This window comes from Rathayibacter sp. YIM 133350 (assembly GCF_037404875.1).
Classification (GTDB): Bacteria; Actinomycetota; Actinomycetes; order Actinomycetales; family Microbacteriaceae; genus Orlajensenia.
This window is the reverse complement of record NZ_JBBELO010000013.1, coordinates 1-57,280: the sequence shown is the minus strand read 5'-3', so window position 1 is coordinate 57,280 and position 57,280 is coordinate 1. Positions and strand designations below refer to the sequence as shown.

Sequence of the window (57,280 nt, the reverse complement as noted above, 5' to 3'; positions counted from 1 at the left end):
TGGCGTTCCCTTCGACAGGCTCAGGGAACAGCCCCCTGCGAAACCGCACCACCCCGGTCCGCTGAGCCTGTCGAAGCGCGGTGACGTGCCTGCCCAAGTCCCGCTCGCTGAGCCTGTCGAAGCGTCGTGACGTGCGGGCCGAAGTGGGTGGCGTTCCCTTCGACAGGCTTAGGGAACAGCCCCCTGCGAAACCCCACCACCGCGGTTCGCTGCGCCTGTCGAAGCGTCGCGACGTGCCTGCCCGAAGCGGGTGGCGTTCCCTTCGACAGGCTCAGGGAACAGCTCCCTGCGAAACCCCACCAGCACGTGCCTCCGCAGGGACTCGAACCCTGACTGAAGCGATTTTAAGTCGCCTGCCTCTGCCGATTGGGCTACGGAGGCCGGCAGCCCTTCCACGTTAATGCACGAGACGCCCCCAGCCGTGCGGCTGGGGGTGTCTGCGGGTGCTGCCTACTTGGCGACGACCTTCTCGGCCGGAACCTCGATCAGGGTCGGTTCCTCGGCGGCCGCCGGAGCATCCGTCGCGGCTGCGGCAGGCTTGCGGCGCACCGGAGCCTTCTTCGCGGCCGGCTTCTCGACGGCGGGCTTGGCGCCGGCCGGCTTCTCGACGGCGGGCTTGTCGGCGGACGGAGCCGCCGCAGGAGCCGCTGCCGGGGGCTTCGGCCGCGCCGCGAACTCCTCGAAGACGGCGCGGGGGGTCTGCAGCGCCTCGATGGCCACGATGTCGCGGCCGAGGAAGAAGCCGCTCACCCAGTCTCCGACGACGCGCAGCTTGCGCTCCCAGCTCGGCATGGCGAGGCCGTGGTAGCCACGGTGCGCGATCCAGGCGAGGAAGCCGGTGATGGCGATCTTTCCGGACTGGAAGACGCCGATGCCGAGGCCGAGACCCGCCACGGCACCGAGGTTCTTGTGGAAGTACTCCTTGGGGCCCTCTCCGCGCAGCGACGCGACGAGGTTCTTCGCGAGCAGCTTGCCCTGGCGCACGGCGTGCTGGGCGTTCGGCACGCAGAAGCCGCCGACGCCGCCGCCGGTGAGGTCGGGAACCGCGGCGACATCCCCGGCACCCCAGGCGTCGGCGATGAACTCGTCATCGGTGCCGACGCGCAGGTCGGCGCGCACCTTCAGGCGGCCGCGCTCCTCGATGGGCAGGTCGGTGTTGCGCACGATGGTCGGATTGGCCATGACGCCGGCCGTCCAGACGATGAGGTCGGACTCGAAGCTCTCACCGGTCGAGAGCTCGATCTTGCCGCCGACCGCGCTGGAGAGCTGCGTGTCGAGGTGGATCTGCGCGCCGCGCTCTGCGAGGTTCTTGATGACCCAGTGGCTCGTCTTGAGCGAGACCTCGGGCATGATGCGGCCCATCGCCTCGATGAGGTGGAAGTGGGTGTCCTCGAACGTGATCGTGGGGTACTTGGAGATCAGCGCGGAGACGAGCGAGCGCAGTTCGGCGAAGATCTCGATGCCGGCGAAGCCGCCGCCGACGACGACGAAGGTGAGCAGGCGGTCGCGCTCGGGACCTGCGGGAAGCAGCGCCGCCTTGTCGAAGTTGGTGAGCACGCGCTGGTGGATCGCGGCCGCCTCTTCGATCGTCTTCAGGCCGATCGCCTCATCGGCGACGCCCGGGATCGGGAAGGTGCGCGAGACGGCGCCCGCCGTGACCACGACGATGTCGTACTCGAACGCGTAGGGCTCGCCGACCGGCGGGGTGATCGTGGCGGTCTTCGCCGCGTGGTCGATGTAGGTGACCTTCGCGTTGATCACCTCGGTCTTCTTCAGGTGACGTCGGTGGGCGACGACCGCATGACGGGGCTCGATGGAGCCGGCGGCCACCTCGGGAAGGAAGGGCTGGTAGGTCATGTAGGGAAGCGGGTCGACGACGGTGACCTCTGCCTCACCAGGGCGCAGCCACTTCTCGAGTTTCCATGCCGTGTAGAAACCGGCGTAGCCACCGCCGACGATCAGAATTCTGGGCACAGTGAAGGATCTCCTCGAGTGATCATGAAGCGCGGAAACACCTTACTTGCGGAGCGTCCGCCTGATATGCCGTGTGGCCCCGATGCCCAGCAGCACTCCCATCGTACCAAACCCCACGAGCACGGCGAACGGCACGGTCAGGTAGGTGAGCGTCCAGGTGGTGGGCAGGAGGCTCTCGGCAAGGTCGCGTTCGGGGCGGGGCGGATCGGGCGTGGGCGTGACCGGGGGCTGCGTTGGTGAGGCCGTCTCCGTGCTCGGAGTCTGGGCTCGCCGGTGCAGGCGGATCCACTCCTTGAGCTCGTCGGCGGGCGTGGTCGTCGCCGGCTCGACATCCGCCGTGAGGGCCGCTGCGGCGTCGATGAGGCCGTTGCCGTAGATGGGGCTCGGCACCTGGTGTCCATCCGCGTCGGCCGTCGCGACCACGCGCTGGATGGCGTCGGCGGCATCCAGCTTCGGGTACGCCGAGCGCACGAGGGCGATCAGGCCCGAGACGATGGGCGCCGCCCCGCTGGTCCCGTCCCATTTGACGTAGCCGCCTCCGGGCACGACGCCGACGAGGTCTTCGCTCGGCGCAGCCACCGAGATCGTGATGCCCTGCGAGGAGGCGTCGAAGCTGGCCTCTCCGTTGCGGTCGACGCCCGCCACCGCGACGACGCCGGGGATGGTCGCGGGCGCGCCGACCTGCGTCGTTCCGGCACCGCGGTTGCCCGCGGCCGCCACGACCACGACGTCGTGCTCGAACGCGTAGAGGAATGCGTCATCCCAGCTCTCGGGCCAGTCCAGGGTGTTGCGCGTGAGCGACATGTTGATCACCTTGGCTCCCGCATCCACCGCCCAGCGCACCGCCGTCGCGATCTGGTCGTCGGTCGAGATCGATGAGGCGCCCTCCTGGCCGAAGGCGACGGATGCGCTCAGGATGTTCGCCTCGGGCGCGACGCCCAGCACCCCGTTGCCGGTGCCCGTGCCCCGGCCGGCGAGCAGGGAGCCGACCATCGTGCCATGGTCGCTCTCCTCGCCGACGGGCTTCTCGCCGTTCGCCGCGCCGAGCCCCGAGACGTCCGTTCCTCCCACGACCACACCGCGCAGCTCCGCAACGGTACCGTCGACACCCGTGTCGATGACGGCGACGGTGACGCCCTGTCCCTTGGAGGTGTTCCAGGCCGTCGTGAAGCCGTAATCGGCGAGCCAGTACTGCAGGTCGCGCACGGAGTCGGCATGCGCCGGACTCGCCTCGACGACGACGGGGCTGACGCCCAGTGCGACGACGGCGGCGACGGCGAGGCCGCCGGCCGTCCGTCGCCAGAGCCGCCTCACTCCGCCTCGTCGATGCCGTAGTCGAGGCAGTCGCAGACCTGGGGGCTCCAGGTCGAGCGTTCGAGCGCGAGGTCGCCGATGGGATTCACGCCGGGCCCCGCGGAAAGCGCGTGGGCCGCGACCGCGTGCAGGCACTTGACCCGATCGGGCATGCCCCCGGCCGAGAAGCCCGCGATCTCGTCGACCACGAGAATGGACTCGCGATCGGCGAGGTAGGACTCGTGCGCGCGCCGGTAGCCCTGCCGCAAGGTCTCGTCGTCGGCGAGCATGGCGTTGAACTCGTTCATCACCTGGGTCGCCTCGAGGAACGACATGGCGGCGGTCGCCGCCGGGTGGCTGAGGTAGTAGAGGGTGGGGAACGGGGTGCCGTCATCCAGGCGCGGCGCGGTCGCGACCACGGTGGGGGCGCCGCAGACGCACCGGGCCGGAATGCCGATGACGCTGCGGACGGATCGCCCGAGTTGGGCGGAGACGATCGCGATGTCGCGCGCTGATGCCGGTTCGAAGGGCGGGGTGCTCACGGGGTGGGCTCCGGTGTCGGAGCTGCGGGGGCGGGCGCAGCGGGCGCGGCAGGCGCGAGTCCGGCCGCCATGGTGGACGCGAACAGCGACCGCATCCAGTTGGTGGACGTGCTCTGCACCGTGTCGCTGACGGGAGCGGGCTCCTCCGCCGCGGCCAGGCCGGGCAGGTCGTTGATCACGAGGAAGCTGACCTCGCCGGGCAGGACGTAGCCCAGCCGCTCGCGGGCCTGGGTGGTGATGAAGGTCGCGTCGTTCCAGCGCTCACGTTCATCGGTGAGCTTCTGCACGGTGACCTTCTGCTCGTTCACCGTGCTCTGCAGCGCCGAGATCTGCTGGCGCTGCGCCAGCCAGGACTGCACGCTCGGCGCGATGACGATGACCGCGAAGATCGCGAGGGCGAGCATGATGAGCGTGAAGCCCGAGAAGCGCATGCCGCGCACCCAGCCGCCTGCCGTCTGGGCAAGGGGCGGCCGGGTGCGCCGCGCGTCGTCGGAGGTTGCCACGAGCATCCTCCAATACTGATCAGCCCTGGAAACGGGGGAATGCCGAGCGGCCGGCGTAGACCGCGGCCTCGGCGAGCTCCTCTTCGATCCTCAGAAGCTGATTGTACTTAGCCACCCGCTCGCTGCGAGCAGGCGCTCCGGTCTTGATCTGGCCCGCATCCGTCGCGACGGCGAGGTCGGCGATCGTGGTGTCCTCGGTCTCGCCCGAGCGGTGCGAGAGGATCGTCGTGTAGCCGCTGCGCTGGGCGAGGGCGACCGCGTCGAGCGTCTCGGTGAGCGTGCCGATCTGGTTCACCTTGACCAGCAGCGAGTTGGCCGCACCGCGACGGATGCCGTCGGCCAGGCGCTTCGGGTTCGTCACGAACAGGTCGTCACCGACGATCTGCACCTTTCCGCCGAGTGCCGGGGTGAGGGCGGCGTAACCGTCCCAGTCGTCTTCGGCGAGGGGGTCCTCGATGGTGACGAGCGGGTAGTCGGCGACGAGCTTGGTGTAGTACTCGATGAAGGCGTCGGCCGAGAGCTGCTTGCCCTCGAAGTGGTAGGCGCCGTCACGGTAGAACTCGGTGGAGGCCACGTCGAGTCCGAGCGCGATGTCGCGGCCGGGGGTGAAGCCCGCCTTCTGGATCGCCTCGAGGATGAAGTCCAGCGCATCCGTCGATGTCGCGATGTCGGGTGCGAAGCCGCCCTCGTCGCCGAGGCCGGTCGCCAGGCCCTTGGACTTCAGCAGTCCCTTGAGTGCGTGGTAGGTCTCCACGCCCCAGCGCAGGCCCTCGGAGAATGTGTCGGCGCCGAGCGGCACGATCATGAACTCCTGCGTGTCGATGCCGTTGTCGGCGTGCGCACCGCCGTTGATGATGTTCATCAGCGGAACGGGCAGGGTGTGCGCGTTCGCTCCGCCGACGTAGCGGAACAGCGGCAGGTCGAGCGAGTCGGCCGAGGCACGCGCGACGGCGAGGCTGACGCCGAGCAAGGCGTTCGCGCCGAGGCGGCTCTTGTTCTCGGTGCCGTCGAGCTCGATCAGGGCGGCGTCGACGAGACGCTGCTCGGTGGACTCGAGGCCCTCGATGGCGTCGGAGACCTCGTCGAGCACGGCGTCGACGGCCTTCAGAACGCCCTTGCCGCCGTAGCGGCCGGCGTCGCCGTCGCGCAGCTCATAGGCCTCGAAGGCGCCGGTGGATGCGCCCGAGGGAACGGCGGCGCGGGAGACGGTGCCGTCTTCGAGCAGCACCTCGACCTCTACCGTGGGATTCCCGCGGGAATCCAGAATTTCACGAGCGCCAACTGCCTCGATGAGAGCCACAACTATCTCCTTTTGGAACCGGAAAGGATGAACCGGAACACCGTCGTTCCGCGTTCAGTCTAGTGACCGGGCACCGAGCGGCTTGAAGTCGAGGTTCTGCGCGGCAGCACCCGAGGCGACGAAGGCGTACCGCCCGAAACCGTCCTCCTGAGCACGTTCGAGCAGGGCGCGGATGTTCTTCGAACGCGCTGCAAGGCGCACCCGGGTGCCGGAGGCGACGAGCTGCGCCTTCAGGGCGACGAGTTCAGCCGGCTCGGCGTTCTTCTCGTGGATGAGCAGCACCGCATCCGCCGCGGCGTGCTCGTCGCCGTCGAGCAGGTCGATGATGCGCTCGAAGCCGATGGAGAAACCGCAGGCGGGCGCGTCGGCACCGAGGAAGCGACCGATCATGCCGTCATAGCGGCCGCCACCGCCGAGGGAATAGCTCAGCTCGGGGTGGGAGATCTCGAAGATGGTGCCGGTGTAGTAGCCCATTCCACGCACGAGCGTGGGGTCGAAGTCGAGCTCGATGCCGCTGACCGCATCCTTGATCGATCGCAGCTCGGCGTAGACGTCGAGATCGAGCCATGCCGGCGGCGGCACCGTGCCGTCGTGCAGGTGCCAGCCCGCGTTCGGGATGCTCTCGAGCGTCTGCGCAACCTCCGCCGTGTCGACACCGAGCTCGGCCAGCTCGGCGCTCACTCCACTGACTCCGATCTTGTCGAGCTTGTCGATGATGATGAGCGCGCGCTCGTGGAGTTCGGCGGGCACGTTCCAGAACGAGAGCAGCCGGGTGAGGATGCGGCGGTCGTTGATGCGGATGCGGCAGCCGGCCAGGCCGAGGGCGTCGATGGCACTCGCCGTGGCCGTGATGAGCTCCACTTCGGCGAGCGCACCGGCCTCGCCGATGATGTCGATGTCGCACTGCAGGAACTGGCGGAAGCGCCCCTTCTGCGGACGCTCCGCGCGCCACACCGGCGCGATCTGGATCGACCGGAACACCGCGGGGAGCTCGGCGCGGTGACTCGCATAGAACCGCGCGAGCGGCACCGTGAGGTCGTAACGCAGCCCGAGGTCGGCGAGGCTGAGGGCATTGCCGGATTGCGCGGCCGCCTGGAGCATCTCGTCGGTGATGGCGCGGCGCATGACGGCGAACGCGAGCTTCTCGTTGTCCCCACCCAGACCGGAGTGCAGGTAGGCGGCGTCCTCCATGACCGGCGTCTCGATCTCGTCGAACCCGTGCAGCGCGTAGGCCCGCCGGATGACGCCGAGGGCGTGCTCGCGACGGGCTTTGTCGGCGGGCAGGAAGTCGCGCATGCCGCGGGGCGGGGTCACAGTCTGGGCCATTGCCCCATTGTTTCAGGTGGAGGCGCTCGGATACTCCCGCAGGAGGATTGCCGACCGGATGCCCCTGCGTAGCATGAGGGCATGTCGTTCCAGGGCGTTGAGCACGGCTGGGGCGCCCAGCCGCGCCAGCACGGCTGGGGCGGTCCTCCTCCTGCCATCGCCCTCGTGGCTCCCGTCGCGCTCTCGGTGGCGACCCAGGCCATCGCGATCGTCGTGGCCGTGCGGTTCGGAAACGGAGTGGGGGCGTGGCTCTCCGTTCTCGCGCTCCTGGCCAGCGGCCTGCTGCTCGGCAGCCGGCGCTTCCCGGGCGCGGTCGCCCTCACCGTGGCGATCGCCTGCGCGCCGGCGGTCGCGCTCTGCCCCGGTCCTCCGTTCGCAGCCATCCCCGTCGCGTTCGGCGTCCTCGCGGCCGGGGCGCGCGGCCGACGGCAGTTGGCGTGGAGCAGCGTGGGAGCCTTCGCGGCGATCGGCATCGGCCTCGGCCTTCTCGACGACGGCGCGATCGGCCTCATCCGCCCGCTCATCGCGGCGTTCGTCGTCTCGATGTTCGTCGCCTTCGGTGAGGCCCTGCGGGAGCGCCGGCAGCGTTACCGTGCCCTGTCGCTCAGCGTCGCGGCGCAGCGGGCCGCGGATGCCGAGGCCGAGCGCCTGCGCATCGCCCGCGAACTGCACGACGTGCTCGCGCACTCGCTCTCGCAGATCAGCGTGCAGGCGGGCGTGGGGCTGCACCTGTTCGACAGCACCCCGGAACAGGCTCGAGCCAGCCTCGCCGCCATCCGCTCCACGAGCGTCGCCGCCCTCGACGAGGTCCGTGCGGTGCTCGGCGTGCTGCGCTCCGACGGGGAGCCCGGCGAGCGCACCCCGGCACCCGGGCTCTCGCGCCTGCCCGCGTTGATCGAGCAGTTCCGGTCGGGCGGCCTCGCGGTGAGGTTCGACGACGGCCTCACCGACGACCCGCCTCCCGCGGTGCAGTCGGCTCTCTTCCGGGTGATTCAGGAGAGCCTGACGAACGTCGTGCGGCACGCCGGCGCGACGACGGCGACGGTCAGCCTCGAGCGGCGGGGCGACGAGTACGTCGTCCAGGTCGAGGATGACGGCGTGGGCGGGGTGCCGGCTGCGGAGGGCGGAGGCCTCACCGGCATGCGCGAGCGGATCGGCCTGCTGAACGGCAGCGTCGAGGTGACCCCGGGCTCGAACGGCGGCCTTCGCGTGAGCGCCCGGATACCGGTGACGGCATGAATCCCGCCGACCCGGCTGGAATCGGCACGGCGACAGAGCCCGTGATCCGCATCCTCATCGCCGACGACCAGCAACTCATCCGGGCGGGCTTCTCGGCGCTGCTCTCCTCCGAGCCCGACATGAACGTCGTGGGCGAGGCCGCGACGGGACGGGATGCCGTGGCCGCCGCACGACGGTTGCGGCCCGACGTCGTGCTCATGGACATCCGGATGCCGGACGGCGACGGCCTGTGGGCGACGGAACAGCTCGTCGGCGACGAGCGGCTGGGCGGCACGCGCATCGTCGTCGTCACGACCTTCGAACTGGACGAGTACGTCGCCACGGCCATCCGCGCCGGCGCGTCGGGATTCCTCGTGAAGGACACCGAGCCCGCAGAACTCATCCGGGCGGTGCGCGTCGTCGCCCATGGCGACGCACTGCTCTCCCCCGGCGCGACCCGCCGCCTTCTCGAACAGGTCTCCCGTCGCCTTCCGGAGACCTCGGCATCCCCCGACCTCGCGGCACTCACCGACCGCGAGCGCGAGGTGCTCGGCCTCGTCGGCGCCGGGCTGACGAACAGCGAGATCGGGGAGCGGCTGTTCATGAGCCCGCTGACGGCGAAGACCCACGTCTCCCGGGTGATGGGCAAGCTGCACGCTCGCGATCGCGTGCAACTCGTGATCGCGGCCTACGACGCGAAACTGGTGCAGCCGGGCGGACGCTGACTGCTCCCCCGGGTGTACCCAGATCGCTCCCTCGGGCGGATTCGCCCGGGCCGTGGCTCGCGAACACTGGGGACAGGCCCGAACGAGGCCTGTCACAGAAAGGCACCATCATGATCAGCACACTCACCGCAGCGAGCCTCGCCACGCACTGGGCGGGACCATGGGCGGGTGGATTCGGCTGGCTGTTCCTGCTTATCCCGCTGTTCTGGATCACCGTCTTCGTGCTCATCTTCACGTTCGCGGGCCGCCGCTGGCGCCGCTTCGACGGGGGCGGATACGGGCCGTGGTCGGCGCCGTCCCGCGCGGCCGAGCAGGTGCTCGCCGAGCGCTACGCCCGCGGCGACGTCGATGAGCAGGAGTACCGCGCGCGCCTCGAGGTGCTGCGGGCCAGCCGCCCCGACGGCCGCTGAGCCGGCTCCCGGGTCACGAGGCTCGAACCGCCTCCGCTTCGCGCACGTCGTCGCGCAACCCGCGTACGGCGGCGCGGAGCGCCCGTTCCGGATCCTGGCCGCGCTCCCGAGCCGTCGCAACGAGCGCCATGAGGTGGGCACCGAGCGCGGCCTCGTCGTCGAAGGCGGGCGCATCCGCATCCTGACGCCCCACACCCACCCTGGCGGCCTTCGCGAGGGTCTTGTCGGCGAGCGCGAGGGCCGGCATCCCCTGGGGAACCCCGTCGAGCACGCTCGTTCGGTGCGGCTTCTCGTCGGCCTTGAGCTCGTCCCAGAAACCGACGACGTCTTCGGCGGTGGCCGCCTCCCGATCGCCGAAGACGTGCGGATGCCGTCCGATCATCTTGGCCGTCATATGCGCGGCGACATCCTCGATGCTGAAGTCCTCGCCGGGCGTCGTCGCGGCGATGTCGGCGTGGAAGAGCACCTGGTAGAGCACGTCGCCGAGCTCCTCGATCATCTCCGCGCGATCCCCCGCCTCGATCGCCTCGATCAGCTCGTGCGTCTCCTCGACGAGATAGCGGACGAGGGATTCGTGCGTCTGCTCCGCATCCCACGGGCATCCGCCGGGTGCCCGCAGCAGTGCAACGACCCGGACGAGTTCGTCGAGCTCAGTCATGTGCTCATCGTACGAGCGGCCGGCGCCGAAGTGGATGCGAACAGGCCCCGATGACCCGGGGTCGCCGTCGCTAGTCTGTAATCGGTGTGCCGGGAAGTCTGGTCGGCGTAGCGTCGCCGTGCCGATCGAGAGGTGATCATGGGGCTTCTGCGTTCCGAGCGCTTCTCCGCCGCCGTGTTGCTCGTGTCGGCCGTCGCCGGGCTCGTGCTCGCCAACACCGCCATCGGTCCCGCGCTGGTGCAGGCGCGCGACACCTCTCTCGGAATCCCCGGGATCGGCCTCGACCTCAGCGCCGGTCACTGGGTGAGCGACGGCCTTCTCGCCGTCTTCTTCTTCATCGTCGCCGTCGAGCTGCGACGCGAACTCGTCATCGGCGACCTGAACAGCGTGGGAAAGGCCGTGCTTCCCGCGATCGCCGCCACCGGCGGCGTCATCGTTCCCGCCGCGATCTACCTCGCCATGACCGCGGGTTCCGGGCTGGGGCACGGCTGGCCCGTCCCGACAGCGACCGACATCGCCTTCGCCCTCGGGGTGCTCGCCGTGTTCGGCTCCGCCATCCCCACCCGGGTGCGGGTGTTCCTGCTCGCCCTGGCCGTGCTCGATGACCTCGTCGCCATCCTCATCATCGCGTTCTTCTTCACGACGCAGGTGGCCTTCGCCGACATCGGCCTGGCCGCTCTCACGCTGACCGTCTTCGGCGCGCTCAGCCGGATGCTGCGGTCGCGTTCGCCCTGGATCCTCGCCCGCCGCTCACAGTGGCCGATCGTGCTCGTGCTGTGCCTGCTCGGCGCCCTCACCTGGTACTTCGTCTACCGGTCCGGGGTGCACGCCACCATCGCCGGCGTCGCTCTCGGCCTGGTCATCTCGCGTCGACCCGGCGGTCGTGCCGTGCACGCGATGGAGCCGTTCTCGAACGGCGTCATCCTGCCGCTGTTCGCGTTCACGGCGGCACTCGTCGTCATCCCCGCGGTGACGCCCGCCGAGTTGAGTCCGGCGTTCTGGGCGATCCTCGTCGCGCTTCCCGTCGGCAAGCTCGTCGGCATCACGCTCGCCGGCGGCATCGGCACCCTGCTCGTGCGTCGCACCGCCGGCATCCCGTTGCAGCTGCTCGACGTGGCCACCGTCGCCGTGCTCGGCGGTATCGGGTTCACCGTGTCACTGCTGATGAACGATCTCGCCTTCCGCGAGCATCGCGAGGTCGCCGACGAGGGCACCCTCGCCGTGCTGCTCGGCTCCGGCATCGCCATCGTGGCGTCGGCGACGGCCGTCAGCCTGCTTTCTCGGCGGTATCGACGACTTCGGCAGCGGGCGCCGGAAAGATCACCGTCAGGAGCTGGGTGACCCAGGCGATCAACTCGGCGTCCTCGGGCGCCTGCCCGTTGCTGAGGGGAAGCGGCACCGAGATCGAGCCGTTCTGGGTGAAGTAGCGCGCCCCCGGATACATCCGCTGCAACCGGATCTGGAGCGAGTCCGGCAGCGTGGCCGGTGCGATGCGCAGGTTCGATCCCATCGCGACGACCTCGCTGAGGGATGCCCGCTGCGCCTGCCGCCGCAGCCGCGAGACCGCAATGAGGGTGAGCACGGCCTGCGGCGGCTCGCCATAGCGGTCGGCGAGTTCCTCGAGCACGCGGTCGATGGCGTCGTCGGAGGCCGCGGGCGACGATGCGGTCGAGAGCTTCTGGTAGGCCTCGAGGCGCAGCCGCTCGCTGTCGACGTAGTCCTCGGGAATGTGCGCATCCACCGGCAGTTCGAGCCGCAGCTCGGTCTGGCCCTCCGCGACGTCGCCGCGGAAGGTCGAGACCGCCTCGCCGATCATGCGCAGGTAGAGGTCGAAGCCGACCCCCGCGATGTGTCCGGCCTGCTCGCCGCCGAGCAGGTTGCCGGCTCCGCGGATCTCGAGGTCCTTGAGCGCGACCTGCATGCCGGCGCCGAGCTCGTTGTTCGCCGCGATCGTGGAGAGCCGGTCGTGGGCCGTCTCCGAAAGCGGCGTGTTCTCGTCGTAGAGGAAGTAGGCGTACGCGCGCTCGCGCCCGCGACCCACCCGTCCGCGCAGCTGGTGCAGCTGCGAGAGTCCGTACTTGTCTGCGCGGTCGATGATGATCGTGTTCGCGTTGGCGATGTCGAGGCCGGTCTCGATGATCGTCGTCGAGACGAGCACGTCGAACTTGCGCTCCCAGAAGTCCACGACGATCTGCTCGAGCGTGTTCTCGTTGAGCTTGCCGTGCGCCACCGCGATGCGCGCCTCGGGAACGAGCTCCGCGAGCTGGGCGGCGACCCGGTTGATCGATGAGACCCGGTTGTGCACGAAGAACACCTGGCCTTCGCGCAGCAGCTCGCGACGGATGGCCGCGGCCACCTGCTTCTCCGAGTACGGTCCCACGAAGGTGAGGATCGGATGCCGGTCCTCGGGCGGGGTGGCGAGCGTCGACATCTCGCGGATGCCCGTCACGGCCATCTCGAGCGTGCGCGGGATGGGCGTGGCGCTCATGGCGAGCACGTCGACGTTGGTGCGCAGCTTCTTCAGCTTGTCCTTGTGCTCGACGCCGAAGCGCTGCTCCTCGTCGACGATCACGAGGCCGAGGTCTTTGAACACCACGTTGTCGCTCAGGATGCGATGCGTGCCGATGACCACATCCACCGTTCCGTCGGCCAGGCCCGCGATGGTCTCGCGCGCCTCCCGGTCGCTCTGGAACCGGCTGAGGGCGCGCAGGTGCACGGGGAAGCCGGCGAAGCGCTCCTGGAAGGTCTCGAGGTGCTGCTTGACGAGCAGGGTCGTCGGGACGAGCATGACGACCTGCTTGCCGTCCTGCACCGCCTTGAAGGCCGCGCGCACGGCGACCTCGGTCTTGCCGAAGCCGACATCGCCCGAGAGCAGCCGGTCCATGGGGATGGGGCGCTCCATGTCGGCCTTGACCTCGTCGATCGTCTGCACCTGGTCGGGCGTCTCGACGTAGGGGAAGGCCTCCTCGAGCTCGCGCTGCCAGGGCGTGTCTGGCCCGAACGCGTGCCCGCGGGAGGCCATACGGGCCGAGTACAGCTTGACGAGCTCCACCGCGATGTCGCGCACGGCCTTGCGCGCCTTGCTCTTCGCGGCCGACCAGTCGCTTCCGCCCATCTTCGACAGGCTGGGCGCCTCTCCCCCGACGTAGCGCGTGAGCAGGTCGAGCTGGTCGGTGGGCACGTACAGGCGGTCCCCGGCCTGGCCCCGCTTCGACGAGGCGTACTCGAGCACCAGGTACTCGCGCACGATCGTGGGCTGCTGGGCGATGCCCGCGGTGCGGCTGGGGCCGGTCGGACGCGCGCCGGAGGCGACCGTGCGCTGGGTCATCTCGACGAAGCGGCCGATGCCGTGGGTCTGGTGCACGACGTAGTCGCCGGGCTTGAGGGCGAGCGGGTCGACGACGTTCTTGCGGCGGCTCGCGAGCTTCTTCGGGCCACCGGCCGAGTATCCGGCCGTGCGGCCGTAGAACTCGCCCTCGCTGAGCACGCCGAGACGGGTCTCGGGCAGCTCGAATCCGCGGGAGATCGGCGCCTGCACGAGGTAGGCGACCCCGGGTTCCGGATGCTCGGGGAAGTTCTCCACGACCCTGCCGGCAAGTTCCCGCTCGGCGAGCACGTCGCGGGCACGGTCGACCAGACCGTGGCCCGCGGCCGCGATCGCGAGCGACCAGCCGTCGCCGAGCCGCGCGGCGACGTGCTCCACGGCGCCCTCGACGTTCCCGGCGAAGCTCGGCACGCTGTCGGCGGCGACGCGAACATAGTCATCGAGGTCGGCGTCGCCGGCATCGAAGCTCGAGAACGTCCACCAGGGGTGATCGGGCGCGGGGCTGCCCGGAGCGGCGAAGCGGGTCGAGTCGCGCAGTTCGACGAGGGTGAGGAAGTCACCGGACTCGAGGTCGATCGGCGCCTCGGCTCCCGCCGTCGCGGCCGTCCAGGCCGCCGCGAGGAACTCGCGGTTCGTCTCGCCGAGGCTCGCGGCCCGGCTCGCCACGCGCTCGGGCGAGAGCACGGCGATGGGGGCGCCATCGGGGAAGTAGGAGGTGAGCGGTACGAGACGCTCCACGAGGGCGGGCGCGAGCGACTCCATGCCCTCGACGGGGATGCCGGCCGAGATCTTCGCGAGCATCTGCGACAGGCTCGGGAACTCGTGCTCCATCTCGGCCGCGCGCTGGCGCACCGCATCCGTGATGAGCAGCTCCCGGCTCGCGGTCAGGCTCACCGAGGGGATGGGCTCTGGCAGCGAACGCTGGTCGGCGACCGAGAAGGCGCGCACCTGCTCGACCTCGTCGCCGAAGAACTCGACGCGGTAGGCGTGGTCGGCCACGGGCGGGAAGACGTCGAGGATGCCCCCGCGCACCGCGAACTCCCCACGACGGGTGACCATGTCGACCCGGTTGTAGGCGAGGTCAACGAGCTCGGTCGCGATCTGCGCGAGGTCGTAGCCGCGCCCGCCCGCGGCGAGCTCGACGGGATCGCGGTCGGCGAGGTTGTCGGCGAGCGGCTGCAGGGCGGCACGAACGGACGCGACGACGACAAGGGCGGGACGGGCTGCGGCATCCGCCTGCTCCCAGCGGCGCAGCGCCATCAGGGTCTCGATGCGCCGCCCCACGATCTCGGCGCTCGGGCTGAGCCTCTCATGGGGCAGGGTCTCCCAGGCCGGGAAGTCGAGGATCACCGCGTCGGGGAGGTACGCCGACAGGCTCGTCTCGAGGGCCTCGGCCTCACGGCTCGTGGCCGTGATGATGAGTGCAGCCTGCGGGCCGCGGTCGCCGGTTCGTCGCTCCAGCAGCCCGGCCAGCAGAGGGGGGTTGAGGCCCTCGGGAAGGGAGAAGTCGGCGTCCCGGCTCGCCGAGTCGAGAGCGGATTGGAAGGTGGAGGCGCGCGAGAGCGCGGAAACGAGGCCCTGCAGCATCACCGCACAAGTCTACGCGGGCGCGGCACCGTGCCCCGGACGGGGAGCACCCGCATTGGGACGAGCCTCGTGCTGCACCGCATCCCTAGGCTCGCACGTGCCCAGTTCCCTACGACGAAGGCGACCATTCTGATGACGAACCTGCCACCCACCATCGGTGACGGATCCGCCCCAGCACCATCAGTACCCGCAGTACCCTCGCACAGTCCCGGCTCCACGGAGCCGGGACTGCTCGGGTTCGCGCCGCCGGCGTTCGCCTCCCCCGCCCCGGCCTTCGCGGCACCCGTCGCCCCCATCGCCTACCCGTACTCCTGGCAGGAGGAGACGCGCTCGAACGCACTCGGTCGCGTCGCCTTCATCGTCGCGTGCGTGCTTCTCGTTCTCTCGCTTGCCGCATCCGTGCTCAACGGCGGACTGCTCGGCAGCCTCTCGGGCGTGGCACCGGCGGCGGATGCGCTCACCGACGCCCAGACGGTGGCCCTCGGCGGCGGCGGAATCGGCGTGCTCGCCCACCTCGGCCTCGGCACCCTGCTCGGGCTCTGGGCGCTCATCCAGGGCATCGTCGCCGTGGCGACGCGGCGCGGGCGCGGCTTCGGCGTCGCCGCCATCGTGATCGCGACGATCACTCCCGTGCTCTCGTTCGTGCTCTTCTCCATCGCCGGCAACGTGAGCGCCGCGGCGACGCTGTAGCCGAGCTCAGCTCGGCGAGTGGAAGCGCTGCTGCGCAGCGTTGAGGCCGTCGGTGACGACTGCCTCGACCGCGTCGGCGGAATCCGAGAGAAGGTTCGGCAGCACGGCCTTCTCTGGCGAGGCGAAGTCCTTGAGCACGAAGTCGGCGGCATCCTGGCGCCCGGGAGGTCGCCCGACCCCCACGCGCACCCGGATGAACTCGGGTGTTCCGAGCGCCGCGATGATGTCGCGCACGCCGTTGTGGCCGCCGTGACCGCCGCCCTGCTTCAGGCGAACGGTGTCGAAGGGCACGTCGAGCTCATCGTGGATGACGATGAGGCGCGAGGCCGGAAGCGAGTAGAACTTCGCGAGCGCGGAGACCGGCCGGCCCGACACGTTCATGAACGAGCCGGGCTTGGCCAGGATGAGCTTGGGGCCGCCGGGCGCGAGACGACCCTCGGCGACGAGGGCGCCCGCCTTGTGCGTCTTGAACCGCACGGATTCGCGGCGTGCGAGCTCGTCGAGCACCATCTGCCCGACATTGTGCCTGTTGCCGGAGTAGCCGGGCCCGGGATTCCCGAGCCCGGCTACCAACCAGGTGTTCCCGTCGTCTGACACGGGTCGACGGATGCCGAAGATGCTTATTCGGCGTCCGCTTCGGCTGCCGCAGCGGCAGATGCCGCGGATGCTGCCTCGGCGACGGCGGCGTCGGCCGCCTCGTCGTCGCCGGCCTTCTGCGGCGCGTGCACGTGCAGCACGAGCGTCTCGGGGTCGGTGGCCAGGGTGACGCCCTTGGGGAGCTCGACATCCTTGGCGTGCAGCTGCGTGCCCTCTTCGGCGCCCTCGATGTCGATGACGACGCGCTCGGGGATGTGCGTGGCCTCGGCCTCGAGGTGCAGCGTCTTGGCGTCGAGGTCGACGATGGTGCCGGCGAAGGACTCACCCTCGACGTGCACGGGCACCTCGACGAGCACCTTCTCGCCGCTGCGCACGACAATGAGGTCGATGTGCTCGATGACCTGGTGCACCGGGTCCTTCTGCACGTCCTTCACGAGCACGAGCTGGCGCGAGTCGCCGACCTCGATGGTGAGCAGGGCGTTCGCCTTGCGCAGCAGCAGGCCGACGCGGTGCGCCGGAAGGGTGACGTGGCGGGGGTCGCCGCCGTGGCCGTAGATGACGGCGGGAATCTTGCCGGCGGCGCGGATCTTGCGAGCAGCGCCCTTTCCGAAGGATTCGCGGTTCTCGGCGACAACGGTGTTGTCTTCAGCCATGGTGATTCTCCTAGCGGGCTCTCGGCCCAGATCGTGTCTGTGTGTTCAACTCGAACGCATGTCAGCGTGAGGAAAAGCCGTATGAGCACATCCACCGCGTCGATAACGGATGCTGCGCTCCGCTTTCGCGTCGCGCTGCACCCCTCGCCGAAGTCCAGCTAGAGAGTTTAGCAGGGCTGCAGGCAGGCCGTCACCAGTCGTGCATGCTGCCGTCCAGCAGGCGGTTGACCGGCAGGTAGGCGCCGGCGTACGGGTAGCCCGACGCGGCCTCATCGTCGTACTCGACGCCGAGCCCCGGCGCATCGCTGGGGATCAGCATCCCCTGTTCGAAGCGCACACCTGAGCGGAACACCGCGTCGGTCTGCGCGGTGTGCCTCATGTACTCCTGGATGCCGAAGTTGGGAATGGCGATTCCGAGATGCAGGGACGCCGCCAACCCGACCGGCGAGATGTCGGTCGGCCCGTGCACCCCCGACTTGATCTGGTAGACGGCCGCATAGTCGAAGATGCGACGCAGGGCGGTGATGCCGCCGGCGTGGGTGACGGGTGAGCGCACGTAGTCGATCAGCTGTTCCTCGAACAGCTCGCGGTAGTCCCAGATGGTGTTGAACACCTCCCCGATCGCCAGGGGGGTCGTGGTGTGCTCGCGCACGCGGCGCAGAGCCGCCGGGTTCTCTGCCGGGGTGACGTCCTCGAGCCAGAACAGGTCGTACGGTTCGAGGGACTTGCCCAATTTCGCCGCCTGGATGGGCGTGAGCCGGTGGTGGGCATCATGCAGCAGCGGCAGCTCCGGGCCGAACTCGGCGCGCACCGCCTCGAAGACCCGTGGCGCGTGACGCAGGTAAGCGCGGGTGTCCCACGTCTCCTCAACGGGCACCGCGGACCGGCGGGCGGGTTCGTGGTCGTAGCGGCTCGTCACCCCGTCATCCCCCACCGCGGCGTTGGCGCTGCTGGCGACCCCGTACACGGAGTCCAGGCCCGGGATACCCGTCTGGATCCGGATGGCGCGATAACCCTGCTCGAGGTGGTCGCGCACGGAGTCGAACAGCTCGGGCAGTTCCGCGCCGCTCGCGTGGCCGTAGGCGAGGCAGCCCACACGGGAGCGTCCGCCCAGCAACTGGTACAGCGGCATCCCCGCCGCCTTGGCCTTGATGTCCCAGAGCGCCGTGTCGACCGCGGCGATGGAGGCCATCGTCACCGGCCCCCGACGCCAGTAGGCGCCACGGTAGAGGTACTGCCACATGTCCTCGATGCGGTGCGCGTCGCGGCCGATGAGCAGGGGAACGACGTGTTCGGAGAGATAGGCCACGACGGCGAGTTCGCGGCCGTTGAGCGTGGCGTCTCCGAGGCCGACGATGCCCTCGTCGGTCGTGATGCGCAACGTGACGAAGTTGCGACCGGGGCTGGAGACGAGCACTTCGGCTGAGGAGATCTGCATGGTCAGGCCTTTCCAGGAACGGATTCGGTGAGGAGGGTGCTGAAGCGCTCAGCGACAGCCCGACGCACCGCGGCATCGCCGGCGAGCTCGGAAGCGATGGCCTCGAGGATCGACACCCCCGCGTGGTCGCCGGTGTCCGGGCCGGCGTCGGGGCCGGCGCCCAGCGCCGCCGCGAGCGAGGATGAGCTGTCGTCCGTGGGTCCGAAGCGCACGAGGCACGCGCCCCATGCCGCCAGGGTCCCGGCCTGTGCACGGCCGACATCCAGGCCGTTCGCGAGCCGGCGCCGCAGCGGCGCGACGATGCGCACCGGCAGCTTGTGCGAGCCGTCGCGGGCGATCTGACGGAGGGTGTGACGGATGCGGCCATTGGTGAAGCGCTCGTGCAGCGCCGAGACCGCGGCGTCGAGTTCGCTTTCACCGAGCGGCAGCACCTCGCGCGCCTCGCGCCACAGTTCCTCGAGTTCGGCGACGATCCCGGCATCCGTCATCGCCTCGTCGATCGTGTCGAGGCCTGCGAGCAGCCCGCGATAGGCGAGAAGGGAGTGGCCGGCGTTGAGCAGCCAGAGCTTGCGCTGCTCGTAGGGCACGATGTCATCGACGAACCGGGCACCGGCAGCCTCCCACGCGGGCCGCCCGCCCGGGAAGGCACCCGAGAGCACCCATTCACTGAAGGGCTCGGCGACGACCGGTACATCGTCGTCGACGCCCACGAGGCGGCCCGCGATCACCCGGTCCTCCGCCGTCGTCTCCGGCGTGATGCGATCCACCATCGTGGACACGAAGGAGGCGTTCGCCGCGATCCAGTCGGCGAGTTCGGCATCGACGGCACGGGCCACGCCCATCACGACCGACTGCGTCACCTGCCCGTTGTCGGGAAGGTTGTCGCAGCTGACCACGGCGATCCCGCCGGCCCCGGCCGCCCGCCGAGCACGGAGTCCGTCGACGATGCGCCCGGGAGCGGTAGCCGCCGGCCCGCCGGCGAGGAGGGCCGCGATATCGGCCCGGATCGAGGGGTCGGACCCGTCGAGGCCGCCGTCGGCATCCGCGTGGTAGCCCGCCTCGGTGACGGTCAGGGTGAGCACGGCGACCCGTGGCGAGGCCAGCGCAGAGCGCCAGGCCTCGGCGTCGGCTCCGTCGTGGGCCTCGACGATGCTCGAGATCACGACGGCGCGGTCCTCCTCCGGCCCGCGCTCGATGAGGGTGTAGACGCCGTCCTGACGCGAGAGTGCGAGAGCGGCATCCGGAGAGCGACCCGTGAAGGCGGCGATCCCCCAGTCCTCCCCTCCCGCATTGGCCCGTTCGGTGTACCAGGCCTGGTGCGCACGGTGGAAGGCGCCGAGGCCGAGATGAACGACGCGCACCTCGGGCCGGCTGGTCCGCAGGGTCGCGATCTCAGCGGGCATGCGCATCTGCCGTGCGTGCATGGACCGCCCTCAGGTAGGCGAGGTTGTCGCGCGTGCGTTCCTCGAGGGGAAGCGCCGTGGAGAAGTCCTCCGCCGTGACCCAGCCGTCGTAGCCGTGAGTCGCGAGCGCCGTGAAGTACGCCTCGACGCTCGCCTGTCCCTCCCGCAGCGGCGACCAGTTCTCGGCCCAGACGGCAGCGCGATCGAAACCCTTCTCGCCGGTGGGGCGCCACGCGACGTTCTTCACGTGCACGTGCGCCAGGTAGGGCCCGAGAAGCTGGAAGGCCGAGAGCGCATCCTCCTGTCCCTCGATGACGAGGTTGCCCAGGTCGTGGATGACGCCGATGCTCTGGGGATCCAGGCCATCGATCAGGCGAAGGGCGGCGGATGCCGAGGCCGTGATCGTGCGGTGATGCAACTCGACGAGCACCTTGACGCCGAGGGCTGCAGCCCGCTCCGATGCCCATTCCAGGTCGGCCCGCGTCGCCGCGAACAGGTCCCGGTAGTCGCCGGTGCCGGTGGCGGGCATGGTCACCCTCACCTGACGGGCTCCGAGTGCGGCCGTGGCGGCGAGCATCCTCTCGACGTCCTCGTGCCGGGCCGCCTGGGCGTAGCCGCCGATGCCCGAGAACTCGAGCCCGGCATCCCGGGTGATGCGCGCGATCTCGTCGAGGGAGCCTTCGAGGCCGGCGAGCGGCCAGGTGGCGCGGTTACCCGCCCAGAAGCCGGGCGGGTCCGCCGGCGACTGGTCGGTGATGCGCCACTCGATGCCGTCCCAGCCCTGCTCGGCGAGAATCTGCGCGGCCTGGGCCGGTTCCCATTCGGGCGTGGATGCCGTGAACACGGAGAACTTCACGCGTAGGCCTCCTCGGTCGAGACGGCGAATTCGTCATGGACGCCCTCGAGCACGTCGGCGACGAGGATCTCACGACCGGTCGAGGCCGACAGGTAGACGGAACGCACGACGGCGAGGGAGAGCAGCGCATCCGCAACACGGACGCACGGGGCGCGGCCGCCGTCGATGGCCTCGACGATGTCGCGGTACTGCCGCGCGTGTCCGACGACGAAGGTGTCGGCCGCCTTCGGGGCACCCCGCAGCTGGTCGGCGGAGACCCGCTCACCGGCGCGGTTGGTGGCATCCGCGTTCACCGAGAGGTACTCGAGCTGGTCGTCGTCGATGATGGCCGATCCCGCCGACCCGTGCACCTGGAGCCGCACGCTGAGGCCGGGGAAGGCCGCCGTCGTGGCATGCAGCACGGCGAGCGCTCCCGAGGCGAAACGAACAGTGGCCACGGCCACATCCTCGACCTCCACGCGTTCGTGCGCGAGCAGCCCGGTGTGGGCGAAGACGGCCACCGGCCGCCCGAGCAGCCAGACGAGCAGGTCGACGGTGTGCACCCCCTGGTTCATCACCGCCCCACCGCCGTCGAGCTGCCACGTGCCGCGCCACGCCCCGGAGTCGTAGTACTCCTGGCTGCGCCACCACGCCACGGAGGCGACGGCACTGGTCAGTCGCCCCAGTTCGCCGCTCTGCGCGGCGGCAGCGACGGCGACCGAGGCGGGATCGAACCGGTGCTGGCTGATGACGGAGACGACCTTCCCTCGCTGCTCGGCCTCCGCGGCGAGGGAGGCGATGCGCCGGGCTCGCTCCATGCTCACGTCGAGCGGTTTCTCGATGACCACGTGCAGTCCGGCGGCCACCGCCTGCTCGGCCAGCCCCACGTGCAAGCCGCTCGGCGTGCAGATGACGGCGACGTCGATCGGCTCGGCCTGAAGCGCGTCCTCGAGCGAGGTGAACGTGGCCGGTCTGGAGGCGCCGAGCTCCTCGACGACGAGCTCGGCGAGGTCCGTGGCGACCGTCGGCACGGTGTCGACCAGTGCGGCGATCCGCAGCCGCGAAAGGCGGCCGATGGCACGGGCGTGGTTGATGCCGATGATGCCGCATCCGATGATGACGACGGAGAGGGGGGTGTCTTCGCTCATGCGAGCAGGACTCCGATCTGGTCGGTGATGGTGCGCAGAGCCCGGGCGGCGCGCCCGAACTCACGGGGGCCCGAGAAGCCGCCGAGAGCGGTGAAATCGGTCAGGTGCGGCTCGAGGGAGGCGAATCCGTCGTAGCCGTCGTCGCGCAGCGCGGTCAGGGTCGCCAGCAGTTCGCCGTCGCCCTCCCCGGCCGGAACCACCGCTCCGGTGGATGCGACGGCATCCTTGACCTGCAGGTAGTCCAGGTAGGGCCGCAGCATGGCGTACCCGTCGCTGAAGGGGCGCACCCCCACCTGCACGAAGTTCGCGTTGTCCCATGCCAGCCGCAAGCGCCCGGAACCGACGGACTCGACGATGTCGAGCACCCGCTCGGGGGTGTCTCCGTAGATGTCCTTCTCGTTCTCGTGCAGCAGCGTCACGCCCTCGCGTTCGGCGAGCAGGGCGAGAGCGGACATCCGCTCGAGCACGTCGTCGCGGATCGCGGCGGCGGGCCTGCCGTCCGCCCGGTAGAAGGAGAAGATGCGGATGAACGGCGCCTCCAGGCGATGGGCTGCGGCGATCGCGCGCCCGAGGCGCTCGAGTTCGTGCTCGACCGGGAGCGAGACATCGACCTTGCCGACCGGGGAGGCGATCGCCGAGACCCGCATTCCCCGATGCTCCAGCAGCCGCGCCAGCTCGTCGAGCTGCTCGCTCTCGAGGTCGACGACGTTCACGCCCCAGGCGCTTCTCACCTCGAGAAATCGTGCCCCGAGGGCCTCCAGGACCGCCGATTGAATCACGGGATCGGGGTCGATCTCGTCGCCGAATCCCGACAGTTTCCACGTCAGTGGGCTCATCTACTTCACTCCTCCGGCGGTCAGGCCGCCCACGAGATAACGCTGGAACACGAGGTAGAGCACCACCACGGGCACGGCGCAGATGAGCGAGGCGGCCATCATCTGTCCGTACAGCGGCAGGGCCCCGGTCTCCTGCGTCGCGCCGAAGATCTGAAGGGCGACGGCGGCGGTGCGCGACTCGGCATTGGTCATGACGGATGCGAACAGCACGTCGTTCCAGCCCAGCAGGAAGGCGAAGATCGCCGAGACGACGATGCCGGGCCAGCTGAGCGGCACGATGATGCGCGTCAGCACCCGCCACGACGAGGCGCCGTCGATGCGGGCGGCCTCCTCGAGCTCGCGGGGAAGCCCGCGGATGTAGGTGACCATCACCCACGTCGAGAACGGCAACGCGAACGTGAGGTAGGTGAGGAACACGGCCCAGCGCGTTCCGATGGTGGGAATTCCGAGCAGGGTCGAGGCGCTCGCGAACAGCACGAACACGGGCAGCAGCATGAGCGTGCCCGGAATCGACTGCAGTCCGAGCAGGCCGCGCAGCACGCTCAGGCGGCCACGGAAGGCGAAGCGGACGAGCACGTACGCCGTCGAGACCGAGACGAGCGCGCACACGACGGCCACGGCACCGCAGATGATGACGCTGTTGGCCAGCCCCTTCCCGAGGTCGACCGTCGAGAACACCGACAGGTAGTTGCCGAAGTTCCACTCCCTCGGCCAGATCTCGCCCGCAGCGACGCCGAGGTCGGAGTTGACCGAGGCGAGCAGCATGTACGCGACGGGCCCGATGACGAGGGCGAGCAGTACGACGATGATCGCGACGAGCAGCGGCCTGGGAAGCAGCCGGGTGACATCCGTATTGCGTCGTCGGGCAGCCCGGCCGGTGATGGACGGCGGGCGGGTGATGATGGCGCTCATCGGCGGCGCTCCTCTCCGGTGTCCAGGCGCACCGCACGCAGGTAGATGAACAGCGGGATCGCGACGAGCGCGAGCGAGACGACGGCCATGGCCGCGGACAGCCCGAACCGGAAGCTCTGGAAGCTCGTCACGTAGGTGAGCACGGGCAGCACCTCGACATCCTTCGGCGCCGGAACGCCGAACAGCACGAACGGCAGGGTGAACGAGTTGATGTTGTGCAGGAACGAGATGACGAGCGCGAGGGTGATCGAGCCCCGCAGGTAGGGGAAGATGACGTAGCGCAGTTTCGTCCACCATTTCGCCCCGTCGAGTGCCGACGCCTCGTGCACCTCGTGATCCACCGACTGCAGGCCGGCGAGCGCGAGCAGGTAGTAGAAGGGCCAGGAGCTCCACGACTGCACGAGAACGAGCGACCAGAAGCTCGTGGGGCCGTTGAGCCAGAGCCCAGGATCGATGCCGAGCGCTCCGGCCGCGTGGTCCAGAATGCCGTCGGGCTGCATCATGGTGCGCCACACCGTTGCCACCACGAACGCGGGGAGGATGTACGGGATGAGGAAGACCGATCGCACGAGCCCTCGTCCCCTGAAGGCGTTCTGCGTGGCCAGTGCAGCGGCGACGCCGATCGGCAGGGTCACGAGCGAGACGGTCACGGCGTAGCTCACGCTCAGCCAGACGGCGTGGGCGAGCGGGCTCTTCGTCACGGCCTCGACGTAGTTCTGCAGCCCGATGAACGGGGCCTGGACCCAGGTGCGGATCGTGTACTGGTCGAGGTCCAGGAACGAGATGTAGACGGCGAGCAGCAGCGGCACGATGATGACGAGCACCATGAGGATGCCGCCGGGCGCGAGCATCCAGAACGGCCGGTTGCGTTCGTTCACCGCCCGCCGATGGGGCGCCCCCGGGCCGCCCGCCGGAGCCGGGGCTCCAGCGGGCGGCCCTGCGGCCGGCGTCGTGGAGGGCGCGGGACTGATCAGGCGCATCAGCTCGGCCGGCTACTTCGCCTTGTCGAGGGAGGCCTGCGCGCTGGACTGGGCCGTCTGCAGCGCCGCCTCGAGGTCGGATGAACCCACTCCGCCGCCCTGCAGCGCCGGCAGCGACTGCACGACGACGTTCGTGAGGGCGAGCTGGGTGTCGCCCCATGCTCCCGAGAACGGCGTGCCGACCGCCTTCGACGAGGACTCGAGCACCGGCTTCAGCAGCTCGTCGCCCTCCTGCACCGCCTTCGCGGCGTCCGCGTTGGTCGGCAGGTCACCGAACGTGTTGTAGTAACTGGTCTGGTTCTCCTGGCTCGTGAGCATCTTGATGAGGGCGAAGGCGAGGTCCTGGTTCTGCGAGTACTTGGCGACGACCATGTTGTCGCCCGAGATGATGCTCGACGCCGGCTTGCCGCCCTTCGGCGTGCTCTTCTCGCCCGGCGGGATGGTCGGCATGAGCGCGTAGGCGTACTTTCCTGCGACGGGCGACTTGTCGAGCGTCACGCGCGAGGTTGCCGAGACCATCGGCACGAAGGCCGCCTTGCCGTCGGCGAACGCGGCCACCGCCTGCGCGTTCTTCCACCCGAGCGCAGCGGGATCGACCACCTTGTCCTTCGCGTACCAGTCGAAGTAGGTCTGATAGGCCTTCTCGGTCGAGTCGACGTCGATCTGGGCCTTGCCCTTGTCGAGGTTGAGGATGGGGTTGCCGGCCTGGATGGACATGCCCCAGATGAACTTCCACGGGTCGAATCCGTCGGCGTACCCGATGGCGAGCCCGTGCACGTCTCCAGTGGTGAGCTTCTTCGCGTCGGCGGTGAGGTCGTCCCACGTGGTCGGCGGCTTGCTGATGCCCGCGGCCTCGAGGAGCTCGGTGTTGTAGGCCATCACGAACGGGCGGCTGGCGAACGGGATTCCCACCTCGTGGTCGGAATCGGGCCCCGAGATGCCGAGCGTGGATGCGACGAATCGGTCCTTGCCGCCCACCTCGCCCCACTCCTTGTCGGTGAGCTCGACGAACGCGCCGGTCGAATAGGCCGTCGGCGTGAAGGTCGTGCCGAGGCTGTAGACATCCGGGCCCTGGCCCGAGAGCACCGAGGTCTGGATCTTGGTGAGCTCGTCGTTGGCGGACGCGAACGTCTCGAACGCGACCTTCGCGCCGGTCTCCTTCTCGAACTGGTCGCTCACCTCCGTGAACCAGGTCTTCTGCTGTTCGGGGTAGAGACCGTTGGCCGCGACCATGACGTTGATGGTCTTTCCGGTTCCGTCGATCTTCTCGGCGGCGCTCTTCGTGGGACTCGACGGCGTCGCCGCGGAGCACCCTTGGAGCGCGAGACCGACGATGGCGAGACCTGCCAAGGTCCCGAGGGCATGGCGTGGTTTCATCTGACTCTCCTTTGAGTGTGACTGTCACGAGGGATGACTCTCGGTTCGCCGGCGACCGTGCCGCGGCGATTGCTCGAACTCTAGGCACGCTGGCAATCGGGCTGCAATCGTTTGCCATAATTTGCCACCGTGTGCTCTACTGAGCCGCATGGAACCTCTCGACGCGGCGAGGCCGAGCCGTCCGGCGACGCTCGCCGACATCGCGGCGGCCACCGGCGTGGCCACCTCGACGGTCTCCCGCGCCCTGACGAATCCGTCGCGCGTCAATGCCGCGACCCGGCAGCGCATCGAGCAGGCGGCATCCGAGCTGCAGTACGTCGCCAACGGTCCGGCGCGCGCGCTCACCTCGGGAAAGACGCGGGCGGTCGCCGTGCTCGTCGCCGACGTGACCAACCCGTTCTACTTCGGCATCATCCGGGGAACGCAGCAACAGCTCAAGGCGGCCGGGTACACGCAGATCCTCGTCGACACGGAGGAGAGCGACGAACTCGAGGACGGCATGCTGCACCGCCTGCGGCGCTCCTTCGACGGCGCCATCCTGGCGGCATCGCGTCTGACGGATCGCCGGCTCACCGCGCTGTCCGCGCAGATCCCTCTCGTGGCCGTCAACCGTCAGACCTCCGGGGTGCCGAGCGTCTACATCGATACGCCCGCCGGCATCGAGCAGGCACTGGAGCACCTGGTCTCGCTCGGACACCGGCGCATCGCGTACGTCTCCGGGCCGGAGACGTCCTGGCCCAACGAGGGCCGCTGGCGCGCGCTGCTGCGCGCCGCCGAGCGTCACGGCATCACGCCGACACGTATCGGGCCGTTCGCGCCGAAGAAGACGGCGGGCGCCGCCGCCGCCGACGCCGTCGTCAATGCGGGCGTCACCGCCTGCATCGCCTTCAACGACCTGCTCGCCATCGGCATGCTCATGCGACTCAAGGAACGGGGCGTGAGCGTTCCCGGCGACATCTCGATCGTCGGATGCGACGACATCTTCGGCGCGGACTTCTGCAACCCGCCGCTGACCACTCTCACCGCGCCCATCGAACAGGCCGGCCGCACGGCGGTCTCGATACTGCTGGCGCGCCTCGACGGCGGCTCGATGCCGATGCCGCGCCGGGCCGCCACGCTGCCGACGCACCTCACGATCCGATCCTCGACCGGCCCGGCGCCGACGGAAGAAAGGCGACAATGACAGCGCTCAATCCACATCCGGATCGCCTCCTGCCTGCCGAGCCCTCCCAGCGCTCCATCGCGCGGAGGCTGTACGACGAGGTCCGGCACTCGCCGATCTACTCTCCGCACGGCCACGTGCCGGTGAGGATGCTCCTCGACGACGAGCCGTTCCCCGATCCGGCCGCGCTGCTCATCACTCCCGATCACTACGTGCTGCGCCTCCTGCACGCCGTCGGCGTTCCCCTGGACGAGCTCGGGGTCGGCAGGAACGGAGCCGCACCGACCGCGGGCGGTCGGGCGGTCTGGCGAAAGCTCTGCGAGCACTGGGACGTCTTTCTCGGCACCCCGGTGCGGTTCTGGTTCGAGTCCGAGCTCAGCGAGGTGTTCGGCATCACGGAGCAGCCCAGCACCGAGAACGCCGACGAGCTCTACGACCAGCTGGCGGATGCGCTCGCCCGCGATTCCTTCCGCCCTCGCGCACTGTTCGACCGGTTCGGCATCGCCGTGCTGGCCACGACCGACGATCCTGCCGACGACCTGTCGGCACACCGAGCGCTCCGCGATGATCCGAGCTTCAGCGGGCGCGTGCTGCCCACCTTCCGGGCGGACCGCTACATGAACCCGGCGGAATCCACGTGGCCGGAATACCTCAGCCGACTCGCAACCGTGAGCGACACCGACACCGGCACCTACGCGGGGCTGCTCTCGGCACTGCGCGCCCGGCGAGCCGCGTTCGCCGAGGCCGGCGCGACGGCGACGGACACCGGCGTTCTGGACGCCGGCAGCGAGCCTCTCGCGGTCGCGGACGCCGAGCGCATCCATGCCGCGGGGCTCGCGGGTTCGGTGAGCCCCGACGACGCCGTGGCCTATCGTCGCAACCTGCTCTACCGGCTCGCCGAGATGTCGAGTGAAGACGGACTCGTGATGCAGTTGCATCCGGGCGTCATCCGCAACCACCACCAACCGACCCTCGCGGCCTACGGACCCGACACCGGCCACGACCTGCCCGATGTCGGCGCCTTCACGCGTCCGCTGGCCCCGATCCTGCGCGACTTCGGCACCGATCCCACCTTCCGACTGGTGCTCTTCACCGTCGACGAGACCACCTTCAGTCGCGAGATCGCCCCCCTGGCCGGCTTCTATCCCAGTGTGTACGCGGGAGCGCCGTGGTGGTTCCTCGACAGCCCGTCCGGCATCACCCGGTACCGGCAAGCGGTGACCGACAGTGCCGGCTTCTCCAAGACCAGCGGATTCATCGACGACACCCGGGCCTTCTGCTCCATCCCCGCCCGCCACGACGTCTCACGCAGAACGGATGCCGCCTACCTCGCGTCGCTCGTGGCCACGCACCAGATCACAGAGGATGATGCCGTGTCCCTGGCGCACCGACTCGTGGACGGCATCCCGCGCGCCACATTCCGCCTCGGATGAAATCGCCAGCCGACGCCCCGAAGCCCACGCCATAGGCTGAGGCTACGTACGTTGACGAAGGGGTAGGCAATGACAGAGGCAGTGGCGAACATCGGTGTCGTCGGACTCGCGGTGATGGGCTCCAACCTGGCGCGCAACCTCGCCAGCCGCGAGGGCAACACCGTCGCGATCTTCAATCGTTCGCACGAGAAGACGCAGACGCTTCTCGACGAGCACCCCGAGGCCGCATTCGTCGCCGCGAGCTCGTACGAGGAGTTCGCCGCCTCCCTGACCAAGCCCCGTGCGGCGATCATCATGGTGCAGGCCGGAAAGGGCACCGACGCCGTGATCGACGCCCTGACCGAGGTCTTCGAGCCGGGCGACATCATCGTCGACGGCGGCAACGCCCTGTTCACCGACACCATCCGTCGCGAGAAGGCCGTGCGCGAGACCGGCATCAACTTCGTCGGCGCCGGCATCTCGGGCGGCGAGGAGGGCGCGCTGAACGGGCCCTCGATCATGCCCGGCGGCAGCGACGAGTCGTGGGTGACCCTCGGCCCGATCCTGAAGTCCATCGCCGCCGTCGCCGAGGGCGAGCCCTGCGTGACCCACGTCGGGCACGACGGGGCGGGCCACTTCGTCAAGATGGTGCACAACGGCATCGAGTACGCCGACATGCAGCTGATCGGCGAGGCGTACGACCTCATCCGCCGCGGCACCGGCAAGTCGCCGGCCGAGATCGCCGACGTCTTCGCCGAGTGGAACACGGGAGAGCTCGAGAGCTACCTCATCGAGATCACCGCCGAGGTGCTGCGCCAGGTGGATGCCGAGACGGGAAAGCCGCTCGTCGACGTCATCCTCGATGCCGCCGGAGCCAAGGGCACGGGAGCGTGGACGGTGCAGACCGCACTGGATCTCGGCATCCCGGTCTCGGGCATCGCCGAGGCCGTCTTCGCGCGCTCGCTGTCCTCCAAGCCCGCCCAGCGGGCCGCGGCCACCGATCTCCCCGGCCCGTCGGAGGCGTGGACCGTCGATGACCCCGACGCCTTCATCGACGACGTGCGCGACGCGCTCTACGCCTCGAAGATCATCGCCTACTCGCAGGGGTTCGATGAGATCGTCGCCGGCGCCGAGCAGTACGACTGGGACATCAAGAAGGGCGACATCGCCGCCATCTGGCGGGGCGGCTGCATCATCCGCGCCCGCTTCCTCAACCGCATCACCGAGGCGTACGCCGACGACAACGCCCTCACCCTGCTCGCCGCGGCGCCGTACTTCGCCGAGGCCCTCGGCCGCACGCAGGAGGCCTGGCGCCGGGTGGTGGCGACCGCAGCCCGCGGCGGCATCCCCGCCCCGGCGTTCTCGTCGAGCCTGTCGTACTACGACGGCCTGCGCGCCGACCGGTTGCCCGCAGCGCTCGTGCAGGGCCAGCGCGACTTCTTCGGCGCGCACACCTACAAGCGCGTCGACAAGGAGGGCACCTTCCACACCCTCTGGTCGGGCGATCGCAGCGAGATCGAGGCTGCCGGCTCCGGTCACTGAGGCCGGCCGCTGCGGCGGCGCACCGCTCTCGCCGCGAACGCTGCGCCGAGGGCGAGAACCGCGGCGAGCACGCCCGGCCACGGCAGGGTGAGGGCGAGCACGGCGCAACCCGCGGCACCCAGCCACGGCAGCCAACGCGGCAGCCAGCGATCCGCGCCGCGTTGGCGGGATGCCGCCACGTGCGCGATGAGGTAGTAGCCGAGCACGGTGGTCGCCGAGAACCCCACCAGCACCTGGGGGTCCAGCAGGAGGGCGCCGAGCAGGGCGAGCGCGCCGATCACGCACTCGGCGATGACCGGAGCGTGGGTGCGGGCGCTGATGCGGCCGAGCACCGTCGGCAACTCGCGGTCGCGGGCCATCGCGAGGGCGGTGCGGCTGAGCCCGGCGAGCACGCCGAGCAGCGATCCGCATCCGGCGACCGCGGCCGTCACGGCGACGAGGATCGTCCAGCCGTCACCCCCGAGCGCGTCCGAGGCGAGCGCGGCGACCGGGGAGGCCGATTTGGCGAGGGATGCCGGGCCGAGCACGAGCAGGCAGGCGGCAGCGACGGCGGTGTAGAGCACGAGCGTGATCGAGAGTGCGCCGATGATCGCCCGCGGAATGGTGCGCCGCGGCACCCGCACCTCTTCGGCGAGGGTGGCGATGCGGGCATAGCCCGCGAACGAGAAGAAGATCAGCCCCGCCGCCTGCACGACGCCGAGCGGCGAGGCGGCATCCGGAGCCTCGAGCGCATGCGCACCGCAGCCGGAGCCCGCGACGGCCACCGCGACGAGCAGGCAGAGGAGCACCGCGATCACGAGGCCGGTCACGACGAACGACACCCGCGCGGTCGAGCGGATGCCGAGCACGTTCACGGTCACGAGAACGAGCACCGCGGCCACCGCGATGAGCCGGGCGTGACCCGGCCACAGGTAGCCGCCGACGATGACGGCGATGGCGGCCGCCGACGCCGTCTTGCCGAGCAGGAAGAGCACACCCGCCGCGAAGCCCCAGGCCTCCGACAGGGTCGAGCGGGCGAAGGTGTACGCGCCACCGGCCACGGGATAGGCCATCGCGAGCTGGGCGGTGCTCAGCGCGTTGAGGGTCGCGACGATCGCCGCGATAACGAGCGCGAGGAGCAGCCACGGGCCCGCTGCGCGCGCCGCGGGAGACCAGACGTAGAACACTCCCCCGCCGATCATCGCCGAGAGGCCGATGGCCATGGCAGAGAGGGGGCCGAGACGGCGGACCAACGGATGCACGCCCGAAGAATAGCGTGCGCGGGTTTCTCCCTTCCCCGCCGGCATCCGAGACAATGTCACCATGCGGCAACCCTCCTGGCGCGACGTCGGCGAAGAACCCGACTACCGGTTCACCCTGGCCAACGAGCGCACCTTCCTGGCCTGGATCAGAACCTCGCTCTCCCTGCTCGCCGGCGGAGTGCTGATGCATCAGTTCGTCAGCACCCTGGGTCCGCGCCCCCTCATCGTCGCGCTCTCGACCGTGCTCGGGGTCGTCGCCGCGGCGCTCGCGGCCGTCGCCTACACCCGGTGGCGAGGCAACGAGATCGCCATCCGCACCGGCGCTGCCCTGCCCTTCGGAATCATGATCCCTCTCCTGTCGGGAGCGCTGCTGCTCGTATCGGCGGTCATCGCCGTGCTCATGGTCTTCCCGTGACGGATGCCGCGCCCGCTCGCGATCCCGGGTTGCAGCCCGAACGCACCCGGCTCGCCTGGACGCGCACCGCGCTCGCCCTCGTGCTGAACGCGGTGCTCGTCGTGCGGTCGGGTATCGTGCACGATCTCCCGGTCTTCACGGTCATCGGCGCCGGACTCATCGTCGCGGCGGCGGCCGAGATCGCGATCGGCGTGCGACGCGCCCGCGCCCTGGCGGAAGCCGGACGGGTGGCGGTGGACGGCACGGCCGTTCTCTTCACCACCGGCATCGCGATGGTCGCTGCCGTCGCGGGCGTCGCATCCATTCTTCTCGCGGGGTAGTGTCGCTGCGATGACGACGCATCCCGAACTGCACGGAGCGGAGGACGACGACGCTCCGCTGTTCAGCGCGCGCCGAAGCCGCATGCTGCGCGCGGTCGTCTGGGTCGGCATCGTCGCGCTGGTCGCTCCCGGCGTGCTGTTCACGTGGAGTGTGGCTCAGTCGACCGCGAATCGGGCGTGCGCGGTCTACGCCGCCTATCTCAAGCCCGATGCCGGCGGCTCTGACGCGCCGTTCGAGCTGTGGGGCACCGGCGGGCCGGGATGGCAGTGCTACTCGGTGTCCACGAGCGGGGTGAGCACGCACCTCGGCCCACTCGGGATCATTCCGGCGGCTCCCCGCATCCCCCGTGGCGGCGTCGCCACCTGAGCCCCACCGGCTACGCCTTCAGCTGCGAGATCCTGTCCTTGAACAGCGTCGTCGCGATGGCCGCCTTGCGCGGCTGTCCGCGCAGGAAGGCCATCGCGAACTCCTTCGCCTGCTCGTAGCCGATCTTGGCCGGCAGGGGCGGCTCGTCGGGGTTCACCACGACATCGACGAGGGCAGGGCCGTCGAAGGCGAGCGCCGCCGCGATGGCCTGGGGAAGGCGGGACGCATCCGTCACCCGTTCGCCGAAACCGCCGACCGCCTGCGCCCAGGCGGCGAAGTCGCCTTCGGGCTCGCCGAAGCGCACGCCGTTCTCGGGGAAGCCGAGCACCATCTGCTCCCAGAGGATCTGACCGAGCGAGTTGTTGTTGTTCACGATCACGGTGATCGGCAGCCCGTAGCGGGCCGCCGTGCGGAACTCGGCCATGAGCATCGCGAAGCCGCCGTCGCCGATGAGCGAGATCACCTGTCGTCCGGGATGGGCGAGCTGGATGGCGTTCGCGTACGGAAGGCCGCAGGCCATGCTCGCGAGGGTGCCCGAGAGATAGAACTCGCGCTCCGCCCGGATGGTCCAGTACCGCGCCGCCCAGGTCGCGATGGTGCCGGAGTCGCACGCGAGGATCGCGTCATCGTCGGCCAGTTCGTCCACGAGCGCCATCGCGTACTGCGGGGCGATGGGGTCGCGGTCGGCGTCGGCGAGCGCCGCCATGTCCTTGCGCCAGCCGGCCATCGCGGTCTGGTACTTCTCGAGGTGCGCGGTATCCGTGCGCACCGGCAACAGCTCGAGCAGGGCCCGGATGCCCTCCGCCGCGTCGGCGACGATGCCCACCTCGACGGGCAGGCGGCCGGCGATCCGCAGCGGATCGGCATCCAGCTGCACGACCTTCACCTTCTCGGGCGAGGGCAGGTACTTCGTGTACGGGAAGTTGGTGCCCACCATGAGCAGCACGTCGCAGTCGTCGATCAGGTCTTCCCCTGGCCGCGTGCCTAGCAGGCCGATGCCGCCGACGGCATACTCCGAGTCCCCCGGAATGGCGGCCTTGCCCGGCAGTGTCGTGATCACCGGCGCCTTGAGCGCTTCGGCCAGGCGCAGCAGTTCCGGCTGGGCGTGCAGCGCTCCCACGCCCGCGAGGATGGCGGGACGCTCCGCGGCCTGCAGCACCTCGGCGGCCTTGGCCACGTCTTCGGCCCGCGGTGCGCCCGCACGCGCGACGGTGACGGAGGAGACGGGCGGCTCCGACTGGCCGACGTTGCGATAGGGCTCTTCGCCGGCATCCGCCACCTGCACGTCGTTCGGGATGGTGAGGTGGGCGACTCCCCGGCGCACATAGGCCGTGCGGATGGCGAGGTCGACGACGCCCGGCAGCTGCGCGGGATTCGACACGACGAGGTTGTACTCGCTCACGTCGGCGAACAGCTGATCGAGGGCGACCTCCTGCTGGTAGCCGCTGCCGAGCACGCTCGTCTCCTGCAGGCCGGTGATGGCGAGCACCGGCTGGTGGTCGAGCTTGGCGTCGTAGAGCCCGTTCAGCAGGTGGATGCCGCCGGGCCCGCTCGTGGCCAGGCATACCCCCAGCTTTCCCGTGGCCTTCGCATGGGCCGTTGCCATGAAGGCGGCGGCTTCCTCGTGGTGCACGAGCACGAAGCGGATGCGGTCGCTGTGCCGTCGCAATGCCTCCATGATGCCGTTGATGCCGTCGCCGGGGAGCCCGTAGACGGTGTCGACGCCCCAGTCGATGAGGCGCTCGACGAGGTCTTCGGATGCGATGCGTGCCATGGTGCAACACTGCGCCGCCGGGGGCGCCGGTGTCAGGCCGTTGCCGTCGTGAGCCGGGCGTCCTACGATGCCTCGGCGAGCAGCCGGCTGCGCACCTCGCGGCGCTGCACCTTGCCGATGAGCGACTTCGGCAGTTCATCGACGGCCACGATGCGCTTGGGCACCTTGTAGGGGGTCAGCCGCTCCCGGGCGAAGGCGCGTATGCCCGCCTCGTCGAGGCGCGCGCCGGGGTTCAGCACGACGACGGCGACGACCTTCTCGCCGCTGTGCGGGTCGGGCAGGCCGACCACGGCGACGTCCGCGACATCCGGATGCTCGGCCACCGCCTCCTCGACCTCGCTCGGTGCGACGTTGAAGCCGCCGGTGATGATGAGTTCCTTGATGCGGTCGACGATGCGCACGAAGCCGTCTTCGTCGAGGGACACGATGTCGCCGGTGCGGAACCAGGGGTCGCCCCCCTCGGCATCCGCGACGAAGACCGCTGCGCTCTCGGCCGGCTTCTTCCAGTAGCCCGAGAAGACCTGCGGACCGCGCACGAGCAACTCGCCCTCCGCGCCGGGCTCGACCTCCTCGGTCGGCGTCTCGGGACGCACGATGCGCACCTCGGTGCTCGGCAGCGGAAGCCCGACGGTGCCGGCTCGACGATTCGGCGCCACCGGATTCGCCATCAGCACCGGCGAGCACTCGGAGAGGCCGTAGCCCTCGACGAGGTAGCCGCCGGTGCGCTCCTCCCACGGCTCGACGACCGCCGCAGACAGCGGCATCGCGCCCGAGATGGCGATCTCGATGCCGGCGAGCGAAACGTTCTTCTCGGCGGCGGCCTTCGTCAGCCGCTCGTAGATGGGCGGCACGGCTGGAAGGAAGGTGGCCGGCCGCTTCTGCACGACCTTGAGGATGAGGTCGGGGTCGGGCTTCGGGAAGAGCACGAGCCGTGCACCCATGCTCATCGCGAAGGTGAGGCAGAGCGTGAGCCCGTAGGCGTGGAACATCGGCAGCACGGCGTAGACGACCGCGGTTCCACGTTCGATCTGCGGCACCCAGGCACGGGCTTGAGCCGCGTTGGCCACGAGGTTGGCATGGGTGAGGGTCGCGCCCTTCGGAACGCCCGTCGTGCCGCTGGTGTACTGGATGAGGGCCACGTCGCCCACCTGCGGTTCCTCGACGGATGCCACGACCGGCGGCGCCTTCAGCAGCTTCTCCCACGTGGTGGTTCCGCGCACCGTCGTGGTGAGCGCCGCCCGCGACTGCCGCGCCTTGGCCACCGGCATCCGCAGCGCCGCACGCGTCGTGAACGGCATGGCGCGCGACGGGTCTACCGAGACGATCGCTCGGGCCGCGATGTCTTCGGGGAAGTCCTGCACGGTCGCGACCACGTTGTCCCACGCGATGACCACGCGGGCGCCGTGGTCTTCGAACTGGTGGCGCAGCTCGCGCGGCGTGTACAGCGGGTTGTGCTCGATCACGATCGCCCCGAGGCGCAGCACGGCGTAGAACGCCACGATGTGCTGGGGGCAGTTGGGCAGAACGAGCGCGACGGGGTCGCCCTTCTTCACGCCGAGCCTGCGCAGTCCCTCGGCGGCACGCTCGATATCGGCACCGAGCTGCGCGTAGGTCGTCGCGCGGCCGAAGAACTCGAGCGCGACGTTGTCGGGGTAGGCCGCGACGGATGCGGTCACGAGCCGGTAGAGGGAATCCTGCGGTGCGTCGATGTCGGCGGGAACTCCGGCGGCGTAGCTGGCGAGCCAGGGGCGCTTGGTCGTGATCGTCACGGCCTCCACCCTACGCCGCCCGGCGAAGCGCCCAGCCGCGCCTGCTACCCTGCCTCTTGCACGCGCGAGCACGACGACGACACCGCATCCCATGACGAACGAACGCCACCGCCACAGCAGCCACCGCCACAGCGCCGCCCCGCAGCGCCGTGACGGCCGTGCTGCCCGGCGGGAGCGCAGCCGATCGCGGGCGGTGCGTGCCGCCTCCACGCGCGCCGGCGTCCGGAACCGGCTGGCACTGCCCGCCGCGCTCGCCGTGGTCGGACTCGGCGCCGCCTTGGCGATCGCCCCGCTCGCGCCGCCGACCCAGGCGCAGGTCGTGGTCGCGGCCAGGCACGCCGGCCCCGCGCAGACCATCACCGTTCAGGGCGGTGCCGCCGCCACCGTGGTGGAGCGAGACGGCTACAGTGCAACGACCGGCGCGCAGACGCTCATCGCCGGCGGCACGAACTACGACTGGGCCCGCCTTGTCATGACCTTCGCCGGCTGGCCGACCTCAGAGAGCAACATCACCGTCTTCACCCGCTGGATGCGGCAGGAGAACGGCACCGACGACTGGTGGAACCGCAACAACCCGCTCAACAACGGCTGGGGCTCCGGCGGGGGCAGCGGACTGGGCAGCTACGACTCCCTCGTCACGGCTGCGGAGAACTGCGCCGACGCCCTGCACCGCAACTCCGGCTACACGCAGATCGCGGCCGGCTTCGCCTCATCGGCGCCCACCGCCTCGATCGAACAGGCCATCTGGGCCTCACCGTGGGCGGGAAGCCACTACGCCAACGGGTCGCACTGGGCGTACACGCCCGTTCCCGTCATGCGCGCGCCCGCCGACGCCTGGTGATCGCTCAGGCGGCGCCGTCGAACATGCTCGTGACCGAGCCGTCCTCGAAGACCTCGCGGATGGCGCGGGCGAGAACGGGAGCGATCGGCAGGATCGTCAGTGTCGGGAAGCGCTTCGCCTCGGGGAGGGGGAGCGTGTCGGTGACCACGACCGAGTCGATCGCCTCGTTCTGAAGGATCTCGACCGCGGGCGGGCTGAAGACGGCGTGGGTTGCCGCCACGACGACACCCAGTGCGCCGGCCTTCTTGAGCGCCTCGGCCGCCTTGACGATGGTGCGGCCGGTGTCGATGAGGTCATCGACGAGCAGGCACACGCGACCCTTCACGTCGCCGACGATCTCGTGCACCGAGACCTGGTTGGGAACCAGCGGATCGCGGCGCTTGTGGATGATCGCGAGCGGCACGCCCAGCTTGTCGCTCCAGATGTCGGCCACGCGTACGCGGCCCATGTCGGGCGAGACGACCGTGAGGGTCTCGGGGTCCAGGCGCGCCCGGAAGTGCTCGAGCAGCACCGGCATGGCGAAGAGGTGGTCGACGGGTCCGTCGAAGAAGCCCTGGATCTGGGCGGCGTGCAGGTCGATCGACATGATGCGATCGGCGCCGGCGGCCTTGAACAGGTCGGCCACCAGGCGGGCCGAGATCGGCTCACGCCCACGGCCCTTCTTGTCCTGCCGGGCGTAGGGGTAGAAGGGCGCCACCACGGTGATGCGCTTGGCCGACGCCCGCTTGAGGGCGTCGACCATGATCAGCTGCTCCATGAGCCACTCGTTGATCGGCGCGGTGTGCGACTGGATGACGAAGGCATCCGCGCCGCGCACGCTCTCGTCGTACCGCGCGTAGAGCTCGCCGTTGGCGAACGTGCGCGCATCCGTCGGCACGAGTTCACTGCCGAGTTCGGTCGCGATGTCGCGAGCCAGCTGCGGATGCGCGCGCCCCGATACCAGCACGAGGCGCTTCTGGCCCGTCATCTTGATTCCGGACACTCGGTCTCCGCTCTGCTCGTGCGCTGTGGTGCGTGGCGTCACTCGTCGGTCGTGGTGGATCGCTGCGCAGCCTCATCGGCTGCGGTGCCGGGGCGATGGCCGGAAACCCAGCCCTCGAGGTTGCGCTGCTGCGCGACCGTGATGGCCAGGGCTCCTGCCGGAACATCCTTGCGGACGACCGTTCCTGCCCCGGTGTACGCTCCGTCACCAATCCTAACGGGGGCGACGAAGACGTTGTGCGCCCCGGTGCGCACGTGCGAGCCGACCTCGGTGCGGTGCTTCTTGACTCCGTCGTAGTTCGCGACGATCGTGCCCGCTCCCACGTTCGCCCCTTCACCGACGGTCGCGTCTCCCACGTAGGAGAGATGCGGCACCTTGCTTCCGCGACCGATCTGCGCGTTCTTCGTCTCGACGAAGGTGCCGATCTTGCCGTCGGCACCGAGGCTCGTGCCGGGACGCAGGTAGGCGAACGGCCCGACGGATGCGTTCTCCCCGACCACGGCGAGCGTCGCATCCGTGCGCTTGACGGTGGCGCCGGCGCCGACCTCGCAGTCCAGCAGGGTCGTGTCGGGACCGATGCTCGCGCCGGTCTCGACGACCGTGGCGCCCAGCAGCTGCGTGCCGGGCTTGATGGTCACGTCGGGCTCGAGCCGCACCTTCAGGTCGATCCAGGTCGTGGCGGGGTCTTCGATGCTCACCCCGGAGAGCTGCCAGCCGCGCACGATGAGCGCGTTGAGCGTCGCCGCCGTCTCGGCGAGCTGGGCGCGGTCGTTGATGCCGGCCACGAGCCACGGCCGGTCGACGGGAACCGCGCTGACCTCACTGCCGGCGCGACGCAGCAGGCCGATGACGTCGGTGAGGTACTTCTCGCCCTGGGCGTTGTCGAGGCTGAGTGCCGCGAGCTGGTCGCGCAGGGCACCCGCACCGAAGACGTAGATGCCGGCATTGGCCTCGCGGATGGCCCGCTCGAGCTCGGTGGCATCCTTCTGCTCCACGATGCGGTCCAGCGATCCGTCGTCGGAGCGCACGATGCGTCCGTAGCCGGTCACGTCGGCGGGCTCGAACGACATGACGGATGCTGCGGCTGCGCCCGCTCGGTGCTCGGCGATGAAGGCCGACAGCGTCGCGGCATCCAGCAGGGGAACGTCGCCGTTGACCACGAGCACGTCGCCGGCGAAGTCGTGCGGGAGCGCCTCGACCGCCAGCTCGACGGCGCGGCCTGTGCCGGGCACCTCGTCCTGGTCGACGATCACGCCATCGGGCATGTCACCGGCGACGACCTCTGCGACCCGATCGCGCTCGTGGCGCACCACGGTGACGACGTGGGCGGCCTCCAGTGCCCGCGCAGTGGCGAGCACGTGCGAGACGATCGGCACCCCCGCGAGAGAGTGCAGGATCTTCGGCGTCGCCGACTTCATGCGGGTGCCCTGGCCGGCGGCCAGCACGATGATGGCGAGGTTGGCGTCGGTCATCAGTTCTCCTCCGTCGCGCCGTCGAGACCCGCCTGAGCGGGACCGGCGAGCTCCGCCGCCAGGACTCGAACCTAGACTTAACAGCTCCAAAGGCTGTCGTGCTGCCATTACACCACGGCGGACCACGCTCGACCGGGGCCGTGCGCGTCCTCCAGTCTGCCAGAGAACACCCGCCCGATCGGACGGCCGGCGGGCCGCATCCGTGCGGCGTGCGAGCCGAAGTGTCTCGATGCCGAGATAATGAGGGCATGGCAGGGAATGACGAGGTCGATCGCATCGTCGCCGCATGGCAGCGGGAGCGACCCGACCTCGACTTCGCTCCTCTCCAGGTGCTCTCCCGCGTCGGCCGCCTGGCGAAGCACCTCGACCGCGAGCGCCGCAGCGCCTTCTCGCACGCCCGCCTGGAGTCCTGGGAGTTCGACGTGCTCTCCGCGCTGCGGCGAGCGGGCGCTCCCTACCAGCTCTCCCCCAAGCAGCTGCTGCAGCAGACGCTCGTCTCGAGCGGAACCATGACGAACCGCATCGACCGGCTCGTTCAGCGCGGGCTCGTTCAGCGCCAGACCGACCCGCACGACGGCCGGGGGGTCCTCGTCGTCATGACCGCGTCGGGACTGGAGCGGGTGGATGCGGCCATCACGGGTCTCATCGCCGCGGAGTCCGAGCTCCTCGACGTTCTCGGCACGGCGGATCAGGAGCGGCTGGCCGCGCTGCTGCGCAAGCTCAGCCTCGACTTCGACTGAGGCGACACCGACCGGCCGTCAGTCCTCGCGGCTCGTGTACACCGCAGTCCCTCGGCGCGGCGCGTGTGCGCTGAGCGGCAGCATCCGCGCCACGACCCCGACCGGCAGCAGGATGATCCAGAACAGCATGGCCACGGTCGGGTCGATGAAGAGCGCGATGGGCACCGAGAGCAGGAAGACGGCCGGAGTCGTCAGCTGCTGGCGGCGGCTCACGAGGTAGACCTCGTCGTCGACCACCTCGTCGATGAAGCCCTTCCGCCAGGCGTAGGACCACATCCAGAACTGCAGCAGGCTGAGCGCGGCCACGTTGACGGCGTACAGCACGACGATGACCGCGGCGCCGTTCGTGACGAGCGCGCTCGTGATCACCGGGAGCAGGGCCACGAAGAAGAGGAAGGCGAGGTTGATCCACTGCAGGCCCGCGTCGTAGTGCCGGATCACGCGGAACTTGCGGTTGTGGTTGATCCAGTGCAGGCCGATGATTCCGAAGCTGAGAACGTACGCGCCGAAGACCGGCAGCTCCTCGAGCAGGGCCCGCCCGATCTCGGCGTCCTTCACCTCGGGAATGTGGATCTCGAGCACGAGGAGCGTCATCGCGATCGCCATCACGGCGTCGCTGAAGAAGACGGTGCGTTCGGTGTCGTCGCCCTGCGTGAGGATGCGGCGATAGCGCTCGCGGGGGCTCTCGGCGTCGGCGTGATTCGGCACGATGCGAGCCTAGGGGCAGCGCCGCGCCCGCGGTCGCGGGCGCGTCAGGACTCGAGCTGCTCGCTGAGCTCGAGCCACCGGGTCTCGAGGTCGGCGACGGAGGCCTCGAGGTCGCGGAGGCCATCGGAGAGGGCCGCGATGCCGGCGTAGTCGCTCTGGTCGTGCTCGGCGAGCCGGTCGTGGGCGCGGCCGATCTCGGCCTGGGTCTTCACGAGCTTGCGATCGATGGCCGAGAGCTCCTTCTCGAGCGCGCGGCGCTCGGCTCCGCCGAGGGCGAGGGCACCGGATGCGACGGGCGAGCCGGCGCCCGCCGGGGCCGCGGCCGCAGGGGCAGAGGCGGCGCCGCCGGCGCCCGCATCCGTCTGCCGGCGACGCAGGGCGAGGTACTCGTCGATGCCGCCGGGGAGATGACGCAGGTGGCCCTCGAGCACCGCGTACTGCTGGTCGGTCACCCGCTCGATGAGGTAGCGGTCGTGGCTGACGACGAGCAGGGTGCCTGGCCAGGAGTCGAGCAGGTCTTCGATGGCCGCGAGCATGTCGGTGTCGAGGTCGTTGGTCGGCTCGTCGAGGATCAGCACGTTCGGCTCGTTCAGCAGGATGAGCAGCAGCTGCAACCGGCGCTTCTGCCCGCCGGAGAGGTCGCGCACCGGGGTGGAGAGCTGCGCGCTCGTGAACCCGAGACGCTCCAGCAGTTGGCCGGGGGTCAGCTCGGCGGCCGAGCTTCCGCTGCCGACGGTGTAACTGGATTTCTGGCGTCCGATGATGGTCGAGACGCGCTCGTCCTGCACGTCCTTCAGTTCGTCGAGCTGCTGGGTGAGGCTGGCGATCCGCACGGTGGTTCCCCGTTTGACGCGACCGCCCGTCGGCGTGACGGTTCCGGTGACGAGGCCGAGCAGGGTCGACTTGCCTGCGCCGTTGACGCCGAGGATGCCGGTGCGCTCGCCAGGAGCGATGCGCCACTCGACGTCGCGCAGCACGACCTTCTCGCCGAAGGCGACGGAGGCGTCGAGCAGGTCGACGACGTCCTTTCCGAGCCGGGCGGTCGCCATCTGCTTCAGCTCGACGGGGTTCCGCACGGGCGGCTCGTTCTCGATGAGCTGGTTCGCCGCCTCGATGCGGAACCGCGGCTTGCTCGTGCGCGCGGGAGCGCCGCGGCGCAGCCAGGCCAGCTCCTTGCGCATGAGGTTCTGGCGCTTGGACTCACTCGCCGCCGCCATGCGGTCGCGCTCCACGCGCTGCAGGATGTACGCGGCGTAGCCCCCCTCGAAGGGTTCGATGATGCGGTCGTGCACCTCCCAGGTGGCGGTGCACACCTCGTCGAGGAACCAGCGGTCGTGAGTCACGACGATGAGGCCGCCGGCATCGCTTGCCCAGCGCTTCTTGAGGTGACCAGCGAGCCAGGCGATTCCCTCGACATCGAGGTGGTTCGTGGGCTCGTCGAGGAAGATCACGTCGTGGTCGCCGACGAGCAGCGCCGCGAGGCCGACCCGGCGCCGCTGGCCGCCCGAGAGAGTGCTGATCACGGCATCCCACGGCACATCGGCGAGCAGGCCGGCGATCACGTCGCGCACCTTCGCGTCGGCCGCCCAGACGTGCTCCTCGATGCCGCCGACAACAGCCTGGGCCACGGTGAGGTCGACGTCGACGGTGTCGGCCTGGTCGAGCATGCCGAGGCGAACGTCCCGTCGACGCGTCACTCGCCCGCCGTCGGGCTGGATGCGGCCCGCGAGCAGGCGCAGCAGCGTCGACTTGCCGTCGCCATTGCGCCCGACGACGCCGACGCGGTCGCCCTCGTTCAATCCGACGGTGACGCTGTCGAAGACGACGCGGGTGGGGTACTCAAGGTGCAGCTTCTCGCCGCCGAGCAGGTGTGCCATACGCATGCAACCCTACCCGGGCGCGGCGCACTCCTCCCTGCGCGGTGTGGGCCGCACGCCGCATCCACCCCGCAGATTCGGTGGGTGACGCAGCTGTCGACCCCGCAGATTCGGTGGGTCGCCCGCACCGACCCCGCAGAATCGGTGGGTCGCCAAGCGCGAGCACTGTCCAACTCTGCGGCCTCGGCACGCGTCCCTCTTCAGCAGCCGTCCACCCCGCAGATTCGGTGGGTAACAGCATCGAACCCGCACATTAGGTGGGTCGCCGCATTCAACCCGCAGAAGTAGTGGGTCACCGCATTCAATTCGCAGAAATGAGGAGCCGCCGCATCCAACCCGCAGATTCGGTGGGTCACCAGCGCGGGGCACCGTCCAACTCTGCGGACTCGGCCACGGGCGCCGCCTCAGCAGCTGTCCACCCCGCACATTTGGTGGGTCACCGCATCCGCCCCGCAGAAATGGTGGGTCGCCGCATCCAACCCGCAGGTTTGGTGGGTGACCGCATCCACCCCGCAGATTCGGTGGGTCACCAGGCGCGAGCACTGTTCAACTCTGCGGAGTCGGCACGTGCGCCGCCGTCAGCAGCCCCGATTTCATCCGGCCCGCAGATTCAGTGTGTCACCAGGCGCGAGCACCGTCCAAACCTGCGGACTCGGCACGCCCGCCCTCGGTTCAGAACCGCTCGGCGGCGCTCGCCCGCGCGATGTGCACGTGCACGCGCCGCAGGAAGTCGTTCCATCCTTCGCCCAGATCGTGGGCTGTGACTCGAATGACCTGCCAGCCGAGTTCCGCCAGGTACTCCCGGCGCAGGATGTCGGACTCGAATCTGTCGCGCTCGGTTCGGTGATAGTCCCCCTCGTACTCGAGGGCGATCTTGAATCGAGGCCAGGCGAGGTCGACCATGAAGTTGCGGCGCTGCACTCCATGCCAGACAAGATGGTTGATCTCCGGCTCCGGAAGACCGGCCATGACGAGGCCGACGCGCAAACTCGACTCTGGTCTGGAGAGAGCTCCACGGCGTACGTAAGCCACCGCCTCGCGAGCCCGTCGCGCTCCCCTCCGCCGTTCCCAACGATCGACCGCCTCGACGAGGTCGCCGATCGAGCAAACCGCCGCGGAGCCGCCGACGGGCTCCTCACGGGTCACGAAGAAATCGCCGACCGCCACCAGGCTGCCGATCATGGTGAGTGAGGCGAGTTGGCAGAAGGCCAGCGGTGGCGGAGCAACGGGCAGGCCGCGGTGATACCAGACATCCGGTTGCTGATCGGTCTCGTGCCAGATGACTCCCTGCCGTTTCGACGCTCGATCTCCCGCGCAGGCACTGACGTGTACTGGTCCCTCCTCGAGTTGCCGAGGAAGAGGCGCACCGTAGATCGCTGCGGCAGTCGCATGGCTGAAGAATGCTCCGGACGGCAGTGTCCGGGCGAGCGCCTGAGCGCGCTCGAAGGCGCTCGTAACAGGAACCGCCGACCGCACGCCGTGAAAGGGCCGGTCGAGATCGACAGCACGCAACCGCGAGGTACTCACCCCGGCCGCCCTCGCTTCCGCGGCTGTGAACGGGCGCTCACGGAGGTCGGCAGGCAGCTCACGACGTCGGGTCATGGTTCGAGGATGCGCCCGCCCGCGGCCCCGTAAACCGGACGACCCGGGCACTGGGGAACACCGTGCGGCCTTCGGGCCCTGTGAGGGAGTGATATGGCGCGTGGATGCCGCAGATTCGGTCGGTGGCGTCCAACGGGCACTTCGGCAGTCATCGAGCAGGGATGGCCGGTGCCCGTCGCCGAGACCGCACAGGCAAGGAGGGTGTCGAGGGGTCTCCGCAGGCCCCCGGAATCTCCGTTTTCGAGCCCCGGCCGCATCCAGACCGCAGAAAGCGTGGGTCACTGTTCGCTGAACCCGCAGAAACTGCGGGTGTGGAGCGGCGGCGACCCACCGAATCTGCGTTCTCGACGGCAGAGCAGAGCCCGGTACCGACCCGCCAAATCTGCGTTCTCGAGCATCCAGCATCCAACCCGCAGAAAAGGTGGGTGACCATTCGCCCACCCCGCAGAAACTGACGGTGTCGGGCGATGGCGACCCACCGAATGTGCGTACTCGCGGACAGGAACCGGCACCGACCCGCGGAATCTGCGTTCTCGAGCCCGGCCGCATCCAGACCGCAGAAGAGGTGGGTGACCATTCCCCCAATCCGCGGAAAAGGTGGGTGGTCATTCCCCCAATCCGCAGAAACTGACGGTGTCGGGCGGTGGCGACCCACTGAATCTGCGCTCTCGCGGACAGAGACGAGCACCGACGCGCGGATCCGCGTTTCTCGGGCATCCAGCATCCAACCCGCAGAAAAGGTGGATGACCTTTCTCCCAATCCGTAGAAACTGAGGGTTCCCAGCGGCGGCGACCCACCGAATCTGCGTTCTCGACGGCAAAGACCGGCAGCGACCCGCGGAATCTGCGTTCTCGAGCCGCGACCGCATCCAGCCCGCAGAAAAGGTGGGTGACCCTCGCCCAATCCCCAGAAAATGGGGGTGCGGAGCAGCGGAAACCCGCCGAATTTGCGTTCTCGCAGCCCTACTCGTGGATGAGGCGGGCGCCGTGCACCGGGCCGTGCGCACGCACGGCGGTGAGCCGCGCGGCCGAGAGGGCGACCTGCAGTTCGAGGGCGGCATCCGCATCTGCCGTGAGGAAGGCCGTGGTCGGCCCCGACCCCGAGACGATGCCGGCGAGCGCTCCGTTCTCCTCCCCGAGCTCGAGGATGCGCCCGAGCCCCGGCGCCAGATGCAGCGCGGGCGCCTGCAGATCGTTGAAAAGCGCGTCGGCGAGCATGCGCGCATCCCCGGCGCGCAGGGCGTGCAGCACCTCGGCGTCCACGTTGGGCGCAGCCTCCACCGGGCGGATGTCGCGAGCGTGGCGCTCACGATGACGGTCGAGCTCCTGGTAGACGCCCGGCGTCGACATGCCGAACTCCGCGATCGCGAGCACCCAGTGGAAGGTTCCCTGCGCGAGAGCGGGACTGAGCTGGTCGCCGCGCCCGGTTCCGATGGCGGTGCCGCCGAGCAGCGCGAACGGCACGTCGGCGCCGAGCCGGGAGCCCAGCATCAGCAGGTCGTCGCGGGTACACTCCGTGCCCCAGAGCGCGTCGCAGGCCAGCAGCGTCGCGGCGGCATCGGCAGAGCCGCCGCCCATGCCCCCGGCGATCGGAACGTTCTTCTCGATCTCGAGGTGCACTCCCCCGCGGTACCCGGTCTTGCGGGCGAGCATGCGGGCCGCCTTGATGGCGAGGTTCGACCCGTCGGTGGCCAGGCCGGAGGTGTCGACGCTGCCCGAGAACTCCACCGAGAAGTCGTCGGCCGGCGAGGCGCGCACCTCCTCGAAGAGCGAGACGGCCTGGTACGCGGTGGCCAGGTCATGGTATCCGTCGTCCTGCCGGGCGCCGACCTTGAGGAACACGTTGATCTTGCCGGGCGCCCGCGCGTGCACCTGCTCCGTGGGCTCCGGCATGGTCATAGCCCTAACCTAGGCCACGCGGCCGGGCTGATCGGGCGTGTCGCTCAGCTCGTCGCGCTCGCTCTGGCGACCCTCAGGAAGTCGTGAACCGTGAGCTCTTCGCCCCGGGCCGTCGCCGCAAGTCCCGCCCCTTCGAGCGCCGCAGCGGCCCGGGCGGAATCGCCCAGCACCCCCGAGAGCGATTGCCGCAGCATCTTGCGGCGCTGCTGGAACGCCCCGTCGACGAGGGCGAAGGTCGCGAGCCGCTCGGCATCCGTGCCCAGCGCATCCGTTCGCCGCTCGAAGGCGACGAGCACGGAATCCACGTTCGGCACCGGCCAGAACACCTGGCGGCTCACGGTGCCGGCGAGGCGCCACTGCCCCCACCATGCCGCCTTCACGCTCGGTCCGCCGTAGATCTTGGATCCCGGAGCCGCCGCCAGCCGCTGCCCCACCTCTGCCTGCACCATGACGACGCCGGAGCGGATGGACGGGAACGTCTCGAGAAAGTGCAGCAGCACCGGAACCGAGACGTTGTAGGGCAGGTTGGCGACCAGCCGCACCGGATCGCCGGGCAGCTCGTGCACGCGCATCGCGTCCTGGTGCACGACCGTCAGGGAGGCTCCGGGCTGTTGCAGTTCGACCGTCTTCGGCAACTGCTCGGCGAGGCGCCCGTCGATCTCCACGGCGACGACGGATGCGCCCGCCTCCGTCAGTCCGAGCGTGAGCGACCCGAGTCCGGGACCGATCTCGACGACGTGCTCGCCGTGCTGCACGCCGGCGGTCTTCACGATGCGCCGCACCGTGTTGGCATCGATGACGAAGTTCTGGCCGAGCTTCTTCGTCGGCGTGACACCGAGCAGCTCGGCGAGGTCGCGGATCTCGGCCGGACCGAGCAGCCCGGTCTGGCTCACGCCAGCTCTCCGGGTTCGAGGTCGGGCGCGGCGACCGCCTCGGCGTTCCAGTCGCCGTAGACGAGCTCGGTGTTCGAGCTCACCTGGGCGGCGAGCACGCTGACATCGGTCTGCAGGTAGTCCGCCATGGCCCGCAGCGTGTGCGGGATGAGGTAGGGCGCGTTCGGACGGCCGCGAACGGGCACGGGCGTGAGGTAGGGGGCATCCGTCTCGACGAGCACCTGCGCGCGCGGCACGGCGGCGAGGGCATCACGCAGGTTCTGCGCGTTCTTGAAGGTGATGTTGCCGGCGAAGGAGAGGTACCAGCCCTCGTCGGCGCAGACCCGCGCCATCTCCTCATCGCCTGAGAAGCAGTGGAAGACGGTGCGTTCCGGCGCCCCGAGCCGGCGCAGGGTCGAGATCACGTCGGAGTGCGCCTCGCGGTCGTGGATCTGCAGGGCGATGCCGTGGCGCTTGGCGATCTCGATGTGCGCCTCGAACGATGCCAGCTGAGCCCGCCGGCCCGCGGCGCTCTCGGTGCGGTAGTAGTCCAGCCCCGTCTCACCGGCGGCGACCACGCGCGGCAGCCCGGCCAGCCGATCGATCTCGGCGAGCGCGGCATCGAGCTCGCCGCGCTCGGCCAGCTCGGCCGCCTCGTTGGGGTGGATGGCCACGGCCGCCAGCATGCGCGGCTCGATCGCGGCCGTCTGGGCCGACCACTGCGAGCTCGCGACGTCGGTTCCGACCTGCACGACGCCACGGATGCCGACCGAGGAGGCGCGGTCGAGGTGCTCCCGGTAGTCGAGACCGATGGAGGCGTCGTCGTCGGAGTGCAGTGCGCTCGAGGGGTCGAGGTGCGTGTGGTTGTCGTAGACGCCCACCGTGAGCGCCTCGGGAAGCGGCGGGTACTCCACGTGGCGCGCCTCGTTCTCCTCGCGCTGGCGCGCGAAGCCGACGGGTGGCGACTCGTTACTCACTGCCCACCTCGATACGCGGGAACAGGGCCTCGAGGGGCTGTACGCGCTCGCCACCGGCCCACTCGAACGCGCGGTCGATGCGCTGCTCGGCGAGTTCGCCCTCGCCGCCGATCGCGGTCCACAGCTTGGCTGCGGCCTTGGGCGTCACCGGCGAGAGCAGCACGGCGAGTGTTCCCACGCCCCGCACGATGACCGACAGCACGGTCTCGAGCCGTTCCCGGCGCGCAGGGTCCTTCGCTATGGCCCACGGCTCCTGCTCCGTGATGTAGCCGTTGAGGGCGTCGACGAGTTCCCAGACGGAGCCGATCGCCTCGTGGATCGCGAGGCGATCGATGGCCGCGCCCGCGGCATCCGTCACCGCACGCTCGAGCTGCTGGATGGCCAGGTCGGGCTCCTGCAACTCGCCCGCGGCGGGCACGACCCCGTCGCTGTAGCGGGTGACCATGGCGATGACGCGCGAGGCGAGGTTGCCGAAGCCGTTCGCGAGTTCGGCCTGGTAGCGGGCGGCGAGGTCCTCCCACGAGAACGAGCCGTCCTGCCCGAAGGCGATGGCCCGCAGGAAGTAGTAGCGGAAGGCGTCGGACCCGAAAGTGTCGATGATCTGCGAGGGTGCGATGCCGGTGAGCTTGCTCTTGCTCATCTTCTCGCCGCCCACGAGCAGCCAGCCGTGGCCGAAGACCTGGCGCGGCACCTCGATGCCGGCGGCCATCAGCATGGCCGGCCAGATGACGGCGTGGAAGCGCAGGATGTCCTTGCCCACGATGTGGGTGGCGGGCCAGCGTCGGGAGAACTCCTCGTCGTCGGCGCCGTACCCGACCGCGGTGATGTAGTTCAGCAGGGCGTCGAACCACACGTAGACCACGTGCGACTCATCCCAGGGCACCTTGATGCCCCAGTCGAACGAGGTGCGCGAGATGGAGAGGTCGGCCAGGCCCTGCCGCACGAACGAGAGCACCTCGTTGCGCGCGCTCTCGGGCTGCACGAAATCCGGCCGCTCCTCGTAGAGTGCGAGCAGGCGGTCGCCGAACGCGCTCATGCGGAAGAAGTAGTTGCGCTCGTTGAGCAGCTCCACCGGCTTGGAGTGGATGGCGCACACCACCTGCCCCGCGTATTCGCCTTCGCCGTCGACCAGCTCGCTCGGCTGCTTGTACTCCTCGCACCCGACGCAGTAGTAGCCCTCGTACTCGCCCGTGTAGATGTGGCCCTCGTCGTAGAGGTGCTGCAGGAACTTCTGCACGTTCTTCTCGTGCCGTTCGTCGGTCGTGCGGATGAAGTCGTCGTTGGCGAGGTCGACGGTCTCCAGCAGCGGCTTCCACGCCTCGGCGACGAGCTTGTCGGCCCACTCCTGGGGCGTCACGCCGTTGGCGGTGGCCGTGCGCAGGATCTTCTGCCCGTGCTCGTCGGTGCCGGTCAGCATCCAGGTGTCCTCGCCGCGCTGGCGGTGCCACCGGGCGAGCACATCCGCGGCGACCTCGGTGTAGGCGTGCCCGATGTGGGGAACGTCGTTCACATAGAAAATCGGCGTGGTGATGTAGAAGGACGAACCGGTGGGCATGAGCACCATCCTATTCGCGAGCGCAACGGGTTACATTCGGCCTCCGCCCCTGCGAGCATGAGCCCATGACGGATGCTCCCACCCCCGCCGGCCGGCACGCCGAGCAGCGGCAGACCGATGCCGATGAGCACGTCGAAGAGCCGGGAACAGCGGTGGCTCCCGTCGGTCTCTCCCTCGCCACGCGGGTTCTGATCACGCTCGCCGCAGCCGCCGTCGCCTTCGCCGGCATGTTCGCGGCGCGCGAGATCATCGGGCCGATCGTGCTCGCCGTCGTGCTCGTGATCATCGCGCACCCCGTGCGGGCGCACTTAGAGAAGCGCGGCTGGTCGCGCACGCTCGCCACGGTCGCGGTCATCGTGATCGTCTACCTCATCCTCCTGGTGCTGCTGGGGCTGCTCGCCCTCGCGCTCGCCCAGTTCGCCCGGCTCGTCACCGACAGCGCCGACGACTTCACCGACCAAGCGAAGGCCCTCACCGACTGGGTGCGTTCACTCGGCCTCAGCAAGGACCAGACCGACGCCCTCACCGGAGCCGTCAATCCCGGCACTCTCGTCGGCCTCGTGCTGAGCGGGGCGAAGTCGCTGCTGAACTCGGTCACGGCGATCGTGCTCGTCTTCGCGTACGTGCTCTTCATGGCCGCGGATGCCGCCTACATCGCGCCGCTCTTCGAGCGCTTCCGCGCATCCCGCACGCATGTCATCGGCGCTCTCAGCACGTTCGCGTCGGGCGTGCGCAGTTACATGGTGGTCAACGCCATCTTCGGCGCCATCGTCGCCGTGCTCGACGGCGTGATCCTGTGGGCGCTCGGAGTGCCGGGGGCCTTCATCTGGGCGGTGCTCGCGTTCATCACGAACTTCATCCCGAACGTGGGCTTCGTCATCGGCGTCGTCCCGCCTGCTGCGATGGCGCTCATCACCGGCGGATGGGGCCTGTGTCTCATCGTGATCGCCGTCTACTGCGTGGTCAACGTGACGCTGCAGGTGCTCGTTCAGCCTCGGTTCGTGGCCGTCGCAGTGAGCCTCGGCTTCACCATCACGTTCGCCTCGGTGTTCTTCTGGAGCTTCGTGCTCGGACCCCTCGGCGCCCTGCTCGCCGTGCCGCTCACCCTGCTGCTCAAGCTTCTCCTGCTGGACGCGGATCCCCGGGCTCAGTGGGGGCGTGCCCTCGCCGGTGACCGAAAACCGGAGGCAGAGCCTCGGCCGACCCCACCGGCTGGTGCGGAGTCGGCACCCCCAGAGTCGCGTCCTGCTGCTTGAGGTCGACGTTGCGGGTGTGCTGGTTGCGGTACTTGACCGGATGCATGCCGATGACGATCTTGCCGAGCGACTCGCGGCGGTCGAGCTGCCGGTAGGCGGCCTGCACCTCGTCTAGGGAGAACACGTCTGCAATGGGCATGCGCAGCTTGTGCTGCTCCATGAGTTCGGCCACCGTGAGCAATTCGTGCACGTCACCGGCCGTTGCACGCTCGACGCCGTAGTCGTCGACGGCCTCCCAGTTCAGCACGGTGCTGATGCGCGCGGGTGCGACGCCGAGCTGGATCGCCACGTCGACGCTGTCGCCGCCGAAGAAGTCGGCCAGCGCGCTGATGCCCTGGGGAGCGACGTCGCGGATGCGTGCGGCCAGGTCGGGACCGTATGCGACCGGCGTGGCCCCCAGCATCCGGAGGTAGTCGAAGTTGCGCTCGGCGACGGTGCCGACGACCTGGGCGCCGGCGCGCAGTGCCAGCTGCACGGTGAGGCCGCCGACCCCGCCGGCCGCGGAGGTGACGAGCAGTGTGTCGCCCTTGCCCACCCCGGTGTCGCGCAGCGCGTCGATGGCGGTCGTGCCCGCCACGTACAGGCTGCCGGCGATCTCCCACGCGACGCCGTGCGGCTTGCGGGCGAGCTGGCTCTCGGGAACGGCCACGTGGGTCGCGTGCGAGCCGCGCGCCACGAACCCCATCACCTCGTCGCGGGGCTTGAACCGCGTGACGCCCGGCCCCACCGCCGTCACGACTCCCGCCAGGTCGCGACCCTGGCCTTCGGGAAAGCTGACCGGCCAGCGCTCGGGATAGACCCCGCTGCGAATGGCGCTCTCCACCGGATTGGTTCCCGCGGCGACGACCTCGACGAGCACCTCGCCCTCACCCGGAACAGGCGTCTCGATGTCGACGACCTGCAGAACCTCGGGACCCCCGAACTCCGTGAACCTGACTGCGCGTGCCACGTTGCACCTCCCCGTCACATTGTCCCCCCTTTCGAGGGTCTTCCGGGAGAACGGTGAAGCAGGTTCAGCGACGGGCGGCGAGCGCCCCCTCGTAGAGGTCGCGCTTGCCCAGTCCGCGCTCCTCGGCGACGGATGCCGCGGCCTCCTTCATGCGAGCGCCCTGGGCCACGCGGGCCAGCACCTCGGCGATGCCCTCACCCAGGTCGGCGCTGCGCTTCGGGGCGCCGCCGACCACGATGCAGATCTCGCCCTTGACTCCGGCTTCCGCCCACTCGACGAGCTCGGCGGCCGTGCCGCGCCGCACCTCCTCATAGAGCTTGGTGAGCTCTCGGCACACGGCGATGCGCCGGTCGCTCCCGAAGGCGCTACCCATGTCGGCCAGGGTGGCGGCCAGCCGATTCGGCGACTCGAAGAAGACCATGGTGCGGCGCTCGTCGGCCAGGGCCCGCAGGGCCGCCAACCGCTCACCCTGCTTGCGCGGGGCGAAGCCCTCGAAGCTGAACCGGTCGGTGGGAAGCCCCGACACGGCGAGTGCCGTGAGCACCGCGCTGGGGCCGGGGATGGCGGTCACGGTGACCCCCGCCGCGGCCGCCGCGTCCACGAGGTGGAAGCCCGGGTCCGAGACCGTCGGCATGCCGGCGTCGCTTAGAACGAGTACGTCGGCATCGCGCGCCAGCTCCACGAGGTCGGCCGCCCGCACCCGTTCGTTGTGGTCGTGCAGGGCGATCAGCCGCGGGCGGTTCTCGACACCGAGGGCGGCCATCAATCGCTGGGTCACGCGGGTGTCTTCTGCGGCGATAACCTGGGCGCTCCGGAGCGCCTCGATGAGCCGAGCAGAGGCATCCCCGAGATTGCCGATGGGCGTGGCCGCGAGGATGATCATGCGTCCAGTCTCCCGCACGCGGGCGCCCCACGTTTCGGCGCGCGTGCCACTCCCCGGCCGCTCGCAGCCGGGGAGTGGGATCGGTCGCCTACGATAACCGCATGACCACAGCGCCGCCGACCGCTCCGACACCGGCCCTCGCGGCGGCGGATGCGGATCTCGAGCTCGATTCCGAGCTCGACGAGCCGCGCGGCAGCCGCCTCGACGACTGGTGGGCTCACACGCTGCGCACTCCCCTGCGGCAACGGCTCTGGTACTGGGGGGCACCGCTCGTCGTCACCCTGCTGGCCGCCGTGCTGCGGCTGTGGAATCTCGGCAACCCGCACTCCCTCGTCTTCGACGAGACCTTCTACGTGAAGGACGGCTACACGCTCTGGAACCTCGGCTACGAGGCGAGCTGGCCCGCGGATGCCGACAAGGCCTTCAATGCCGGCAACACCGACATCTACAACACCGATGGCTCGTACGTCGTGCATCCGCCGATCGGCAAGTGGATCATCGGGGCGGGCATGGCGCTCTTCGGAGCCGGCAACAGCTTCGGCTGGCGGTTCGGCACGGCCGTCGTCGGCACGCTGGCCGTGCTGCTCATCATGCTCATCGCACGCAAGCTGTTCGCGGGCTCGACGATCCTCGCCGTCATCGCTGGCCTGCTGTTCGCCATCGACGGCAACGCGATCGTCATGTCGCGGGTCGGCCTGCTCGACGGAATGGTCATGTTCTTCGGACTGCTCGGGTTCGGAGCGGTGCTGCTGGACCGCGGCTGGAGCGAGAGACGGCTCGCCGGCTGGTTCGCCCGTCGGGGGCCGGATGCGCAGAGCACCTGGGGCCCGGCGCTCTGGTGGCGACCGTGGCTGATCGCCGCCGGCCTGTGCTTCGGCCTCATGGCGGCCACGAAATGGTCGGGCATCTACATGCTCGCCGCGTTCGGCGTGTACTCGATCGCGGTCGACGCCTTCGCCCGTCGGCGCGCGGGCGTCTCGTTCTGGGCGAGCTCGGCGATCCTCAAGCAGGGCCCGATCAACTTCGTGCTGCTTGTACCGATCGCCGTCATCACCTACCTCGCCAGCTGGACGGGGTGGTTCCTCACGAGCGGCGGCTACGACCGGCACTGGGCCGAGGATCCCGGCAATGCCTGGACCGGCGCCCTGGCCTGGGTACCGCGTTCGCTGCAGTCGCTCTGGCACTACCACGTGATGGCCTACGGCTGGCACGTGGGCCTGGACGCATCGCATCCGTACGCGGCGAATCCGCTGACCTGGCTGTTCATGATCCGGCCGACGAACATGTCCTACGTCAGCAGCGGCCCACAAGACGGGTGCAGTACAGACGCCTGCGCGGCCAATATCGACGGCATCGCGAACCCGCTCATCTGGTGGGCGGCCACGGCGGCGCTGTTCTACCTCGTCTACCGGCTGGCCCGCTACCGCGAATGGCGCGTGGGCCTCATCCTCATGGGAATGGTGGGCGCCTACCTGCCGTGGCTTCTGTACCTGCACCGCACGGTGTTCCAGTTCTACACGATCGCCTTCGAGCCCTACATGATCCTCGCGCTCACCTTCGTGCTCGCGCTCATCCTCGGGCGGCGAACGGATGTCTGGTGGAAGCGCCAGCGCGGCATCGGCATCGTCGCGGCCTACCTGTTGGTGTGTGCGCTCGTGTCGGTGTTCTTCTGGCCGCTGTGGACGGGCGAGACGATCCCCTACTGGTATTGGCACCTGCACATGTGGGTGACGAGCTGGGGTGCGTGAGCGGACGCCAGTCTGTTCCCTGAGCCTGGAGTCTGTTCCCTGAGCCTGGAGTCTGTTCCCTGAGCTGGAGTCTGTTCCCTGAGCCTGGAGTCTGTTCCCTGAGCCTGTCGAAGGGAACGCTCGAATGACTCAGCGACGCTAGCGTTGAGGCGTGCGTCTGCTTCCGGGTCTCCTCGTCGCCGGGATCGCGGCGCTGCTCGCATGGGGCGTGCACACGCTCGTGCCCGCCATCCCCCTGCTCACGGCCGTGGTCGTGCTCGGCATCATCGTCGGACAGATCCCTCTCGCTCGTCGCTGGCTCGACGGGGCGCTCTCACCAGGGCTCAAGGTCGCCGCGCGCAGGCTCCTGCGCATCGGTGTCGTGCTCCTCGGCCTCAAGCTGAGTCTGGGTGACATCGCGAGCCTCGGCTGGGTCACGATCGCCACGACGGTACTCGTCCTCGTGCTCACCTTCGTCGGCACGCTCTGGCTCGGCCGCGCCATCGGGCTGCCGGGCCATCAGCCGCTGCTCGTGGCGAGCGGCTTCTCGATCTGCGGCGCATCCGCCATCGGCGCCATGGGCGGCGTCGTGAAGGCGCGCGAGGACGAGCAAGCCACCCCGGTCGCCCTCGTCACCCTGTGCGGCACCCTCGCGATCGCCGTGCTTCCGGCGCTGTGGCATCCGCTCGGGCTCACCGACCTGCAGTTCGGGCACTGGGTCGGCGCGGGAGTCCACGATGTGGGCCAAGTGGTCGCGACCGCACAGATCGCGGGAACGGCCGCGCTCGCCGTCGCCGTCATCGTCAAGCTCACCCGCGTGCTGCTGCTCGCCCCGATGGTCGCGATCGCGGCGGCGATCGAGCGACGACGCGCGACGGATGCGACGGGCCCGCGCCCGCCGATCGTGCCCCTCTTCGTCGCGGGCTTCGTCGGCGCCGTGCTGCTGCGCTCGTTCCTGCCGATCCCGGATGCGGTGCTGAGCGCCGCGGACGTCGTGCAGACGGCACTGCTCGCGATGGCGCTGTTCGCGCTCGGCGCCTCGATCCGGGTCAAGGAGCTCGCCCGCACCGGCTGGCGCGCCCTCGTCGTCGGCCTCACCTCGTGGGTGTTCATCGCGGCGCTCGCCTTCGGCGCGGTCCTGATCAGCTGAGCGGGAACGTCAGCGCACCTTCCCGCGAAACGCTGGACACCGACGGTGTCATTCCGGTTGACTTCGCGTGGCGTGCGACGCAGCCGCCTCCATCGAGAGGGGTCATCGTGCGAGTGCTTGCGAATGTGGTGTCGACCATCGTCGCGACGGCGTTGCTGCTCGGCGCGATCTTCCTGCTGATTCGCACGACCCCGCATGTGGCGCCGGGATTTATCCTGCTGAGCACGACCGCACTCACCGTCTTCATCTATGCGCCGGTGTTCCTCGGCGCCGTGCTGGCCTACTGGGACATGAGCGTTTCGCCGGACGCGCGTCGCTTCTTCCGGCGGCTGCTCGGATGGACGATCGCCGTGGAGGCACTCGGCGTTCTCGCGATCATTCTCTGGGCCGTGCTCGTGGGTGCACCGGCCTGGCTTCCCGCTGTCTTCATCGTCGTGGCGGCGATCCTGCTCGGCATCGCGATCGTCGTCGGGCGTGCGCTCATGCGACACGAGCAGTCGCATCCTCGGCCCCAACGGCCCGCGACGGCGTGGACTCGGAAGGAGATCTGGGTCAGAGTCGCGATCATTGCCGCCGCCTTCGTGGTCACGGCAGTCATCGTCATCGTCATCTTCATCAGCGTGGGCTTGTTAGAGGATGCCGACAAGGTGTGGACGCCCGTCAGTTTCGCGCTGCAGGCCGGATTCTTCGTGTCCGCCCTCACCGGAATCGTCCTTGCAGCGCCCATGAACCGCAGGCTACGCGAGGCGCTGGGGAGCGATGTAACCCGAGCACGCGTCATCGTCAAGGTCGTCCTGCGGCGCAAGAGGCTTCTGCTGGACACTCAGGAGAGACGGGCCGCCGTGCGCTATGCCACTCTCGTCCCCACACTCCTCGTCTTCTCAGTCATCTTTCTCACCCTGCTGTACTGCGGCATCGGTCTGCAGCAGGCGTCGATGCTCGCTCGCGGACCCGGCTCGCTCATCAGCGCCATCCTGCTGCCTCTCCTCGCCATCGTGTACGTCTGGTTCATCGTGCAGACGATCCTGCGCACCCGCAATGCGCGGGCGTACCTGCGCGACCATGTGGCAGACCTCGATCAGCCCCTTGCTGACGAAGGGGACGCGGGAACCGAAGAACGCGGGCTCATCGATGCCTCGGAGGAGTGACGTGCGAACTCCTCGACCATCCCGACCCTCGGGCACCTGGAGACCGGTGAGCCGAGACGAGGTGGTCGGCACCATACTGATCGTCATCGGCGTGGTGATCGTCGTTCTCCTGGCCGGGGCGATCGTGGTCGCCATTCGCGCGAGCGCGGAAGCCGACACCTCCGTCGACGGCATACTCGGGGCGATTGCATCCGCCCTCATCGCGGGCGGTGCGGCTGCCGCGCTCCTCTCGCTCCGCTTCTCGCTCCGATCCAGTGCGCTGACCGGCGGGGATGCCGCGCTGCAGCGCAGGCTCACGGATGCGACGCTGCGCGGTAAAGACGTGGCCCGCGGCGATGCGCTATCGCCGCTATGCCGACGAGCACGCCCGCATCCTCGTCAACGCGGATGACCCCCGCGTCAGGTCAGTGATCGACGAGCTTGAGCCCGACGACGCAGCCGACCAGGCCGACGATCAGGGCGAGCTTCACCCACGAGATGCTCGCGTCGCCGGTGATCATCGACCAGCCGACGGTGAGGGCGGCGCCGATGCCGACCCACACGGCGTAGGCGGTGCCGATGGGAATGCTGCGCATCGCGAGCGCCAGACCGCCCATGCTGGCGATGAGGCCGCCGACGAAGATGACCGTCGGCCACAGCTTGGTGAAGCCGACTGACTTACCGAGTGCGGTGGCCCAGACGGCCTCGAGCACTCCGGATGCGATCAGCACGATCCACGACATGATTCCACTCCCGTGGCCAGTCTTGTCGCTTTCCGGGTACTGATCCCTCGTCCGGGGCCGCTCACCAGCGACCTGCCCTCAGGCTAGCGACCGGCGCTGGGCAGACCCTGTGCAGTGCCGGCGCTTAGAAGGGTGGTTCGTCGGTGTCTTTGCTGTACCCGGTGGGTGTGGTGATGGTGAGGGTGCCG

At 69.6% G+C, this 57,280-nt stretch carries 50 protein-coding genes, 2 tRNA genes, 1 pseudogene and 1 riboswitch; of the genes and pseudogenes, 18 read left to right on the top strand and 35 right to left on the bottom strand.

Annotated features, from left to right (window positions below; genetic code table 11):
• Positions 1-307: 307 nt before the first annotated feature.
• From WDJ51_RS03205 to hisS, 7 genes are all read right to left on the bottom strand, one after another.
• A tRNA-Leu gene (locus WDJ51_RS03205) sits at positions 308-381 on the bottom strand.
• Positions 382-450: 69 nt separating this feature from the next.
• The gene (locus tag WDJ51_RS03200) at positions 451-1,974 is read right to left on the bottom strand and encodes an NAD(P)/FAD-dependent oxidoreductase (protein WP_337850988.1); all 1,524 of its coding nucleotides are present in this window, start codon (positions 1,972-1,974) and stop codon (positions 451-453) included.
• A 42-nt stretch (positions 1,975-2,016) separates the two neighbouring features.
• Positions 2,017-3,288: a S8 family peptidase gene (locus tag WDJ51_RS03195; protein ID WP_337850987.1), complete on the bottom strand. Its 1,272-nt coding sequence runs from the start codon at positions 3,286-3,288 to the stop codon at positions 2,017-2,019.
• Positions 3,285-3,809 (bottom strand): DUF501 domain-containing protein, encoded by a 525-nt coding sequence (locus WDJ51_RS03190; RefSeq protein ID WP_337850986.1) that lies wholly within the window; start codon positions 3,807-3,809, stop codon positions 3,285-3,287. Before WDJ51_RS03190 ends, WDJ51_RS03195 begins: the two co-directional genes overlap by 4 nt.
• Positions 3,806-4,312, bottom strand: coding sequence for an FtsB family cell division protein (locus tag WDJ51_RS03185; protein ID WP_337850985.1), 507 nt, complete (start codon positions 4,310-4,312; stop codon positions 3,806-3,808). Before WDJ51_RS03185 ends, WDJ51_RS03190 begins: the two co-directional genes overlap by 4 nt.
• Before the next feature lie 19 nt (positions 4,313-4,331).
• Positions 4,332-5,612, bottom strand: coding sequence for a phosphopyruvate hydratase (eno, locus tag WDJ51_RS03180; protein WP_337850984.1), 1,281 nt, complete (start codon positions 5,610-5,612; stop codon positions 4,332-4,334).
• Between the two features lie 54 nt (positions 5,613-5,666).
• Complete coding sequence (gene hisS, locus WDJ51_RS03175; RefSeq protein ID WP_337850983.1) at positions 5,667-6,938, bottom strand: histidine--tRNA ligase; 1,272 nt, start codon at positions 6,936-6,938, stop codon at positions 5,667-5,669.
• 81 nt (positions 6,939-7,019) lie between these two features.
• Between hisS and WDJ51_RS03170 the strand changes: the two genes are divergently transcribed.
• The 3 genes from WDJ51_RS03170 (at position 7,020) to WDJ51_RS03160 (ending at position 9,291) form a co-directional block, all read left to right on the top strand.
• Positions 7,020-8,177 carry a sensor histidine kinase gene (locus WDJ51_RS03170; RefSeq protein WP_337850982.1) on the top strand — a complete coding sequence of 386 codons (1,158 nt, stop codon included), beginning with the start codon at positions 7,020-7,022 and terminating at the stop codon, positions 8,175-8,177.
• Positions 8,178-8,218: 41 nt separating this feature from the next.
• On the top strand, positions 8,219-8,881 hold the full coding sequence (locus tag WDJ51_RS03165; protein WP_337850989.1) for a response regulator transcription factor: 663 nt from the start codon (positions 8,219-8,221) through the stop codon (positions 8,879-8,881).
• 110 nt (positions 8,882-8,991) lie between these two features.
• A complete protein-coding gene (locus WDJ51_RS03160; protein ID WP_337850981.1) occupies positions 8,992-9,291 on the top strand; it encodes an SHOCT domain-containing protein in 300 nt (99 codons plus the stop codon).
• Between the two features lie 13 nt (positions 9,292-9,304).
• On the opposite strand, the gene WDJ51_RS03155 is transcribed toward WDJ51_RS03160, so the two are convergent.
• On the bottom strand, positions 9,305-9,949 hold the full coding sequence (locus WDJ51_RS03155) for a MazG family protein (RefSeq protein WP_337850980.1): 645 nt from the start codon (positions 9,947-9,949) through the stop codon (positions 9,305-9,307).
• A gap of 138 nt (positions 9,950-10,087) precedes the next feature.
• Between WDJ51_RS03155 and WDJ51_RS03150 the strand changes: the two genes are divergently transcribed.
• Positions 10,088-11,290 (top strand): Na+/H+ antiporter NhaA, encoded by a 1,203-nt coding sequence (locus WDJ51_RS03150; protein WP_337850979.1) that lies wholly within the window; start codon positions 10,088-10,090, stop codon positions 11,288-11,290.
• Here the strand turns inward: WDJ51_RS03150 and mfd are convergent.
• Positions 11,217-14,864 carry a transcription-repair coupling factor gene (mfd, locus tag WDJ51_RS03145; protein ID WP_337850978.1) on the bottom strand — a complete coding sequence of 1,216 codons (3,648 nt, stop codon included), beginning with the start codon at positions 14,862-14,864 and terminating at the stop codon, positions 11,217-11,219. The two genes, WDJ51_RS03150 and mfd, sit on opposite strands and share 74 nt — an antisense overlap.
• Before the next feature lie 129 nt (positions 14,865-14,993).
• Here mfd and WDJ51_RS03140 point away from each other — a divergent pair, with 129 nt between their 5' ends.
• Entirely contained in the window at positions 14,994-15,551 is a 558-nt protein-coding gene (locus tag WDJ51_RS03140) for a hypothetical protein (RefSeq protein ID WP_337850977.1), read from the top strand.
• A 6-nt stretch (positions 15,552-15,557) separates the two neighbouring features.
• Here the strand turns inward: WDJ51_RS03140 and pth are convergent, their stop codons facing one another.
• The 10 genes from pth to WDJ51_RS03090 all read right to left on the bottom strand — a co-directional run bounded on the left by pth (position 15,558) and on the right by WDJ51_RS03090 (position 25,730).
• Positions 15,558-16,148, bottom strand: a complete 591-nt coding sequence (gene pth / locus WDJ51_RS03135) for an aminoacyl-tRNA hydrolase (protein WP_337850976.1) — start codon at positions 16,146-16,148, stop codon at positions 15,558-15,560.
• Positions 16,149-16,171: 23 nt separating this feature from the next.
• Positions 16,172-16,801, bottom strand: a complete 630-nt coding sequence (locus tag WDJ51_RS03130) for a 50S ribosomal protein L25/general stress protein Ctc (protein WP_337850975.1) — start codon at positions 16,799-16,801, stop codon at positions 16,172-16,174.
• Between the two features lie 190 nt (positions 16,802-16,991).
• The gene (gene manD / locus WDJ51_RS03125; RefSeq protein WP_337850974.1) at positions 16,992-18,239 is read right to left on the bottom strand and encodes a D-mannonate dehydratase ManD; all 1,248 of its coding nucleotides are present in this window, start codon (positions 18,237-18,239) and stop codon (positions 16,992-16,994) included.
• A gap of 2 nt (positions 18,240-18,241) precedes the next feature.
• A complete protein-coding gene (locus WDJ51_RS03120) occupies positions 18,242-19,648 on the bottom strand; it encodes a mannitol dehydrogenase family protein (protein ID WP_337850973.1) in 1,407 nt (468 codons plus the stop codon).
• Positions 19,632-20,498 (bottom strand): sugar phosphate isomerase/epimerase family protein, encoded by an 867-nt coding sequence (locus tag WDJ51_RS03115; protein ID WP_337850972.1) that lies wholly within the window; start codon positions 20,496-20,498, stop codon positions 19,632-19,634. The genes WDJ51_RS03120 and WDJ51_RS03115 overlap by 17 nt, the downstream gene beginning before the upstream one ends.
• Positions 20,495-21,625: a Gfo/Idh/MocA family protein gene (locus WDJ51_RS03110; protein ID WP_337850971.1), complete on the bottom strand. Its 1,131-nt coding sequence runs from the start codon at positions 21,623-21,625 to the stop codon at positions 20,495-20,497. The genes WDJ51_RS03115 and WDJ51_RS03110 overlap by 4 nt, the downstream gene beginning before the upstream one ends.
• On the bottom strand, positions 21,622-22,461 hold the full coding sequence (locus WDJ51_RS03105) for a sugar phosphate isomerase/epimerase family protein (RefSeq protein WP_337850970.1): 840 nt from the start codon (positions 22,459-22,461) through the stop codon (positions 21,622-21,624). The genes WDJ51_RS03110 and WDJ51_RS03105 overlap by 4 nt, the downstream gene beginning before the upstream one ends.
• The gene (locus tag WDJ51_RS03100) at positions 22,462-23,373 is read right to left on the bottom strand and encodes a carbohydrate ABC transporter permease (protein ID WP_337850969.1); all 912 of its coding nucleotides are present in this window, start codon (positions 23,371-23,373) and stop codon (positions 22,462-22,464) included.
• The gene (locus WDJ51_RS03095; RefSeq protein WP_337850968.1) at positions 23,370-24,353 is read right to left on the bottom strand and encodes a carbohydrate ABC transporter permease; all 984 of its coding nucleotides are present in this window, start codon (positions 24,351-24,353) and stop codon (positions 23,370-23,372) included. The genes WDJ51_RS03100 and WDJ51_RS03095 overlap by 4 nt, the downstream gene beginning before the upstream one ends.
• Positions 24,354-24,365: 12 nt before the next feature.
• On the bottom strand, positions 24,366-25,730 hold the full coding sequence (locus WDJ51_RS03090) for a sugar ABC transporter substrate-binding protein (protein ID WP_337850967.1): 1,365 nt from the start codon (positions 25,728-25,730) through the stop codon (positions 24,366-24,368).
• A gap of 148 nt (positions 25,731-25,878) precedes the next feature.
• Here WDJ51_RS03090 and WDJ51_RS03085 point away from each other — a divergent pair, with 148 nt between their 5' ends.
• From WDJ51_RS03085 to gndA, 3 genes are all read left to right on the top strand, one after another.
• Positions 25,879-26,913 carry a LacI family DNA-binding transcriptional regulator gene (locus WDJ51_RS03085; RefSeq protein WP_337850966.1) on the top strand — a complete coding sequence of 345 codons (1,035 nt, stop codon included), beginning with the start codon at positions 25,879-25,881 and terminating at the stop codon, positions 26,911-26,913.
• On the top strand, positions 26,910-28,325 hold the full coding sequence (uxaC, locus tag WDJ51_RS03080; RefSeq protein WP_337850965.1) for a glucuronate isomerase: 1,416 nt from the start codon (positions 26,910-26,912) through the stop codon (positions 28,323-28,325). The genes WDJ51_RS03085 and uxaC overlap by 4 nt, the downstream gene beginning before the upstream one ends.
• Positions 28,326-28,394: 69 nt before the next feature.
• Entirely contained in the window at positions 28,395-29,846 is a 1,452-nt protein-coding gene (gndA, locus tag WDJ51_RS03075; RefSeq protein ID WP_337850964.1) for an NADP-dependent phosphogluconate dehydrogenase, read from the top strand.
• Here the strand turns inward: gndA and WDJ51_RS03070 are convergent.
• Positions 29,840-31,087, bottom strand: coding sequence for an APC family permease (locus WDJ51_RS03070; protein WP_337850963.1), 1,248 nt, complete (start codon positions 31,085-31,087; stop codon positions 29,840-29,842). The genes gndA and WDJ51_RS03070 overlap by 7 nt on opposite strands.
• A gap of 61 nt (positions 31,088-31,148) precedes the next feature.
• Here WDJ51_RS03070 and WDJ51_RS03065 point away from each other — a divergent pair, with 61 nt between their 5' ends.
• The 3 genes from WDJ51_RS03065 to WDJ51_RS03055 are packed head-to-tail and all read left to right on the top strand — an operon-like array spanning position 31,149 to position 32,189.
• A complete protein-coding gene (locus WDJ51_RS03065) occupies positions 31,149-31,502 on the top strand; it encodes a YidH family protein (protein WP_337850962.1) in 354 nt (117 codons plus the stop codon).
• Positions 31,499-31,822: a DUF202 domain-containing protein gene (locus WDJ51_RS03060; RefSeq protein ID WP_337850961.1), complete on the top strand. Its 324-nt coding sequence runs from the start codon at positions 31,499-31,501 to the stop codon at positions 31,820-31,822. Before WDJ51_RS03065 ends, WDJ51_RS03060 begins: the two co-directional genes overlap by 4 nt.
• 10 nt (positions 31,823-31,832) lie before the next feature.
• Positions 31,833-32,189 (top strand): hypothetical protein, encoded by a 357-nt coding sequence (locus WDJ51_RS03055; RefSeq protein ID WP_337850960.1) that lies wholly within the window; start codon positions 31,833-31,835, stop codon positions 32,187-32,189.
• Positions 32,190-32,199: 10 nt separating this feature from the next.
• Here WDJ51_RS03055 and WDJ51_RS03050 read toward each other — a convergent pair whose 3' ends face one another.
• Both WDJ51_RS03050 and WDJ51_RS03045 read right to left on the bottom strand, forming a co-directional pair.
• Positions 32,200-33,963, bottom strand: a complete 1,764-nt coding sequence (locus WDJ51_RS03050) for a thiamine pyrophosphate-dependent enzyme (protein ID WP_337850959.1) — start codon at positions 33,961-33,963, stop codon at positions 32,200-32,202.
• A 62-nt stretch (positions 33,964-34,025) separates the two neighbouring features.
• The gene (locus tag WDJ51_RS03045) at positions 34,026-35,732 is read right to left on the bottom strand and encodes a long-chain-fatty-acid--CoA ligase (RefSeq protein WP_337850958.1); all 1,707 of its coding nucleotides are present in this window, start codon (positions 35,730-35,732) and stop codon (positions 34,026-34,028) included.
• Between the two features lie 91 nt (positions 35,733-35,823).
• On the opposite strand from WDJ51_RS03045, the gene WDJ51_RS03040 reads away from it, so the two are divergent.
• A complete protein-coding gene (locus WDJ51_RS03040; protein ID WP_337850957.1) occupies positions 35,824-36,573 on the top strand; it encodes a hypothetical protein in 750 nt (249 codons plus the stop codon).
• Between the two features lie 4 nt (positions 36,574-36,577).
• On the opposite strand, the gene WDJ51_RS03035 is transcribed toward WDJ51_RS03040, so the two are convergent.
• The 3 genes from WDJ51_RS03035 to WDJ51_RS03025 form a co-directional block, all read right to left on the bottom strand.
• On the bottom strand, positions 36,578-37,555 hold the full coding sequence (locus WDJ51_RS03035) for a ribose-phosphate diphosphokinase (RefSeq protein ID WP_337850956.1): 978 nt from the start codon (positions 37,553-37,555) through the stop codon (positions 36,578-36,580).
• A gap of 38 nt (positions 37,556-37,593) precedes the next feature.
• On the bottom strand, positions 37,594-39,027 hold the full coding sequence (glmU, locus tag WDJ51_RS03030; RefSeq protein WP_337850955.1) for a bifunctional UDP-N-acetylglucosamine diphosphorylase/glucosamine-1-phosphate N-acetyltransferase GlmU: 1,434 nt from the start codon (positions 39,025-39,027) through the stop codon (positions 37,594-37,596).
• Between the two features lie 50 nt (positions 39,028-39,077).
• A tRNA-Gln gene (locus WDJ51_RS03025) sits at positions 39,078-39,149 on the bottom strand.
• A 126-nt stretch (positions 39,150-39,275) separates the two neighbouring features.
• Here WDJ51_RS03025 and WDJ51_RS03020 point away from each other — a divergent pair.
• Positions 39,276-39,767: a MarR family winged helix-turn-helix transcriptional regulator gene (locus tag WDJ51_RS03020; protein ID WP_337850954.1), complete on the top strand. Its 492-nt coding sequence runs from the start codon at positions 39,276-39,278 to the stop codon at positions 39,765-39,767.
• An 18-nt stretch (positions 39,768-39,785) separates the two neighbouring features.
• Here WDJ51_RS03020 and WDJ51_RS03015 read toward each other — a convergent pair whose 3' ends face one another.
• From WDJ51_RS03015 to metG, 7 genes are all read right to left on the bottom strand, one after another.
• Positions 39,786-40,475, bottom strand: a complete 690-nt coding sequence (locus tag WDJ51_RS03015) for a TMEM175 family protein (RefSeq protein WP_337850953.1) — start codon at positions 40,473-40,475, stop codon at positions 39,786-39,788.
• A 44-nt stretch (positions 40,476-40,519) separates the two neighbouring features.
• Entirely contained in the window at positions 40,520-42,352 is a 1,833-nt protein-coding gene (locus WDJ51_RS03010; protein WP_337850952.1) for an ABC-F family ATP-binding cassette domain-containing protein, read from the bottom strand.
• Positions 42,353-43,024: 672 nt separating this feature from the next.
• Entirely contained in the window at positions 43,025-43,879 is an 855-nt protein-coding gene (locus WDJ51_RS03005) for an endonuclease domain-containing protein (protein ID WP_337850951.1), read from the bottom strand.
• Positions 43,880-44,917: 1,038 nt separating this feature from the next.
• A complete protein-coding gene (locus WDJ51_RS03000; protein ID WP_337850950.1) occupies positions 44,918-45,853 on the bottom strand; it encodes a 4-(cytidine 5'-diphospho)-2-C-methyl-D-erythritol kinase in 936 nt (311 codons plus the stop codon).
• A gap of 44 nt (positions 45,854-45,897) precedes the next feature.
• Positions 45,898-46,746 (bottom strand): 16S rRNA (adenine(1518)-N(6)/adenine(1519)-N(6))-dimethyltransferase RsmA, encoded by an 849-nt coding sequence (rsmA, locus tag WDJ51_RS02995; RefSeq protein WP_337850949.1) that lies wholly within the window; start codon positions 46,744-46,746, stop codon positions 45,898-45,900.
• Entirely contained in the window at positions 46,743-47,702 is a 960-nt protein-coding gene (locus tag WDJ51_RS02990) for a TatD family hydrolase (protein ID WP_337850948.1), read from the bottom strand. The genes rsmA and WDJ51_RS02990 overlap by 4 nt, the downstream gene beginning before the upstream one ends.
• Positions 47,695-49,257, bottom strand: a complete 1,563-nt coding sequence (gene metG, locus WDJ51_RS02985; protein WP_337850947.1) for a methionine--tRNA ligase — start codon at positions 49,255-49,257, stop codon at positions 47,695-47,697. Before metG ends, WDJ51_RS02990 begins: the two co-directional genes overlap by 8 nt.
• A gap of 65 nt (positions 49,258-49,322) precedes the next feature.
• Between metG and WDJ51_RS02980 the strand changes: the two genes are divergently transcribed.
• Positions 49,323-50,513 carry an AI-2E family transporter gene (locus tag WDJ51_RS02980; protein ID WP_443218454.1) on the top strand — a complete coding sequence of 397 codons (1,191 nt, stop codon included), beginning with the start codon at positions 49,323-49,325 and terminating at the stop codon, positions 50,511-50,513.
• Between the two features lie 61 nt (positions 50,514-50,574).
• Here the strand turns inward: WDJ51_RS02980 and WDJ51_RS02975 are convergent.
• A pseudogene (locus tag WDJ51_RS02975) lies at positions 50,575-51,372 on the bottom strand (NADP-dependent oxidoreductase); the annotation flags it as partial.
• Between the two features lie 154 nt (positions 51,373-51,526).
• Positions 51,527-52,345 carry a 16S rRNA (cytidine(1402)-2'-O)-methyltransferase gene (gene rsmI, locus WDJ51_RS02970; RefSeq protein ID WP_337850945.1) on the bottom strand — a complete coding sequence of 273 codons (819 nt, stop codon included), beginning with the start codon at positions 52,343-52,345 and terminating at the stop codon, positions 51,527-51,529.
• Between the two features lie 101 nt (positions 52,346-52,446).
• Between rsmI and WDJ51_RS02965 the strand changes: the two genes are divergently transcribed.
• The 4 genes from WDJ51_RS02965 (at position 52,447) to WDJ51_RS02950 (ending at position 56,761) form a co-directional block, all read left to right on the top strand.
• Complete coding sequence (locus tag WDJ51_RS02965) at positions 52,447-54,093, top strand: dolichyl-phosphate-mannose--protein mannosyltransferase (protein ID WP_337850944.1); 1,647 nt, start codon at positions 52,447-52,449, stop codon at positions 54,091-54,093.
• Positions 54,094-54,244: 151 nt separating this feature from the next.
• Positions 54,245-55,222, top strand: coding sequence for a YeiH family protein (locus tag WDJ51_RS02960; protein WP_337850943.1), 978 nt, complete (start codon positions 54,245-54,247; stop codon positions 55,220-55,222).
• A 107-nt stretch (positions 55,223-55,329) separates the two neighbouring features.
• Positions 55,330-56,370: a hypothetical protein gene (locus tag WDJ51_RS02955; protein ID WP_337850942.1), complete on the top strand. Its 1,041-nt coding sequence runs from the start codon at positions 55,330-55,332 to the stop codon at positions 56,368-56,370.
• Positions 56,371-56,416: 46 nt separating this feature from the next.
• Positions 56,417-56,761 carry a hypothetical protein gene (locus tag WDJ51_RS02950; protein ID WP_337850941.1) on the top strand — a complete coding sequence of 115 codons (345 nt, stop codon included), beginning with the start codon at positions 56,417-56,419 and terminating at the stop codon, positions 56,759-56,761.
• Between the two features lie 13 nt (positions 56,762-56,774).
• Here the strand turns inward: WDJ51_RS02950 and WDJ51_RS02945 are convergent, their stop codons facing one another.
• The gene (locus WDJ51_RS02945) at positions 56,775-57,092 is read right to left on the bottom strand and encodes a DMT family transporter (protein WP_337850940.1); all 318 of its coding nucleotides are present in this window, start codon (positions 57,090-57,092) and stop codon (positions 56,775-56,777) included.
• 11 nt (positions 57,093-57,103) lie between these two features.
• Positions 57,104-57,168, bottom strand: a riboswitch (guanidine-III (ykkC-III) riboswitch).
• Between the last annotated feature and the right edge of the window lie 112 nt (positions 57,169-57,280).

Bases quoted from the DNA above. Each gene is read 5' to 3' on its own strand.
- WDJ51_RS03000 (WP_337850950.1), bottom strand. From the start codon at position 45,853: ATGACCATGCCGGAGCCCACGGAGCAGGTGCACGCGCGGGCGCCCGGC.
- WDJ51_RS03120 (WP_337850973.1), bottom strand. From the start codon at position 19,648: ATGCGCATGCCCGCTGAGATCGCGACCCTGCGGACCAGCCGGCCCGAG.
- WDJ51_RS03020 (WP_337850954.1), top strand. From the start codon at position 39,276: ATGGCAGGGAATGACGAGGTCGATCGCATCGTCGCCGCATGGCAGCGG.
- WDJ51_RS03170 (WP_337850982.1), top strand. From the start codon at position 7,020: ATGTCGTTCCAGGGCGTTGAGCACGGCTGGGGCGCCCAGCCGCGCCAG.
- WDJ51_RS02980 (WP_443218454.1), top strand. From the start codon at position 49,323: ATGACGGATGCTCCCACCCCCGCCGGCCGGCACGCCGAGCAGCGGCAG.
- gndA (WP_337850964.1), top strand. From the start codon at position 28,395: ATGACAGAGGCAGTGGCGAACATCGGTGTCGTCGGACTCGCGGTGATG.
- WDJ51_RS03090 (WP_337850967.1), bottom strand. From the start codon at position 25,730: ATGAAACCACGCCATGCCCTCGGGACCTTGGCAGGTCTCGCCATCGTC.
- WDJ51_RS03085 (WP_337850966.1), top strand. From the start codon at position 25,879: ATGGAACCTCTCGACGCGGCGAGGCCGAGCCGTCCGGCGACGCTCGCC.
- WDJ51_RS02965 (WP_337850944.1), top strand. From the start codon at position 52,447: ATGACCACAGCGCCGCCGACCGCTCCGACACCGGCCCTCGCGGCGGCG.
- hisS (WP_337850983.1), bottom strand. From the start codon at position 6,938: ATGGCCCAGACTGTGACCCCGCCCCGCGGCATGCGCGACTTCCTGCCC.
- WDJ51_RS03050 (WP_337850959.1), bottom strand. From the start codon at position 33,963: ATGGCACGCATCGCATCCGAAGACCTCGTCGAGCGCCTCATCGACTGG.
- WDJ51_RS03040 (WP_337850957.1), top strand. From the start codon at position 35,824: ATGACGAACGAACGCCACCGCCACAGCAGCCACCGCCACAGCGCCGCC.
- WDJ51_RS03055 (WP_337850960.1), top strand. From the start codon at position 31,833: ATGACGACGCATCCCGAACTGCACGGAGCGGAGGACGACGACGCTCCG.
- metG (WP_337850947.1), bottom strand. From the start codon at position 49,257: ATGCCCACCGGTTCGTCCTTCTACATCACCACGCCGATTTTCTATGTG.
- WDJ51_RS03095 (WP_337850968.1), bottom strand. From the start codon at position 24,353: ATGCGCCTGATCAGTCCCGCGCCCTCCACGACGCCGGCCGCAGGGCCG.
- WDJ51_RS03155 (WP_337850980.1), bottom strand. From the start codon at position 9,949: ATGACTGAGCTCGACGAACTCGTCCGGGTCGTTGCACTGCTGCGGGCA.
- WDJ51_RS03160 (WP_337850981.1), top strand. From the start codon at position 8,992: ATGATCAGCACACTCACCGCAGCGAGCCTCGCCACGCACTGGGCGGGA.
- WDJ51_RS03010 (WP_337850952.1), bottom strand. From the start codon at position 42,352: ATGGCACACCTGCTCGGCGGCGAGAAGCTGCACCTTGAGTACCCCACC.
- WDJ51_RS03150 (WP_337850979.1), top strand. From the start codon at position 10,088: ATGGGGCTTCTGCGTTCCGAGCGCTTCTCCGCCGCCGTGTTGCTCGTG.
- uxaC (WP_337850965.1), top strand. From the start codon at position 26,910: ATGACAGCGCTCAATCCACATCCGGATCGCCTCCTGCCTGCCGAGCCC.
- WDJ51_RS02945 (WP_337850940.1), bottom strand. From the start codon at position 57,092: ATGTCGTGGATCGTGCTGATCGCATCCGGAGTGCTCGAGGCCGTCTGG.
- WDJ51_RS03105 (WP_337850970.1), bottom strand. From the start codon at position 22,461: ATGAGCCCACTGACGTGGAAACTGTCGGGATTCGGCGACGAGATCGAC.
- WDJ51_RS03140 (WP_337850977.1), top strand. From the start codon at position 14,994: ATGACGAACCTGCCACCCACCATCGGTGACGGATCCGCCCCAGCACCA.
- rsmI (WP_337850945.1), bottom strand. From the start codon at position 52,345: ATGATCATCCTCGCGGCCACGCCCATCGGCAATCTCGGGGATGCCTCT.
- WDJ51_RS03100 (WP_337850969.1), bottom strand. From the start codon at position 23,373: ATGAGCGCCATCATCACCCGCCCGCCGTCCATCACCGGCCGGGCTGCC.
- WDJ51_RS03110 (WP_337850971.1), bottom strand. From the start codon at position 21,625: ATGAGCGAAGACACCCCCCTCTCCGTCGTCATCATCGGATGCGGCATC.
- manD (WP_337850974.1), bottom strand. From the start codon at position 18,239: ATGCAGATCTCCTCAGCCGAAGTGCTCGTCTCCAGCCCCGGTCGCAAC.
- glmU (WP_337850955.1), bottom strand. From the start codon at position 39,027: ATGACCGACGCCAACCTCGCCATCATCGTGCTGGCCGCCGGCCAGGGC.
- WDJ51_RS03065 (WP_337850962.1), top strand. From the start codon at position 31,149: ATGCGGCAACCCTCCTGGCGCGACGTCGGCGAAGAACCCGACTACCGG.
- WDJ51_RS03130 (WP_337850975.1), bottom strand. From the start codon at position 16,801: ATGGCTGAAGACAACACCGTTGTCGCCGAGAACCGCGAATCCTTCGGA.